A 57,274-nucleotide genomic window follows, 5' to 3' on the forward strand; every position below is an offset into this window, starting at 1 on the left:
CGCCAATCCGTATTCCTATGACCAGGCCGAGCTGGCTGCGTTCCACCAGCAGTACCAGCGCCTGATGGCGCACTGGCATCAGCGTTGGCCGGGGCGCATCCTGGATGTGTCGTATCAGCGGCTGACCCGTGATACCGAGGCCGTACTGCGCGAGGTCTGCGATTTCTGCGGACTGCAGTTCCAGCCATCGATGCTGGCACTGCGGGAACGTTCGCGTGGCGTGGCGACTGCCAGCGCGGTGCAGGTGCGCGGCGAGGTGCACGCACGCGACGTGCCGAAGTGGGCTCCCTATGCCGACTATCTGCAGCCCTTCATCCGGACGATGGCCAGCGCCGGGGCAGCGGACCGACGCGGGCTCTAAACCTTTTGCCCGTCGGGTTCATCCCAGTGGATATGCTGAATGTTGCCATGCACCCACCCATCCACTCCGCGCCGGTGACGGCGGTGCCGGTCGACGCCGCGGCCTTTGACGAACAGGCGTGGGTGAGTCGTGCCGCCGCCGGCGACGTACAGGCATTCGAAGCCTTGTACCGTCGTCACGTCGGCAGGGTCCATGGCGTGATCCAGCGCCTGACCGGCGGCCAGGGCGCGCGTGCCGAGGATCTGACCCAGGAAGCCTTCGTGCGTGCCTGGCAGGCGCTGCCACAGTTCCGGCAGGAGAGTGCATTTTCCACCTGGCTGCACCGGCTGGCGGTCAATACCGCATTGATGGAGTTGCGCAGCCGCAGGACACAACCGCAGCCCAGCGCCGACGAAGACGCGGTGGAGCGGCTTGAGGTGGCTGACTCAGCCGGCCATGTCACCGCATTGTCGATGGATCTTGAACGGGCCGTGGCAACCCTGCCGCCGAGGGCGCGCGCGGTGCTGGTGCTGCATGACGTGGAAGGCTGGAAACACGAAGAAATCGCCCGCGAGCTGGGCATGGCCGTCGGCAGCTCGAAGGCGCAACTGCATCGCGCGCGGCATCTGCTGCGCGAACGCTTGAGGACCGAACCATGAATGACAAAGACGCCTCCCTGCATTGGCAACTGCGCGGTTTGCGCCGCGATGCTTCGCCCGGGCATGACCTGTGGCCGGCCATTGCCGGACGCATTGCCAGCTTGCCCCAGCAGCAGGCCGAGCCCGGCTTCCATCCGGTATCGCGCTGGTGGCCGATGGCCTTGGCTGCCTCTTTGCTGCTGGCCGTAGGCATGGTCTGGCAGGCCGGGCTGCTGCCATCGGCCACCGCACCGGGGGTCCAGCGCGAAGCGGCCTCGCTGACCCGCGACTATCAGAGCGCGATGACCCAGCTGGACCAACGCCCGCCGCCGACCGAGCTGGCCGATTCCTTGAAAGCCCTGGATGACAGCGCCTCCCAGATCCGCGCGGCGCTGCGCCGCGATCCGCATTCCCGGTTGTTGCTGGAGCAGTTGCGCCGCACGTATACGCAGCGCATCAACCTGACCCAGCGCGCCATCATGAGTTGAGGAGAAATACCATGTTCCGTTTTTCACCGCTTTGCATCGCGCTGCTGCTGTCGACCAGCGTCACCGCCTACGCCCAGACCGCGATTGACCAGAGTCATCCGCTGGCGGCGGACGGACGGCTGGACATCAACAACGTCAAGGGCAGCATCCAGGTCACCGCCTGGGACCGTAACGAGGTCAAGATTTCCGGCACCCTGGGGCAGGGGGTGGAGAAGCTGTCGGTGGAAGGATCTCCCGAGCATCTGGAAATCCGCGTGGTCTACCCGCGCGGCAGTGGCTGGGGTGGATCCCACGGCGGACCGACCGATCTCAAGCTGATGGTACCGCTGCGTGCCGAACTGGACGTGGAGTCGGTATCGGCTGACGTCGATGTCACCGGCGTGGCGCCCAGGCAGATCAGCATTGAAAGCGTCAGTGGCGCGATCACCGCCATCGGCGCACCACAGCGTGCCGATCTGCAGAGCGTCAGCGGTGACATCAGCGCCACGCTCAACAGCCGCGATGTCGATCTGCAGACAGTCAGTGGCCGACTGGATCTGCGCGGTCGCCTGAGCGGTGATGTCAGTGCCGAAACCGTATCGGGTGACATCAATGTCGCCGTCAACGGCGAACAGGTGACCGATCTGTCGACCAACACGGTCAGCGGTGACGCCGAAGTCCACACCGATCTGGCCAGCAAGGGCGAGATACACATGGAAAGCGTCAGCGGCAACCTGCTGCTGGTGGTGCCCAGGACCCTGTCGGCGCGAGTCAGCGGTGAGTCCTTCAGCGGTGATCTGAAAGCACCGGGGGTGACCATCAAGAAGGAACGCGGCCCGGGTTCCAGCTTCAGCACCCGCTATGGCGCCGCCGATGGCGAAGTTACCCTTGAAACCTTTTCCGGCGATGCAGAGCTGCGTCTGCAGTGAGGACACGACATGGCGTTCGAGTGACGACACGTCGCTTGGTCGTGGCCCTCGAATGACGCCCGACCAGCGCCACAAGCGACGCCGATGATCAGCTTCAATGCGATAGAAGGCCCCTGTTCAGTTACAGTCTGTGTCTCACAATGATGCCGAAATGCGCCCGGCGAGCCCGTTTTTTTGCCTGAAATCAGCTGTAAGTGACTGATGCTTCAGGGTGTTTTTGCTCTCACATAAATTTTCTGACTTTTCTCTCATTACTAGTAAAATTTGCGTTATCCTTCGGGCACCAGCCGCAAACGTAACGTGCGTCTGAACCATTGGCCTGGGTATTGCCCGGCTTAACTGTGAAATTTTGGAGAGAGAGAGCCTCTAATGATCAACCCCAAGAAGCTGCCTAACGCGATCAAGTTCGCGTTGTTCGCCAGCGCTGTGTCGCTGACCGGCACCGCTGCTGCGCAGGACGCAGAACCCGCCCAGCAGGCCACCACGCTGGACAAGGTCCAGGTCACTGGTTCGCGCATCCGCCAGGTCGACAAGGAAACCGCCGCACCGGTGTTGTTGATCGACCGTGCCGCCATCGAGAAGCAGGGCTTCAATTCGGTCGCCGACATCCTGCAGAACGTCGCTGCCACCGGTTCGCCGGCCATCAGCCGCACCTCGCCGCTGTCCTCCGGTGAAGCCGTCGGCGGTCAGTACATCGATCTGCGCAACCTGGGCGCTGAGCGCACCCTGATCCTGGTCAATGGCAAGCGCCTTGGCGCCACCAACGGTGGTCTGCAGGACGTTGCCTCGATTCCGGCCGCAATGGTCGAGCGCGTTGAAATCCTGAAGGACGGCGCCTCCACCACCTACGGTTCCGATGCCATCGCCGGCGTGATCAACATCATCACCCGCAGCGACTTCGACGGTATGGAAGCCAATGCCTACCTCGGTCAGTACGACGAAGGCGACGGCGACCGTCAGCAGTACAGCTTCGTCATGGGCTTCACTGGCGACCGCGGCTCGTTGACCGCCGGCGTCGAGTACACCAAGGAAAATCCGGTGTGGGCTGGCGACCGCTGGTTCTCCAAGACCACCTATCCGAGCACGCCGAAGGGCGACCGCCTGCTGGACGATCAGTCCGGCTCCAGCCGTTACAGCATTCTGCTCAACCCTACGGGTCGGGTTGATGACAAGGGCAATCCGATCTTCGACCGTCTGACCCTGGACCGCGAAGGTGGCAACTACGACACCAGCGACATCAACAACTACCGTCCGTACAGCCGTGATCTGGATGGCACCTATCCTGGCCTGCAGTCGACCGTGTACAGCGGTATCGAGCGCAAGTCGGCATTCTTGAACGGCAAGTTCGACATCACCGAAAACGTCCGTTTCAACACCGACGTGCTGTTCACCGACCGCGACTCGTTTGCACAGAACGCGGGTTATCCGTACCAGTCCGCTGCCTGGGGCACGCCTCTGTCTGCCGATAGCGTGTTCAACCCGCGCGATGTCGACGTCAATTTCATCCGTCGTCCGTGGGAAGTGCCGCGCGGCGTTTACAACAACCTGCAGACCTTCCGTTTCACCGGCGCCCTGGAAGGCTCGTTCCAGATTGGCGACCGCTTCTGGGATTGGGATGCCGGCGCACTGTACAACCAGAACAAGGGTGTGCAGACCAGCACCGGTAACCTGAACACCGCCAATGTCGCCAATGCCGTTGGTCCGTCCTTCATCAATGCCGACGGTGTTGTCCAGTGCGGTACTGCTCCGGGTCCCAACACCTCCATCCCCTTGGGTACCGGTGGTGGCAACTGCACCCCGTGGAATCCGCTGATTCCGTACGGCATTGGCGGCGCCAACAGCCTGCAGGATCCGAACGTCATCGCCTATCTGTACCAGCCGGGCCAGGCGATCTCGAAGACACAAACCAACGACTATTTCGCCAACCTGTCCGGTACGCTGTTCGAACTGCCGGCCGGTGATCTGGGCGTGGCAGTCGGTGTCGAGCACCGTAAGGAAAGCGGCTCGTTCTCGCCGGACGCCTTGGCACAGACCGGTGTTTCCACCGATCTGGCCTCGGGTCCGACCAGCGGCCAGTACTCGCTGGACGAAGCCTACCTGGAACTGTTGGTGCCGGTCCTCGCCGACATGCCGGGTGCGCAGGAACTCAGCCTGACCGCCGCAACCCGTTATTCGGATTACGACACCTTCGGTGACACCGTCAACAGCAAGTTCGGCTTCACCTGGAAGCCGCTCGACTCGCTGCTGGTGCGTGGTACCTGGGCAGAAGGCTTCCGTGCCCCGACCATCGCCGACCTGTACGGCGGTACCTCGGACAGCTTTGAAACCTACGCCGACCCCTGCGACAGCCAGTACGGCACGCCGACCGCTCGTTGCGCGGCCGATGGTGCAGGCGCTGGTTTCCGCCAGGCGGCTAACCGTCCGGACGGTGTCTCCAATGCCAAGTTCGACCAGTCGAACATTCCGTTCAAGTCCGGTTCCAACCCGAACCTGACTCCGGAAACGTCCGAATCGCAGACCTTGGGTCTGGTCTGGAGCCCGGGCTTCGCTGAAAACCTGAACATGAGCCTGGACTGGTGGAAGATCAAGATCGAAAACACGATCACCGCCGATGACCCGACCTCGATGCTCAACGACTGCTACGTCGCTGGCATTGAATCGCGTTGCCAAGGTCCGACCACCTTCACCCGTGACCCGAACACTGGCGCCATCACCGCGCTGAGCTTCGGTGGTCGTAACGCCGGTTACCAGCAGACCGAAGGTTTCGATTTCGATCTGACCTACGCTCTGGATACCGACTGGGGTCGCTTCTCGCTCAATTCGCAGACCACCTACGTGGCCCAGAACGAGCTGAAGCAGGACAACTCCGACAGCCCGCCGCTGCAGTTGAACGGCACCAGCAACAGCACCTACGGTGCCTACTTCCGCGTCCGCAGCAACCTGGGCGTGAGCTGGGACATGGGTGACTTCGGCGTGACCTGGAATGCGCGTTACTACTCCGGTCTGCGTTCGGACTGCTTGAGCCTGGAAGACTTCCCGGAAATCTGCAGCCAGCCGAACTACGCGGCTCCGGAAACCCAGGGCGAAATCGTGCCGAAGAACGAGTTGGGCGCCAACACCTTCCACGATATCCAGGGTCGCTGGAATACCCCGTGGAATGGCACCATCGCCATCGGTGTGAACAACGTGTTTGATCACAACGCCGGTGCCGATTACAACCAGCCGAACTCCGGCTACTCGTACTACGGTGGCTACGACATCGGTCGCTTCATGTACATGAAGTACCAGCAGCGCTTCTGATCCCGGTCAGAGACCTGTCGTAAAGCAGTACAGCCATGGCCCCGCAAGGGGCCATGGTTTTTTTGTGCATGGAAACAATGGCTGTTCCAACCCTTGCCGCGTGCGGGCAGCATTCGCTTGGCGTCATTGCGCTGCTGGACAGCCGGTGCGGTATCGGCTGGCTGCGACAGGGAGCCAACTGCGGATGACGCGCAGCACCGGTCCCTGTTGCCGGGTGACCAGGGGTAGGGTGTTGCAAACTCCGTCATCGCACAGCTCCTCTGGTTCAACGCCCATGATTGCGGTTGGGGCGCATTTGGCTTTCGTGCAATGCGGAGGGCCGCGAAGGTGCTAGAGGACATGCGTTGTGCGGATGGATCAGGACAGGGGCTTGCTCTGCTGCATGTGATGCATATTCCGCAGTTCCTGCTTGCATGAGGATGCTTTCAGCGCAGTTCCGGAAAAGGGTGCGGAAATGGTCCTTGCGATAGTGGGGCGCAGGGACTCTATTGAAACCGTCCGCACGGAAACAAGCTGCTGGCTGTCCAAATAGCGGGCATGAAAAAAGCCCTCGGAGGGCTTGTGCTGTCGGCCAGGCCTGGCGGTATCACTGACATCGGCTGCTGGGCAGAACCACTTGGATGGAAAAGTCACCAGCGCGTGGGCTGGCAGCAGCCAGTGGGGGTGAATCAAAGATCCTGTTCGTAGCGGACGTAGGGCACGGTGCCTTCGTCGCTGCCGTCATTGGTCATCGAGAACGGATTCTTGCCGCGGGTGACGACGTTCTCGGCACCGACGGTCAATTGCGCGCTCCACGGGGTGCGCCAGGTGATGCCCAGACCGAGGCCTTCCCATTTGTCCGGCTGGCCGGGGACATCGACCACGCGGCCGATGATGTTGGCGCTGAACGGGCCGTAGCCGCCGCCGAAGTTGAGGCTCTTGCTGTTCCACTGGTCGGCGAATGCCGGCAGGTCGGTAGCCGGCACCAGGCGGGCACGGGCGACGGTGCCGCCAATCGAAACAAAACCGCTGTTGCCGATGTTCTTCTGGCCGAACACGGTCAGATCATTCTGTTCGACCCGGTTGCCGGCGCCTTTGCCAGCGGCCAGCCAGGCCGGCAGGGTGTCACGGCCGGTCCCGGCCGAGATGCCCAGCTTGCCACCCGGACGGGCGATGGCAGTGGTCAGGTTGATGTGCTGGCTGTCGCTATCGCCGTCGTCGTCGCCGAGCGAGGCCAGCATGCAATGGCTGGCCAGGTTGCTGATGGTGTTGACCACGCCGGTCTTGCGATTGCAGACCAGGCCCAGCGAATCACCGGCTTCCAGCCCGAACGCAGCGCTGAGGGTGTTGCTGCCGAAGCGCCAGCGAGCGCCGGCGCTGGCTTCACCAGTCGGTTCCAGCAGCAGCACGCCTTCCAGCTTGCCGTCGGTGTTGTTCCACACCGGCAGCGCGGTGGCTTTGGCATCGGCCGTACGGGCGTTCTGCGCACTCGCGTCCGTTGCCGCACCCAGTGCGACCAGCAGACTCAGCGACAGTGGCAGGTAACGCTTGAACATGGCTCGATTCAGGCTCCGGGTGACAGATGCCAAACAACGGCGGAGGGGACCCAATGCTACGCGTTTTATGTTTATTTAACAAGTTGCCGTAGCCGTCAAACGCCAGCCGCAGCAACTATTGAAGCCGTGGTGGCGCTGGCACTTCGACTGCGGATTGAGCAAAAAGTTCCTCGATCTGGGCGGCATCGAAACCGTATTCCTGCCCACAGAACTCACAACGCACCTCCGCATGCCCGTCGGCCAGCGCTGCAGTTGCCTCCTCCTGCCCCAAGGATTGCAGCATGCTCTCAACCCGCGCCCGAGAGCAAGAGCAAGCGAAAGAAATTGCGCGTTCGGTCAGTATTTGCGGGTTTTCCTCGTGAAACAGCCGGTACAACAGGGTTTCCGTGTGCGCTTGCAGCAATTCCGCGCCGCCCAGGGTGTCGAACAGGGCGCCGACGCGGTTCCAGCCGTCGACGTCGCCCTCGTCACCGGGCAGCTTCTGCAGCATGATCCCGGCCACGCCATCGGCGGTGGCGGCCAGCAGCAGCCGGGTCGGCAACTGCTCGGACTGGCGGAAGTAACCCTCGAAGGCTTCGTCAAGGGTGCTGGCCTGCAGGCCGACCAGGCTCTGATAGCGCTGCGGCTCGCGTGGATCCAGGCCCGGATTTTCGATGGTGATGGCCAGCAGCGTGCCGTCACCCAGGGTGCTGAGATCGCGCGGCGCGTCCTGGCCGTCGGCGAGCTGGACGATGCCACGCAGGGTGCCGGCGGCGGTGCATTCGGCAAACAGGGTGCGGATCGGACCGTCACCGCGCAGCTGGATCGAAAGGCGTCCATCGACCTTGGTGTGGCCGGTGAACAGAACCGCGGCGGCACAGGCCTGGCCCAGCAGTTCGGTCGCATTGGGCGGATAGTCCGCGCGCTGCTGCACGTCGCGCCAGGCATCGGTCAACTGCACATGCACGCCGCGTACGCCGGCTTGCGGCAGCAGGAAGCGGGTCTGGGTATCGGTGCTCACGAGGGGTCCTTGGCGGCGCGGCCGCTGTATGCGTCAATCCACACAGATGTGGGCGCGCCCTCGCCGATCCAATAGCTGGCCAGCGCTGGCGGCGGCGGGCAGACAGGATGAAGGATAGCCGCCAGAATAGGGTCTGGTTATTCGCCAAGGCAGGTGTGCACACCGTGGTTCCCTCACCGAAAAGAAGCCGCTTCCGGCGCTGGCTGCGTTGGCTGCTGGCACTGCCATTCCTGTTTGCCGCCGCCAGCGTGCTGCAGGTGGCGGCGTTGCGGTTCATCGATCCGCCGTTTTCCGCATTCATGCTGGAGCGGCAGATGGAAGCGTGGGGCGATGGCGATTGGGGCTTTCGTTATGTCTACGACTGGCGCGATCTGGACCGGATCGCCAGCAGCCTGCCATTGTCGGTGATCGCCGCCGAAGACCAGAAGTTCGCCACCCATCGCGGCTTCGACCTGCAGGCCATCGAGAAGGCCCGGGTCAACAACGCCAAGGGACGGCGGGTCCGTGGCGCCAGCACCTTGAGCCAGCAGGTCGCCAAGAATCTGTTCCTGTGGCAGGGCCGCAGTTGGCTGCGCAAGGGCATCGAGGCGTGGTACACGGTGTTGATCGAAGCTTTGTGGTCGAAGCAGCGGATCATCGAAATGCACGTCAACATTGCCGAATTCGGAGATGGCGTCTACGGCGCGCAGGCTGCTGCCCGCGAGTTCTGGGGCCGCGATGCCGCCGACCTGAGCGCCGAACAGAGTGCGCGCCTGGCCGCGGTATTGCCGGCACCGCGCCGCTATAACGCCCGCGACCCCGGACCTTACGTGCAGCGGCGGGCCAACTGGATCCAGCGCCAGGTCCGCCAACTGGGTGGCAAAAGCTATCTGGAGGGCCTGAAGTGAACACAGCTGGGGCCACCCCGACGGAGACGCCACTGTTGACCGTGCTGATTGCCGCGCACAACGAGGCCGAGGCGTTGCCGGTGCTGCATCCGCGCCTGCGCGAGGCGCTGGCCAGCCTTGGCGGCGTGCGCACGCGGGTGTTGTATGTCGATGACGGCAGCAGCGATGAGACCTGGGCACAACTGCTGTTGCTGGCCGCTGGCGATCCGCAGGTCGGCCTGTTGCGGCTGTCGCGCAACTTCGGCAAGGAGGCCGCGCTGACCGCCGGTCTGGACCATGTCGAAGACGGCGCGGTGGTGATCCTGGATGCCGATGGCCAGGACCCGCCTGAATTGATAACCGAATTCGTCCGGCTATGGCGTGAAGGCTATGACAACGTGCATGGCACCCGTATCCAGCGCGAGGGTGAAAGCTGGCTCAAACGCAGTACCGCGCATGCGTTCTATCGCGTGATCGGACGGCTGTCGGCCACCCCGATCCCGGCTGACACCGGCGATTTCCGTTTGTTGTCGCCACGCAGCGTGGCCGCGTTGAAACAGTTGCGCGAACGCCATCGCTTCATGAAGGGTCTGTTCGGCTGGGTTGGTTACCGGCAGATATCGGTACCGTACCGGCGCGAGCCGCGCGTGGCCGGCGACAGCAAGTTCGGCTTCTGGCGCTTGTGGAACTTCGCACTCGAGGGCATCACCAGCTTTTCCACCGCGCCGCTGCGCGCCACCACCTATGTCGGCGTGCTGACCGCGCTGCTGGCGTTTGCGTTTGCGCTCTGGGTGGTGTTGAAGGCGGTGCTGTGGGGCGACCCGGTGGCCGGTTGGCCGACCATGATGGCGGTGATCCTGATGCTGGGCGGGGTCCAGCTGGTGGCGCTGGGATTGATTGGCGAATACCTGGGCCGCCTGTACGACGAATCCAAGCAGCGGCCGATTTATCTGGTCGACGTATGGCAACCGGGTGAAGCAGGAGTATGCTTGCCAGAACCTGGCCAGCAAGGAGCAAACCATGCGTACAGTCCGTCAATTACTGGGCGAGAAGACCGCTGAAGTCCATGCGGTGGGGTCGGATGCCTCGGTCCTGGATGCGATCCGGCTGATGGCGGAGAAGGGAGTCGGGGCGGTGCTGGTGATCGACGGGACACGCCTGAGCGGCATCCTTTCCGAACGCGATTACGCGCGCAAGATCGTGCTCCAGGGGCGCTCGTCATCGAGTACGCCGGTGCGCGACATCATGACCGCGGAGTTGATCACCGTGGGTCTGGATGACAACGTCGACAACTGCATGCAACTGGTCACCCGTAACCGCATCCGTCACCTGCCGGTGATGAGCGATGGCAGCGTCGTCGGCGTCATCTCGATCGGTGATCTGGTCAAGGCGGTGATCGAGGATCAGCAGGTGCAGCTGGACCAGCTGCAGCGCTACATCGCCAGCTGATCCACAGCGGCCCAGACACGCAGCGTCGTGGCCGACGCCCGCACGGGCGCCGCTGTTTACTTGGCATACTGGCCGCCACAGCCACTGTCCTCGCCCGGGCCCAGTTCCAGGGTCGCCAACAGGGCCGCCGGCGGCGCGATGCTGCCCAGCGCCAGGGCCACCGCACCGCGCAGGCCCAGGCGGGCGAAATCAGGATGGAATGACGGGTCCTTGAAGGTGCCGCCGATGACCAGTGGCGAACGCAGCGCGACGATGCTGCGATCCTTTGGCCGCGGGCGCAGCTCCAGATCCAGGGTTTCGTCCTTCAGGCTGATGTCGCCCTTGCCGACGATGATGGTGTCAGTGCTGTCGAACGCCAGGCTGCGGGTATGCATGACCCCCTGCCTGAGATCGAAATCACCGAAGGCACAGCGCACCGGTACCTGTTTGTCATCGGTCAGCAGGAACTTCAATGATTCGGCCACGTCCAGCCCGGCCAGCTCCATCAGCAGATTGCTGATCCGGCCCTTGCCCATGCCGAGGGTGGCGTCGCCGTTGGCGCTGCCGAGAATCGCGGCGATTGAATTGCCGGTGCCGTTGATGACCACATTGCCGCCGATGCGGCCAATCGCGGTCCTGGTCAGTTCGGCATCGGGGAACAGCTTGCCCAGGTCGAGCTTGCTGACCGCTACATCGGCGCGGGTGCGGATGGTCGGGCGACTGGCATCCATCTGGATGGTCGAACGGATATCGCCGCTGGCGACGCCGAAGTTCAGCGGGTCCAGACGCAGCACGCCGGCTTTCAGTTTCAGGTGCGCGTCCATGTCGTCGATCGGCAATGACGGCGCGTTGATGCGCTTGGCTTTCAGCACCACGTCGGCATCCATTGAACGCAGTTTGCCCAGATCGTACGGCGTGTCCGGCAGGACCCTGGCTGACGCGGTCTGTTGTGCCGATTGCCTGCGTTGCTGTGGATTGGCTGATTCGCTGGCACCGGTTTGCGGTTGACCGCCGACAAAGCCTGCGAGGTCATCGAAGTCCAGACGTTTCGACACCAGATCGGCTTTCAGGAAGGGTCGCTCGCCGCCGACGGTGACCGCCGCATCACCGCCCAGATCACTGTCACCGACCTTGCCGGTGAAGTCGTCGTAACGCCAGGTATTGCCGTCACGGGTAAAGCGACCATCCAGTTGGTACGGCGGGGTCGACGGAATCGCCACGCCTATCAGCGGGTACAGGTCCTCGAGGTCCTGGCCTGACAAGGCCAGTTTGAGATCGAAGTCCTGCAGGCTGAGCGGATTGACCAGCTGGCCGCGCGCGTGGGCATGGGTGGGGCCGGCTGAGGCCCGCAGATCCAGATGGAAGGGACGCTCGCTGTTGGTCAGTTCCAGCGGCGACTCGGCGGTGCCCTTGAGGGTGAAGGCATTGCCGGCCCATTTGCCCTTGCCGGCAATGGCCACGGGAGCACTGTCGGCAGGATTGTCCGGCTTCATGCTGTTGAGCCGGATGTCGATATCGGTCTTCTCGGCAGCATCGACAAACGACAGCCGGCCATCCTCGATCCACAGTTTGCGCAACACCGGTGGCTTGCCGTCACCGTCGGACGGCTTGAAGACCCAGTTGCCCTTGCCCTTGGGGCCGGTTTCCAGGCGCAGCAGCGGCTTGTCCAGGCGGATCTCGGCGACATCGACTTTGCCGCGCAACAGCGGCCAGAACATCACGTCCACTTCCGCTTGCCGGGCGGCGGCCATGTTCGGCAGGCGCGCCCAGGGGGCATTGCCGAACTCCAGTTGCGAAGCACGGATGGTGATCCGGCGTCCCAGATCGACATCGAGGTCACCGCCAATATGGAAGCTGCGGCCGGTGCGTGCGGTGACCGCGCGCTCGACCGGGCCCTTGAACCAGTTCCAGTCGAACAACACCAGCAGGACCACCAGCGCGGCCGCGATGCTGCCCAGGATCCACCAGCCACGCCGCGAAGGGCCACGCCATTTGCGCGGCCCGCGCGCCGACTTGGCAGCCATGGTTTTTCCGTCGACGGTGCTGTTCATGCCGACAATATCGGCAAGCGCTTGTTCAGATACCGCGAAAATGGCGCGAATGCCCGGCCTGGAAGTTCAGGCGATGGACATCTTGCCAGGCGCGACGGCCAGGCCAGGCAGCGCTCACAGCCTCGGGCGCAACACCTGTTCGGTCACCGCGATGAAGTGGGAGACACTGCCGGCAAGCACGAACAGATGCCAGATGGCATGCGAATAGCGGATCGATTCGCGATGATAGAAATAAGTGCCCAGCGTGTAGAACAGGCCGCCGGCAATCAGCCAGCCCAGGGTCCAGCCATCAAGTGATTGCAGCATCGGCTTGATCGCCACGATCACCAGCCAGCCCATGGCGATGTAGATGCCGGTCGACAACAGCGGGAAACGCCCGGTGTAGTAAAGCTTGAACACCACCCCGGCCAATGCCAGCGTCCAGATTGCCGCGAACAGGCCCCAGCCCCACGGGCCGCGCAAGGCAATCAGGGTGAACGGCGTGTAGGTACCGGCGATCAACAGATAGATCGCGCAGTGATCGAAGATCTTCAGCCGCGCCTTGGCCACCGGGTGCTGGATGGCGTGGTACAGGGTGGAAGCGGTGTACAACAACAACAGGCTGACCACGAAGACAATCGAAGCACCCAGTTGCCAGCCGTCGCCATACAGCGCCGCCAGCGTGATCAGCACCGCGCCGGCGGCGAGGGCGGCGACCGCGCCCAGTCCATGGGTCAGCGCGTTGGCGATTTCATCGCGGAGATCGGTTTGCATCTGCACCATCAATCGTGCGGTGGGGTCGCACGCAGGTTGCCACGGTACAGCATCGGCTGGTCCGCGACACACCGTTTACGTCGGGCGTCGCGGAAGATTTGCCGATCAGGGCGTGTCGACCGCGTGCGCGTGTTCGCGGGTGGCCAGGAAGGTCACGTCCGGGGCCCGTTCCTGCGCCAGCTGCAGGTTGACCCGGGTCGGCGCCAGGTAGACCAGCTGGCCGGCGGCATCGACTGCCAGATGGGTCGCGTTCTTGTCGCGGAATTCCTCCAGCTTGCGCGGATTGTCGCAGCGTACCCAGCGCGCGGTAGTCACCCCGACCGGTTCGAAACTGGCGTCGACGCCGTATTCGTCCTTCAGGCGATAGGCGACCACGTCGAACTGCAGCACGCCGACCGCGCCCAGGATCAGGTCGTTGCTCATCAGCGGTTTGAAGAACTGGGTGGCGCCTTCTTCGCTGAGCTGGGCCAGGCCTTTCTGCAACTGCTTGAGCTTGAGCGGGTCGCGCAGGCGCGCACGCCGGAACAACTCCGGGGCGAAGTTGGGAATGCCGGTGAAACTGATCGCCTCGCCTTCGGTGAAGGTGTCGCCGATCGAAATGGTGCCGTGGTTGTGGATGCCGATGACATCGCCGGGATAGGCCTCGGCGGCCAGCTCGCGGTCGCTGGCCATGAAGGTCAGCGCGTTGGCCAGCTTCATCTCCTTGCCGGTGCGGACGTGGAAGGTCTTCATACCGGCTTCGAAGCGGCCCGAGCATACGCGCATGAAGGCGACCCGGTCGCGATGCTGCGGGTCCATGTTGGCCTGGATCTTGAACACGAAGCCGGTCAGCTTGTTCTCGGTGGCCTGCACGGTGCGGGTGGTGGTGGCGCGATCCTGTGGCGAAGGCGCGTTGGCGGCAAAGAAATCGAGCAGCGGTTGCACGCCGAAATTGTTGACGCCCGAGCCGAAGAACACCGGCGTCTGCTGGCCGCTGCGGTAGGCCTGCAGATCGAACGGATGCGAGGCACCCTGGATCAGCTCCAGCTCGTCGCGCAGTTGCGCGAGCATTTCGGCGCCAATCTTGGCTTCCACGCCCGGCTCGTCCAGCGACTTGAAAATGGTCGAATCCTGGCGGGTGAAGTTGCGACCGGGCTCGTACAGATGCACTTCGCCGGTGATCAGATGGACCACGCCTTTCAGCCGCTGACCCATGCCGATTGGCCAGGTCACCGGCGCGCACTGGATGCCGAGCACGGTTTCCACTTCATCCAGCAGATCAATTGGATCCTTGCCCTCGCGATCCAGCTTGTTGATGAAGGTCATGATCGGGGTGTCGCGCAGTCGGCAGACTTCCATCAGCTTGATGGTCCGCTCTTCCACGCCCTTGGCCACATCGATCACCATCAATGCCGAATCGACCGCGGTCAGCACCCGGTAGGTGTCCTCGCCGAAGTCGGCGTGGCCGGGGGTGTCGAGCAGATTGATGATCTTGCCTTCGTACGGGAACTGCATTACCGAACTGGTGACCGAAATGCCGCGCTCCTTCTCCAGCGCCATCCAGTCGGAGGTAGCGTGGCGGGCGGCCTTGCGGCCCTTGACCGAGCCAGCCATCTGGATCGCACCGCCGAACAGCAGCAGTTTTTCGGTCAACGTGGTCTTGCCGGCGTCGGGGTGGGAAATGATCGCGAAGGTGCGGCGGCGCGCGGCTTCGCTGGCGACGGTGGAGGTACCGGCGGTGGCGGTCGGCGAGTGGGAAACGTCAGTCATGGGGAACGGGCAGGCCAATGACGCCCGCGGGGGCGTGGATGATGTCGGGAAGCCGCCAATTATAGCCGTTGCCGGGCAGGTGGGCCCGGCTGGCTTACAAGCCGCCCGGGAGAGGGCTCAGGGTCGCGGGAACTGCAGTTGTCCCAGTGGCCCGAACATCCGGAACGGCACCGACACCAGGCGCATGCCGCGGTTGACCTGGACCACGAAATGCAGATGCGGCGCGGTGCTGAAACCGGTGTTGCCCGACAGCCCGATGCGCTGGCCCTTGCGCACGTACTGGCCGACCCGCACCTGCACCCCCTCCGGCTTGAGATGGGCGTACACGGCCATGCTGCCGTCGCCGTGCAGGATGCGGATGAAATTGGCGCGGCCGCCGTATTTCTCCCGGTTCAGGCCGGCCTGGTCGTAATCGCCTTCGACCTGCATCACGATGCCGGCGCGCGCGGCCAGCACCGGAGTGCCGATCGGCACCGCGAAGTCCACCGCGTCGCGGTTCTGTTCGTCATTGTGGCTGAAACTGCCGCCCGGCCCTTGATCGACCCGTACCCGGCCGTAGTCGAACGGCAGCCGGTATTCGTAGTCTTCCGGCACCGCAACCGGATCGCCCGGCACACCATCCAGCAGCAGTTCGAAGTCGCCGCCGCGCAGCGGATCCTGCAGGCGCACCTGCGACACCACCACACTGCTGCGTGCCGGCACCGTGGCCTGGGCCGGCAGCAGCGGACTGGCGAGCACGTTGCGATCGGCCTGCTTGAAGTGCAGCAGGACCTCGACCGGGCCATACATCAGATTGTCGGCCCAGGCCTGGTACTGGCCATTGTGGTTTTCCAGGCGCAGCCGGATCAGCGCGCTGGGCGCGTTGCGGAAGTGGCGCACGTCGACCTCGGCATCGACCAGCGCATCGGCTGGCGGTGGCCGGTCGCCGTACTGGGTGTAGCCGCGCTTGTCCTTCCAGCTGTACAGGCGTGCGGCCCCGGCACCGCTGCTCGCCAGCAGCAGCAACAAGGCCAGGCCGATGCCTGCTAGCCGCGCTGCCAATCGCACTCAGACACAACCATGGCCCAGATGCAGTGCCGCGCTGACCTTGCCCAGATCGAAGGCCGATACCGAACGGTCATCGTGCAGGGCGAACACCACCCCGGCCGGAAACCGCCGGCTGGGCGCGGCATGCAGCACTTCGCCGTCGGTATTGGCGGTGACCCGGCCGCTGAACACGCCGGCCGGTGCCAGCGTCTGCCGGTCGAACACCCGGAACAAGGTCGGTGCCACCTGATCGACGGCGATCCAGTAACCGGCCTGCTGTTGACATTGCCACAGCGCCACGCCCTCGGCATCGGCGTCGAAGACCGGCAAACTGAAGCCGCGATAGCGCCCCTGCAGGGTGTAGTCGCGCAGGGTGGAGCCGACGCGGCGGTCTTCCTCGGCGATCAACAGGCGGTCATTGGCGGCATCGCCGGCAATGGATTCCACCATCCGCAAGGCACCCTGCTCGGTGGTATCGCCAAACTGGCCGGCGAGGCGGGCGTGTACCGCGCCATCGCCATCGACGTCGATCAGGAAGCGTTTGACCCGTTGGTCCAGTTGCGGCAGCGGCGGCACCACGCCGGCGCGGAAGTCGGCCATGAAACTGTCGGTGACCAGCATCTCCAGCCGGCCCGGCGCCAGTGGCCGTAACCAGACGCCATAGGGCAGCTGCAGGACGTCCGCGCCGATGATCGCCAGCGGCTGGAAATCCGGCAGCCGCAGCACCTGCACCCGGTGGTTGTCGCGTTCGACCACGAACACCAGGTCGCCCTCGACGGCGATGCCATTGGGGCGCTCAAACTGGCCCAGGGCGCTGCCGCGTGCACCGACCGTGCGCAGGCGCGCGCCGGTTTCGCCGTCCAGCACCACCAGCCGATGGGTCGACTTGGCGGTGGCAATCACCCACAGGTCACCTCGTGGCGGGGCCCAGACCGCCAGCGAGTCCAGTTCATCCTCGGGCGAGGGGACCGATATCCACGACTCGTCTATCACCGCATCGACGTGGCTGAGCGGCTTGGGCGCGGGATTTCTTGAGTTGTGGGGTGGGGTGGCGCAGCCGCTCAGCAGGGTCCATCCCGACAGCAGCAGGGCAAGCAACATGGTGCGTTGGTTCATATGTGAATTATGCGGGATTGGCATTGACAGCCGCATCACAAAAAATCTGTATCGCTTCATTCGAATAAAGCGATTGACATGCCTGCCGGCCGCTGGCAAAGTGGCTCCACCATCGAGACCGGCAGAGGGACAGGCCCTTTGAAGCCGGGGCAGCCAGCGCAGCGCAAGCCGCGTAGTGGTGCCAAATCCTGCGGAGACCGGGCATCTGCCCCTTGCGTCTGCCGAAAGATGGTTCGATCCGTGAGCGGTTTTCACGGCGGACGCGAGCTTCGCGAAAGCTCGATGGCTGATCCAACTTTCCGGATGACGCCATGAATTTCGCCACCACCGCCCTCCATGCAGTTCCCGCTGATGCGACCGCCATCGAGGCATTGCTGCCTGACGACGTCGTCAGCGCGCAGTCGCTGCGCGGCGAATGGACCACTGATCTGTCGATGCGCCATGCCGGTGCCCGCCGGTTGCTGGTGCGCTACGAACTTCAAGGCCCGGCCGGTGCCCCGGTGGTGCTGGTTGCCGGCGGCATATCGGCGCACCGGCATCTCCGCGGCAACGACGCATTCCCGGAAAAAGGCTGGTTGAACGAACTGGTCGGCACGGGCCGCGCGCTGGACCCGGCCCAGCGCCGACTGCTGGCGATCGACTATCTGGGTGCCGACGGCCGCCTCGACGCCCCGATCGATACCGCTGACCAGGCCGATGCAATCGCCGGCCTGCTGCAGCATCTGGGTATTGGCCAGTTGCAGGCGTTCGTCGGCTATTCCTATGGCGCGCTGGTCGGCCTGCAGTTGGCGCTGCGTCATCCGCCCTGCCTGCAGCGTCTGGTCGCGGTCAGCGGCGCCCACCGTCCGCACCCGTTTGCCTCGGCCTGGCGTGCCCTGCAGCGCAAGGCAGTGACCCTGGGAGCGCTGCAATGCGCGGAAACCCAGGGGCTGTCACTGGCGCGCCAGTTCGCGATGCTGAGTTACCGCACCCCGGAAGAATTCGAAGAGCGCTTCGATGCGCCGCCGGAGATCATCAATGGCCGCGTTCGTTGCGCTGCCGAGGATTATCTGGATGCGGCCGGCGCCCAGTATGTCGCCCGCACCCCGGTGACCGCCTATGTACGGCTGTCCGAATCGATCGACCTGCATCGCGTCGATGCCAGCCAGATCCGGGTACCGACCACGGTGGTGGCGGTCGAAGGCGACCGGTTGGTGCCGCTGAGCGACTCGGTCGCGCTGGTCGAAGCTCTTGGCACGCTCGGCACCCTGCGCGTGCTGCGTTCGCCTTACGGCCACGACGCCTTTCTCAAAGAACCCGATCGCATCGACGCGATCCTTGTCACTGCCCTGCGCGGCAACGGAGCAAACCCATGAGCCACCCCCACGTCCCCGATGCTGTCTGTCAGTCCGCCACAGCCGCGGTGCGTGCCGGCATCGACCGCGATATCGCCTATGGTGCGGTGACCCCGCCGATCGTGCTTTCATCCAATTTCAGTTTCGAGAGCTTCGGCAACAAGCGCCAATACGACTACACCCGCAGCGGCAACCCGACCCGTGACCTGCTGGCCGAAGCGCTGGCGGATCTGGAAGGCGGCGCCGGCGCGGTGATCACCGCGACCGGCATGGGCGCGATCAACCTGGTGTTGAATGCGTTGCTGGCCCCAGGCCAACGCCTGGTCGTACCACACGACGCCTACGGCGGCAGCTGGCGCTTGTTCAATGCGTTGGCGAAGAAGGGCCACTTCGAACTGATTACCGCCGATTTGACCGACCCGCGCTCGCTGGCCGAGGCGCTGGCGCAGTCGCCGACGCTGGTGCTGATTGAAACGCCTTCCAATCCGCTGCTGCGGATCACCGATCTGCGCTTTGTCATCGAGGCCGCGCACAAGGCTGGCGCACAGGTGGTGGTGGACAATACCTTCCTGTCGCCGGCGCTGCAGAAGCCGATTGAATTCGGCGCCGACTACGTCATCCACTCGACCACCAAGTACATCAACGGCCACAGCGACGTGGTCGGCGGTGCGGTAGTGGCGCGGGACCCGCAGGCTGCCGAGCAGTTGTGCTGGTGGGCCAATGCCCTGGGCCTGACCGGTTCGCCGTTCGACAGCTTCCTGACCCTGCGCGGCTTGCGCACCCTGGATGCGCGCCTGCGCGTACATCAGGAAAACACCAGCGCCATCGTTGATTTGCTGGCTGACCATCCGGCTGTGTCGGCGATCTATTACCCCGGCCTGGCCAGCCATCCCGGGCATTCGGTGGCGGCGCGCCAGCAAAAGGGCTTCGGTGCGATGCTGAGCCTGGAACTGCATGGCGGCGAAGCGGCAGTGCGCGCCTTCATCGATGGCCTGCGCTATTTCACCCTGGCCGAATCGCTGGGTGGTGTGGAAAGTCTGGTCGCCCATCCGGCAACGATGACTCACGCGGCGATGACCGCCGAGGCGCGTGCCAATGCCGGCATCAGTGATGGCCTGCTGCGTCTGTCGATCGGTATCGAAGCAAGCGAAGACCTGCTGGCCGATATCGCCCAGGGTCTGGCCCGGGTGCAGCAGGTGCTGGCGGTGGGCAAACGCGAACTGGCCGACGCATGAGTGCGGTCGTACGCCTGGCTGACAATCCGGGCAGCAGCACCAGTGCCCGCATCGCCTTGCTCGGGACCGGTGTGGTCGGCAGTGCCTTCATCGATCGCTACCTGCGCCTGCTCGACAACGGCATCCGCCTGCCCGGCATCGCCTGGCTGGCCAACTCGCGGGCACTGCAGCCGGTTGAGGGCGACGTGGCGCAGGCCTTGCGTGAGGCCAATGCGGCACCGCGACTGGACTCGCCGGGGTTACCGCACTGGGCGCAGAATGAAAGCCTGCGTGCCGGTGACACCGTCATCGATGCCACCGCCAGTGATGTGGTCGCTGACTGGCACGCGCAGTGGCTGGCGCGGGGTATCCATGTGGTCACCGCCAACAAGCTGGGCAATGGCAGCAGCTGGCTGCGCGCGCAGGACATCCAGCAGCAGGCCGATGCCGGCCAGTCCCGTTACGGTGACAGCGCTACCGTCGGCGCCGGTTTGCCATTGCTGCGCAGCATCCGCGCGCTGGTCGCTGGCGGTGATCGCATTCATGCGGTTGAAGGCGTGTTGTCCGGATCGCTGGCATGGCTGTTCAATCATTACGACGGCCGCCGACCGTTCTCCGAACTGGTCCGTGAGGCCAGCCAGGCTGGCTATACCGAGCCGGATCCGCGCATTGATCTGTCCGGCGAGGACGTGCGCCGCAAATTGTTGATACTGGCCCGCGCCGCCGGCCTGCCGTTGCAGTCGCATGAGGTGCGGGTGAAGTCACTGGTACCAGACGCGCTGGCCAGTCTGCCGCTGGCGCAGGTCGACACCGCGCTGGGACAACTCGATGCGCCCATCGCCGAACTCTGGCAACGCGCCGCCCGCGAAGGCGGGCAGCTGCGCTTTGTCGGTCGCTTCGATGCCCACGGCGCCAGCGTTGGCGTGCGCGTGCTGCCGGCCGGACATGCACTGTGCGGTGGCAGCGGCACCGACAACCGGGTCGCCATCAGCAGTGATCGCTATCTGCAACAGCCCTTGCTGGTGCAGGGACCGGGAGCCGGCGCCGGGGTCACGGCCGCGGCGCTGCTTGATGATGTGATCGCCATCACGCAACGGGCCTGAGCAAATCGACTGCGGATCCTGCGTGCCTGAAAATCGTCAACCGCGCATTGGTGCAGTCGTTCACGGTTGCACCGATGCAGGGATGAACTAGGCTAACGCTCTCTGCAACCACATCGACTGTCCATGAATCCATCCGCCGACCCGGGCGAAGACAACCTGCGCGTGGCACTGCTGGAAGACGACCTGTTGCTGCGTGATCGGGTGCTGTTGCCCGGCCTGCGCAACTACGGTTTCGTCGTAGACGGCATGGAGTTCGCGGCCGAGTTGTGGGAAGCATTGCCCAGGCGCGGCTATCGCATCGTGGTGCTGGATGTCGGTCTGCCCGATGCTGATGGTTTCAGTGTTGCCCGCCAGCTGCGCGGCATGGATCCGGGCATGGGCATCATCATGTTGACCGCGCGCGATCAGGTGCCCGACCAGGTGCGTGGCCTGAGCCAGGGGGCGGATGCCTACCTGACCAAGCCGGTGCAGGTGGAGCTGCTGGCCGCCAACCTGCACAGCCTGGCGCGCAGGATCAGCCACGCCGCCGCCAGCGACGGCAATGGCCAATGGCAGCTTGACGCCAACGACTGGTGCCTGCGCTCGCCGCAGCGGCACTCGGTGCCACTGACCCGGACCGAGCGCAAGGTGATGGCGCGGATGCTGGCAACGCCAGGCGTCAGTGTTTCCCGCGAAGAGCTGGTAGCCGAGCTGACCGATGACGTACACGATTTCGACATGCATCGGCTGGAATCGATTTTCTACCGCTTGCGGCGCAAGGTCGAAGCGACCTGTGGCGAAGCATTGCCGATCACCGCGGTCCACGGCGAAGGTTACGTCATGACGCCGGCAGTGCACTGACCCCGCTGTCCGGTGGCAACGCCATCGGCAGGCGGATATCGAAGCAACAGCCTCGCCCCGGCGCGCTGTCGACCTCGATATGGCCGCCCGCCACTTTGATCAGGTCGTGGGTGATGGACAGTCCCAGGCCGGTGCCATCACCGGCTTTCTTGGTGCTGAAAAAAGGCTCGAAAATGCGTTCGCGGATCTGCTCCGGCATGCCGCTGCCGGTATCGGCCAGTTGCAGTTGTACCTGATTGCCTGGGCTGCGCCGGGTGACGATGCGGAAACTGCCGCCATCGGGCATCGCATCGCGCGCATTGGCGGCGATATTGAGCACGATCAGTTCGAATTCGTTGCGGTCCAGATGGATTGGCAGTGGCTCGACGCAGGCATCCAGCCGCAGCTGTATCTCCGGCGGCAACAGTTGCCGCAGCATCGGCTGCAGTTCGCGCAGGCTCTGGTTGATGTCGAAGGTTTCCGCTTTCAGCAGATCGCTGCGACTGAAGCTGAGCAGCTTGCGGGTCATGTGCAGGCCACGGTCAGCAGCTTCCTCCACCCCCTGCAACGCGTCCTCCAGCATCAACGCGCGCTGCGCCGAACTCTGCGAGGCATCATCCAGGTGGCGTTGCTGCGAGAAGCCGTGGACGATGTTCAGCAGGTTGCCGAAGTCATGGGCAATACCGGCGGCCAGGCGACCGGTGGCTTCCATCTTCTGGGCATGGATCAACTGGTTCTGCGCCTGCTCGCGCTTGCTCATTTCCTGCTGTAGCTCCTCACCGCGCTGGCGCGCCTGTTGCAGGCTTTCGCGCAGGGTCGTGACAGTGTGATCCAGCACCACCGCGATCAACGTGTAGACCGCGATCACCGAAGGTAGATTGCGAAAGCCTTCCCACCATTGCGCATCGGCCGGCAGGTGCATCGTATCGACCACGCAACCGCTGAAGGCGATGAAGCACAGCGCCGCATGGCACAGCCACAACGTACGCCGGCCCAGTACCAGCGCCGACACGATCAGGGTCAGCATCTGATCGATCTGCGACATCACCATCATCTGGAAGCCGACGCTGAGATGGATGATTTCCTGGCAGATCAGCAGCGTTGCCAGGAACTGGTAGATCGCCGGGCGGAAGGCACCACGCCGTATCAGATAGCAACCCAGCAGGGCACTGGCCGACACCGCGAAGCCTGTGTTGGCCGCGACCCAGCCCCCGGTCGGCATCTTGTAACGCAGGATCAACAGCAACCACAGTCCGACCGTGCTGACGGCGACAAACGCCAGCAGTACCTGCATTACCGGCGCGTTGCGTTGATCGATGGGATCACGGATGGGTGCGCTGCGCAACCAGCGCTGGATCGACTTCAGCATGACGTGCGTGTGTTCCCCAGCCATGGAGTGGTGCGAGAGAGAAGACCGTGATGGCTGCCACGGTCGCTAACGAATCGGTGAGTTGTGGTGATTATTTGGTGAGTTCGCGCGCGTGACAAGCAGTACGTTCCGGTACTACGTTCAGTCGTCGGTCATCGAATTGCAATGTTTCCCGCGCTGTTGACGACGTAATCCCCCAGGGGTAGGGAACCCCGCCCATAAACCTGCGTATGCCGCGACAGGCGATTCGTTTTCGTGACGGATTCCCGCCTGACGGGTGACGCATGCCCAAAAAACCTGTTCCGTTGGAGAAGTGTTGATGAATAAGGTATTCCGTCTGGTCTGGAACCGCTCCAGGCACTGCTGGGTGGTCGCGTCAGAGTTCGCCGCCTTGCGCGGCAAGGTTGCTGGCAAACCAGCGACGATTTCGCATGCGGCACTGCCAGCGGTGGTGCTGATGCTGGCCTGCGTGGCCTGGCCGGGCGCCGCCAGCGCTGCCAATGCCAAAGCGGACTGCGCGCAGGCCCCAAAGCAGTTCCGCGATAGTCCGGCGTTGTGCGCGGTCTGGGCCAAGGCCAATCAACTGGCCAGCAAGGCCACGGTCAACAAGTTCGACAAGGACTACGTCAAGGTCAACGGCGCCGGAGACGGCAGTGACAAGGCCAGCGCCGATGGCGACGGCAGCATCGCCATCGGCAGTGGCGCGCGGACCACGCCGTGGTTGAGTGACTACGGCCCGACCTTCGAAGCGACCGGTGCCGTGGCCATCGGCCAGGACGCCGCCGCCGCAGGCAGGAACACCGTCGCGCTGGGTAACCAGGCATCGGCCGATGGAAACTCTTCGACCGCGGTCGGCGCGTTGTCCGCGGCCAAGGGCGTCGGCGGCACTGCCTTTGGCCACACCTCGTCGGCGGTCGGTGATGCCAGCACCGCGCTGGGGCAGGGCTCGATCGCACGTGATTACGGCACCGCCGTCGGCTCGCACGCCTATGCCACGGGTGGACAGGCGGCGATTGCCCTGGGTGCATCGAGCACCGCGGCGGCTAACGGCGCGGTCGCGCTGGGCGCCAATACCGAGGCCTACGGTGCCGGCAGCCTGGTCGCCGGCATGGGGGCCGGCACCGACGGTTACCAGAGCATCGCGCTGGGCGCGCAGTCGCGCGCGTTGCAGGGCGACAACGGCGTCGGCATCGGCGCCAAATCGTTTGCCATCGGCAACGGTGCGGTCGGTGTTGGCTATAACAGCGTCGGCTACGGCGAACAGGCGGTAGCGATGGGCCAGCACGCCTACGCCAACGGCAATGGTGCGATGGCACTGGGCGGCAGCGACTGGACCGATCAGAACGGTGATCGCCAGCCGGGCGTCGGTGAATCGACGTTCGCCGATGGCGAGCAGGCGATTGCGGTTGGCGCGCTGGCAGGTGCGCAGGGGCGTAGCGCGGTCGCCGTCGGTCCGAACGCTGGTGCACTGGCCGATGATGCTACTGCCGTCGGCTCCGGCAGCATCGCCAGCGGTGTGCAAAGCACGGCTAACGGTGCCTACAGCGTGGCCAACGGTGAACAGGCAGCTGCCGTCGGCGCCAACAGCTATGCCGATGGTGATTATTCGACTGCACTCGGCAGCGGCAGCCTGGCGCTGGGCGAAGGCGCGGTAGCCAATGGCAGCGCCGCCAACGCGCTCGGCGATTACAGCGTGGCCAGCGGTTACGGCGCCAACGCCAGTGGCAGTGACAGCATCGCGATCGGACACGCAGCCAACAGCGGCGCGGCAAGCGCCATCGCCATCGGCAATGCCGCTTCCAGCCCATATGACGGCATCGCCATGGGCAACAACAGCCTCGCCGGCGGTGCCCAGAGCACCGCCATTGGCATGAACGCGAAGGCCAGTGCTGCGTTTTCCATCGCAATGGGCCTCAACAGCAGCGTCAGCGGTGCCGGTGGCACCGCGATTGGGATGGGCAGCAGTGCAGGACAGTCCGGCGTCGCCGTTGGCATGAACGCATATGCGGTACGCGAATCGACCGCGGTAGGTAACGGTGCCAGCGCCAAGGGCGGCAATTCGGCAGCGCTTGGTCCGGCGGCATCAGCCTCAGGCGTGGCCAGCGTCGCCATCGGCGGTCAGGCGTCGTTGTTCGGCGGAGCCGCCAACGCCAGTGGTCGCCACAGCACTGCGGTCGGCGCGGGGGCCAATGCGGTGGCGGCCGACAGCAGCGCAATAGGTGTGGACGCGGTAGCCAGTGCGACTTCCGCACTCGCGTTGGGTTCCAACGCGCTCGCCGGCAAGGACCGCGACAGTGTCAGCGCCGCCGAGCACACCACTGCTGTCGGTGCCGAAGCCTGGGCGACCGAAAACAATGCCACTGTGATTGGCTACAACAGCTACGCCCAAGCGGTGGATTCGACTGTACTCGGCTCCAATGCCTGGGTCGCCAAGGATGCAGGTAACAGCGTCGCGCTGGGTGCCAGTTCGCTGGCCGATCGTGCCAACACGGTGTCGGTCGGTGCGGCGCATGAATGGACTGATGCCGCCGGTGTCGTGCATGGCGCACAGGATCGCCAGATCACCAATGTCGCCGCCGGCAGTGAAGCCACCGATGCGGTGAACAAGGCGCAACTGGATGCACTGGCGGGCCACATCGCTGACGCTAATCACCATGTTGCGTCCAGCGGTGCCTTGGATGGCAGTGACGATGCCATTGCCGGAGGCGATCGGGCGATTGCCGCCGGCGCCAGCAGCGTTGCCAACGGCATGGAAAGCAGCGCAGTCGGCGCCAACAGCTATGCCGATGGCGATTATTCGACCGCACTCGGCAGCGGCAGCCTGGCACTGGGTAGCGCCAGCTCCGCGATTGGCAGTGGCAGTACCGCGATAGGCAATTACAGCACCGCTGTCGGTCAAGGCGTCACCACCACGGGCGCGGCCAGTCTTGCCGCTGGTGGTGTGGCGATGGATGAAAACGGTGCTTATCTGGTCAAGAACCGCGACGGCAGCCGCAATACCGCCGCTACCGCCGCCACTGGCGTTGGCGCCATCGCCCTGGGCGCTGGTGCCCAGGCCAGCAATGAAGTCGCACTGGCGCTGGGAATCGGCGCGCAGGCCTCAGGTTCCTCGAGCATCGCCATGGGCGCGGAAGCGTTCGCCACCCAGGGCGGCAGCATGGCCATGGGCACCCAGGCACTGGGCCTGGGCCTGGGTAGCAGCAGTATCGGTTTCCGCTCCTATGCGATGGGCGAGAGCGGCACCTCGCTGGGCTCGTACGCGCATTCGATGGGCAGCTATTCGACTGCACTGGGTGCAAACACGACGGCGACCGGATTGCGTGCCACCGCCGTCGGTCAGTTCGCGATGTCGACCCAGGAAGCGACTACCGCGGTTGGTTCGCTGGCGTCGGCCAAGGCATTGCGTGGTACCTCGCTGGGCGCCGCGGCAGCTGCCAACGGCAACGAGTCGGTCAGCATCGGCTACGCCGCCTATACCCGTGGCGAAGGCGCGATTGTCATCGGCGCCAACGCCGAGGCAGGCAAGGCCAACAGTGTCGCCGTCGGCAGCCGCAGCAAGACCACGGCGGAAAACAGTGTGGCGCTGGGCAACGATTCGCTTGCCGACCGCGCCAATACGGTATCGGTTGGCGCGGCAGGCAAGGAACGCCAGATCAGCAATGTCGCCGCTGGCAGCGAAGCCACCGATGCGGTCAATGTGGCGCAGCTGGATGCGGTGGCAAGTGATGTTGATGAAGCCAATCGCTACGTCCAGGTCGATGGCCTGCGCGACGGCAGCGATGACGCCAGTGCAACGGGCGAACGCGCCGTCGCGGTGGGGGCCACCAGCACCGCCAATGGTGTCGACAGCAGTGCCTACGGCGCCAGCAGCTATGCCGATGGTGGCTACACCACGGCCGTTGGCAGCGCCAGCCTGGCGCTGGGCGAAGGCTCCTCGGCATTGGGAAGCGGCGCTACCGCGCTGGCCGACTCCAGCACTGCGCTGGGCTACGGCAGCGTTGCTGATCGCGCCAACACGGTGTCGGTCGGCAGCGAAGGCAATGAACGCCAGATCACCAACGTCGCCGCGGCGACTTCGGCGACCGATGCGGTCAACCTGTCGCAATTGGACGAAGCCACCCAGTACACCGCATTCGGCCCGCATGACGCGCCGGGTGGCACCATCAGCGGCGACTTCGTGCCAGCCAATGCCAGTGGCCTCGGTGCAGTCGCAGTCGGCATGAACTCGCAGGCCACCGGCGTGTTCTCGGCGGCGTTCGGTCTGATGGCGCGGGCACAGAACATCGAAACCATCGCCTTGGGTGACTGGTCCGATGCTTCCGGCCTGCTGTCCAGCGCGGTAGGTTCGTCGGCCAAGGCTTATGGAGATTACGCTACCGCCGTTGGCAGCCACGCCAGCGCGCCCAAGAAGGGTGCCACCGTGGTCGGCGCCGGTGCCACCGGTCTGGGCGAGCAGGGTACCGCGGTCGGCTGGTCGGCCAAGGGCACCGCGGCCGGCAGCACTGCCCTGGGTGCCTGGGCGTCGACCAACACGTCAGCGACCAACAGCGTCGCACTGGGCAGCAACTCACTGGCTGATCGTGCCAACACCGTGTCGGTCGGATCCGCCGGCAACGAACGCCAGATCACCAACGTGGCCGCCGGCAGCGAGGCCACCGATGCGGTCAACAAGGGCCAACTGGATGCACTGGCCGAACAGATGGGCGACGACGATCATTACCTCGCCGCCAATGGCCAGATGGACGGCAGCGATGACGCCATCGCCAGTGGCGAACAGGCTGTTGCCGCCGGTGCCAGCAGCGTGGCCAACGGCGTCGAAAGCAGTGCGCTGGGCGCCAACAGCTATGCCGACGGTGATTATTCGTCGGCCATCGGCAGCGGCAGCCTGGCCCTGGGCGAGAACGCTTCGGCCATCGGTTCGGCAGCCAATGCGTTGGCCGCCGGTGCCTCGGCGATTGGCTATGCCGCCAATGCCAGCGGCGCGGCGAGCACCGCCATCGGCACCAGCAGCAACGCCGAGGGCGACTACAGCATCGCCTCGGGCTACGGAGCCAATGCCTTCGGCAACCAGTCGCTGGCGATGGGTATCGGCAGCCAGGCGCAGCTGATATCGACTGCAGTCGGTGGTTACGCCAAGGCCAGCGGCGATGGTTCCACCGCGCTGGGGTACGGCAGCACGGCCCAGGCCCAGTCCAGCGTGGCGCTGGGCTCGCCGGTGGATTACGGCGCGATATTCTTTGGCCGCCCAAGCAACGTGCTGGTATCGACCCAGGCCTTCGGCATGGCCTCGACCGCCATCGGTCCGGGCGCACTGACATCCCCGGAAGGCTATGGCGCCATCGCCATGGGCGCACTGGCTGAAGCCGACAATCGCTTCGGCATCGCGATGGGCACCTTGAGCTACAGCAAGGCTGCCTTCGGTATTGCCCTGGGTGGTCGTACCTATGTGATGGACGATTACGGCATCGCCCTGGGCTATGCCAGCAACGTCAACGAATATGGCGGCGCGGCGATTGGCGTGGGTTCGAAAATCAACGACGGTGCAACGCAGTCGGTGGCCCTGGGTGCCGGTGCGGTCGCTGACCGCGCCTTCACCGTCTCGGTAGGTGCAGCCGGCAAGGAACGCCAAATCAGCAACGTCAAGGCCGGCAGCGAAGCCACCGACGCGGTCAACGTGGCGCAGCTGGACAGTGCGGTGGCCGATGTTGCCGGTGACGCCTCCGAGGCGCTGGAAAACGCCATGCGCTACAACCGCGCCGATGGTGCCGGCGACGGCAGTGACGACGCCAGCGCCAATGGTCATCGTGCCGTCGCCAACGGTGCCAATGCCAGCGCCAGCGGCAGCAACAGTGTCGCCATTGGCGGCAGCGATGTCGGCCAAGCCACGACCGAAGCCGCAGGCGCCAACGCGGTCGCGGTCGGCAGCGGTGCTTACGGTGATGGTGACAACAGCGTCGCACTCGGCAGCCAGGCCAATGCACAGGCAGGCAACAGTGTCGCCCTCGGTGCCAACTCACTGGCGGATCGTGCCAACAGTGTCTCGGTTGGCGATATCGGCAACGAACGCCAGATCACCCATGTCGCCGCGGCCACCCAGATGACCGACGCGGTCAATCTGTCGCAGCTCAACGTCATGGCCGGGGCATTGGGTGGTGGTGCCAGCTACAGCAATGGCGTGTTCACCGCACCGCGTTATGTCATCCAGGGTCGCAGCTACTCCAACGTCGGTGCGGCGTTCTCGGCAGTGGATGCAAAACTGAGCCAGCTGTACGACGCCCAGAGCAGTGCAACGGCCAGCACCGCGACCACGACCAGTGCCAGCACCAGCTCGGCCACACTGGCCAGCGCAGACGGCAGCGGTGACAGCCAGGGCCATGCCACTGCGGCAAGCAAGGCGCAGCTGGCAGGTGAAAGCGCCGGCAATGCGCCAGTCAATGCCGGTGCCAATACCGCGGCAGTCGATGATGCCAATGCCGCTGGCAACGCGGTCGTCGCGTCGGCACCCGCTACGGCGGCAGCTGACGTTGCCAGTCCGGCGACGCTGAGCCAGGCACGCAGCTACACCGACCAGGCCAGCGCCCAGACCCTGAGCAGTGCCAATGCCTACACCGACATGCGTGCGGCCGCCCTGGAGGATGACTTCAACGCATTCCGCGGTGATGTCGATGCGCGCTTCCAGGATCAGGATCGCCGCATCGACAAGATGGGCGCGATGAACTCCGCGATGATGAACATGGCAGTCAGCGCGGCGGGCATCCGCACTCCCAATCGCGTCGGTGTCGGCGTCGGCTTCCAGGGTGCCGAACAGGCCCTGTCAGTCGGCTACCAGCGAGCGATCTCCGACCGCGCCACGGTCACTGTAGGCGGTGCCTTCAGCAGCGACGAATCCTCCGCCGGCGTCGGCGTCGGCTTCGGCTGGTAAGCACGACGCGGCCGGTGGATTCACTGCACCGGCCGCGTCATCTCCGCTCCTCACCGTGTCTTCTCTCTCTCCACCGAAACACCGTTTCACCCACCCCTGACGACAACGGGTACCCCCATCCCCGCGTCATCTTCTTGATTGCCAACAGGAACAAACACGCATGAAGAACAAGACGTCCCCGCTCTACCTCGGTGCACTCAGCGCCGCCATCATCCTGGCCATGGCCGCCGCTCCGGCCGTAGCCGCCGGCAAACAACTGCCGCGCCAGAAAGTGGATCCCGCCATCAGCCTGTCGCGCGCCGACAGCGCGCAGGGCGCGAGCCGTTTCATTGTCAAATACCGAGATGGCGATCGCGCCAGCATCGCCTCGACCCTCGGCAATCGCCTGCAGCAGGCCGCCAGCAAGGCCGGTGTCGCCGGCAACGGCCGCAGCGCGCTGTCGGTGCAGCCGATGCGTCGCCTCGGCACCGGCGCTGATCTGGTCCGCGTTTCGCGCGCGCTGGACACGGTCGAAGCCAAGCGCTTCATGGATCAACTGCGTGCCGACCCGGCGGTGGAGTACGTGCAGCCGGACAGCATGATGCAGGCCTACGACTTCGTCCCCGACGACAAGTATTTCCAGCAGCTGCAATGGGATTTCGCCAACAGCAGCGTCGGCATCAACGCACCCAGGGCGTGGGACAATTCCACCGGTGAAGGTGTGGTGGTCGCGGTACTGGATACCGGCTACGTCGATCATCAGGATCTGAATGCCAACATCATTCCCGGCTACGACTTCATCAACGATCCGGTGGTGGCCGGCGATGGTGACGGCCGCGACGCCGACGCCCATGACGTCGGCGACTACACCGATACCCGCGCCAGCAGCTGGCATGGCACCCATGTCGCCGGTACCGTCGCCGCGGTCACCAACAACGCGGTGGGCGTGGCCGGCGTGGCGTTCAATGCCAAGGTCCAGCCGGTCCGCGTGCTGGGACGCGGTGGTGGTTACACCTCGGATATCGCCGACGCCATCACCTGGGCTTCCGGCGGCCATGTCGACGGCGTGCCGGACAATGCCAACCCGGCCGAAGTCATCAACCTCAGCCTCGGCGGCCAGCGTCGCTGTTCCGATGACCCGACCACCCAGGCCGCCATTGACGGCGCGATTGATCGTGGCGTGACCGTGGTGGTCGCGGCTGGCAACGACAACATGGATGCGAGCAACTTCTCGCCGGCCAGCTGCGTTGGCGTGATCGCGGTCGGTGCCAGCGGTGTCGATGGCGCGCGCTCGTACTTCTCCAACTATGGTGCGCCTCTGGCATTGTCGGCACCGGGTGGCAACGCCACCTCCGGCGATGATCCGGAAGACCGCTGGATCTGGTCGCTGGGCAACAGCGGCAGCACTGATCCGGTTGCGAGCCCCGCCGGCGACAGCCTGATGGGCATGATCGGCACCTCCCAGGCCAGCCCGCACGTGGCCGGCGTGGTCGCGTTGATGCAGGCCGCGGCGGTATCGGCCGGTTATCCGCCGCTGACCCCGGTCCAGGTCAAGAACATCCTGCGCGCCAGTGCCACCCCGTTCACGGTGACTCCGCCGAGCAACAAGCCGCAGGGTGCCGGCATCCTCAATGCCGATGCCGCGGTCAAACTGGCGATGCAGGAACCGAGCCCGGAACCGCCGGCGCAGGTGCTGGCCAACCGCGTGCCGGCTACTGGCCTGACCGCCGCTGCCGGTGATTCGCTTCTCTACCAGCTGAGCATCCCGGCCGGGACCCGCAGCTTCAATGTGCGTACCTACGGCGGTAGCGGTGACGTGTCGCTGTACGTTTCGCAGGGCCAGACCCCGACCATCGACGAGCACGACCGTGCCTCCGAGCGTCTGGGCAACAACGAAGCGATCACCATCACCAGTCCGGTCGCCGGCGACTACTACATCCGCGTCACCAGCAAAACCGCTGCCTTCAGTGGCGTCAGCCTGATGGCGGTTTACTGAGCAACCTGGTTGCAAGCCCTGGATGGGGGGAAGGAAGGCAACGGACTGCCTTCCGACTTGCGGGCGTTGGATGTCAGCGTGGCTGCAGGATCTGCCTGATCATGGATCAGGCAAGAAAAATGCCTGCGTTGCCAGCGATAGGGAACTGGAGCGATTCAGAATATGGCAATCGCGATTAATGCGCCCCACAACAGAAATAACTGCAGTACTCCCGTTGCCAGTAGGCACTTGCCCCATATGGGCAGATAGTCGCGATAGACCGTTAGCGGTAGACATAGCGCAATAACGCTGCTTAGCAGGAACACGAGAGCAGCGGCGGCCAGAATCACCGATATATGGCTGGTCGTCTTTGACGTATCATTGCCACCGGCCAATGCGGCCATATTCAGTGCCACGAAAGCCACTCCGCAAGCCACAATCAACAAAGCAAGGCGCACCACGATGCTGGTGATGATGGCACCGTTCGAGATGTATCGAGGCTGTAGCTGGTGCGGCTTGCCGGTTTTCATGCGGTGTGTTGATGAAATCAGGGCTTTCGTGCTTTTACCGGCCGGTACTGCCGCTGCTCGCCATAGCGCTTGCCGTCCTGATCGACATTGGCACACAGGCGCCCCTCGCACAGATTGACGTCAGCCTGGTTGTAGGCGCGCAACAGCTCGGCCGACAACTGTTGATCCTGTATCTGCTTGGCGTAATGGCGGGAAAGGCCGATACCGGACACCAGCACCACCAGTGATGCCAATCCCAGCCCCATCATCGCCAGCCACATGCGCCTGGTCGAACGTTGCAGCGACTGGGCGGTCGCCTGCGCGGAGCGGTTGAGCTGCTCGATGCGCTGGCCGCTGTTGGCCAGTTGCTGGTTGAGCTGGGCCACGGCCTGGGCGACACCGTGTTCGATCTGCTGCTGGACGCGCGCGGTCATTTGGCCCAACTGCTGTTCGCTGGCCTGTTGCACCACGGTGGGCAACGCCTGCTGCAGTTTTTTCAGCTGTTGCAGACTGTCCTGCTGCTCCTGCCGGCCCTGTTCCATCTGGCGGCGGTAGGCTTCCATCAACTGGTTGACCGAAGCCACCAGGTCCATCAATGACGTTTGCTGCATCGTGTTGCTCCATCCGTGGCGGTAAAGCCTTGTTACATGCTACGGCCGTGTCCGACCTGGGCCTGCTGGCGTTGCAGTTCCTGCTGCTGCTCGGCTTGTCGCGCAAGCTCGGCGCTCAACTGCTCGTCGCGGTCCACCGCCGCCACCGCTTGCCGCTGCATCTGCTGCGCGAACGGGTCGGCCGATGAGGCTTTCAACATCTCGTCCATCCGCTGGTTGTCGCCCTGGCGGACGGCATTCAACAACTGATCGACATAGCGCTGCGAATCATTCCGCAAAGAGGGAACCGGCGCCCCCGGCTGGTAATGGCCACTGTTTGGCTGCGGCGCGGCGCTGGCAGCGGTCGCCGCGGCCTGCAACGGGACCATCGCTGGCCGCATGGCATCGGGCATCCATTGCTGACCAGGCGCAGGCTGGCGCGAGAAATCCTGTCCATGCAGATTCCGCTGCAGCCAGGAGTCCTCGGTCAGGCCGGTGGACCTGGCCGGCTCGCGAACCGGTGCTTTCGGCTCATTGTCAGTCAGCGCATCGATGGCACGGTTGACCGTACGCGGTACCACGCTGGCCGCGGTGATGCCGGCACGCGCGCTCGCGATGTCGCTACGGTAGCCGCTGATGGCCGACTGATTGTCACGCGCCAGGGTTTGTGCGCGCGGATCCAGCAACACCGACACATCCTTGTTGTCCTTGCCATCGACGTTGAGGAAGTTATGCATGTTGTGCGATTTCATGACCGACAACGCCGCCACCGTAAGCGTGACGGGTTGGTCCGGCAACAGATTGAAACGCCCATAACCAGCCGTCCACAGGGCCATGATGTCCTCTTCGCGGGCGTACACCTTGACCTCGCCGTAGTGCGCACTGGCCGCGCTGACCGGGTCGGTGGCAATCACGTGATTGACAAAATTGTGGCCGCCTTCGGGCACGTCGTAATTGAGGCTGACCGCCCCGTAGGGGTTGAATGCCTCGCCGTAAAGGCCATAACGGTACGCAGTGATTTGCGCCAGACAGCCGCCGAGTGAGTGGCCGGTGGTGGTGACTTGGGGGGTGTTGCCACTTTCCTTCCCGATCTCCTCCGCGCGTGCCATCGCTCTTTGTGTCAGCGCCATCGCTTCCGGTAGTTGCTGGTTACTGCGCTTCCATACCATGCCACCGTCCGTGTAGACAGCATCCTTGATCTTCTCACGGTCAAGTTCGGTGCCACGATGCGCGACGATGATTTCGCCAGTATCTACGCGCTGATAAATCGTGCCCTGATAGCCAGTTTTGGGGTTGTCGTACTGCTCAAGCACCTTGAACTGGACGCCATCCAAGGTGAATTTTTCTTCCTTGCCAGCCTCGCGAACTCCTAGCTTTCTCTTCGCGTCATAGCAGTCATCGGCCAAGTCAGCATACAGTTGTGAACTCAGGCTCATGGCTGGACCTTCTCGGATCGTAGCGTAGTGCTGAACAGTGAATCACGAAGTTCAGGTTTGAAGTGTTTGATATCGGGATTGCCGAAATCCGAATAACCTTCGAAATCAGAACTCGGATAGCGCTCATTCCAGAAGTAACGCTTCTCCGATTGTTGAGCGATGACTTTGTCTGCATCCAGGAACGGCGCAAAGCGGGTGTCTTTTGAAGCGCCGGTGGCGGTGAGGGCTGCCCGCACTTCAGTGAACTGCCAATGGCACACGCCTTTACCGTAATAGTCTTCATCCAGAATCTGATCCAGATAGACCGTGCCTTGGTAGGTGGTTTCATCAATCCGGGTCAACTCCAGCGGCTCGCTGCTGGTCATCCGGTAGGGGCCACCCTGCGGTTTCATCTTGCCGCATGGGGTCTCATTGGTGACGTCGTACTGCGCGCGCGCGTCGGTCAGCACCAGCGGTCCTGGCGCGTCGTGGATGGTCAGGGTGATGCGATAGGCCTGCTGCGGGTTCGGATTCAACTTGCGCAGCGGCTCGTCTGCATGGGCGTCGGTATGCATGTCATTCCTTGAAGCGGTGCAGGCGGCCAGTGACAACACCAGCGCCATCGGGGTGAGCAACCATCGTTGCATGGACAGTCCTTGTATGTTTAGGGGCAGTCTAGAGCTGCCGGCCGGGCAGAACAATATGCAATCAAGTCACTAATGCGTCGGTGATGCCAGCCAGATTCCATCAAAGCAATCGCTTGTGGGAGTTGCTGGCTGCCTCGCTTCCAGGTCGTGCCACCATCGGGATAGAGCGCGTCGATGATCTTCTCACGGTCAAGTTCGGTGCCACGATGCGCGACGATGATTTCGCCAGTATCCACACGCTGGTAAATCGTGCCCTGGTAGCTGATCTTGGGGACGTCGTATAGCTCCAGCACCTTGAACTGTACGCCTTCTGGCCAAATATAATCCTGCTCTTCAGGTTTTCTGATGCTTGATTTTCGTGTGGCGTCATAGCAGTCATCAGCTAGATTTGCATAAGTCTGCGAGTTGAGACTCATGGATGCACCTGCTCGGAACTCACCGTAATGGTGAACTTCTGTTCGTCAGGATAGTTAATTCTGTTGGAATCAGTTTGGCCGAGATTGATTGAGCCATCGATCGATCCGCGCGGATAGCTTCCGTTCCAGAAGTATCGTGTTTGTGACTGCTGGGCGATGACTTTCTCGGCGACCAATGAGGGTTCGAACGTTGTCTCTTCGGGTTTTCCAGTGGCTTTGAAATTCGCATACACAATCGACAGTGCCCAATGGCACACACCCTTGCCGTAATAGTCGGCATCCACAATCCGGTCCAGATAGACCGTACCCTGATAGGTGGTTTCATCAATCCGGGTCAACTCCAGCGGCTCGCTGCTGGTCATCCGGTAGGGACCACCCTGTGGTTTCATTTTTCCGCATGGGGTTTCATTGCTGACGTCGTACTGTGCGCGCGCGTCGGTCAGCAGCAGTGGGCCGGGCGCGTCTTGGATGGTCAGTGTGATGCGATAGGCCTGCTGCGGGTTTGGATTCAACTTGCGCAGCGGTTCGTCCGCGGCAGAGTCGCTGTCATTTCTTGAGGCCGAGCAGGCGGCCAGTGACAACACCAGCGCCAACGGCGTGAGCAACCATCGTTGCATGGACGATCCTTGTTCGTGGATCGGCAGTCTAGCGTCGTGATTACCGGTGCGACAACGCGCAAACATGTCACATAAGCGCCATGCATTGCGATCGCTCAGGCCATGTCGCGTCAACGCGGTTGCTATCGCACTGGAGCCAGAAGGCTGCACTTGTCGTCGGACATCAATGCCGTGTCCGGGAGTTACTCCGCGGTAATCAACACTCGATGACGTTGACCGCCAGCCCGCCGCGGCTGGTTTCCTTGTACTTGTCGCGCATGTCGCGGCCGGTGTCGCGCATGGTCTTGATGACTTTGTCGAGCGAGACCTTGTGCTTGCCGTCACCGCGCATGGCCATGCGGCTGGCGTTGATCGCCTTGACCGCGCCCATGGCGTTGCGTTCGATGCACGGAATCTGCACCAGCCCGCCAATCGGATCGCAGGTCAGGCCAAGGTTGTGTTCCATGCCGATTTCAGCCGCGTTCTCGATCTGGCTGCTGTTGCCGCCGAGTGCGGCGACCAGGCCGCCAGCGGCCATCGAGCAGGCCACACCGACTTCACCCTGGCAACCGACTTCGGCGCCGGAGATGCTGGCGTTTTCCTTGTACAGGATGCCAATGGCGGCGGCGGTCAGCAGGAAATCGAAGATCCGCTGCTCGTTGCTGCCGGGGCAGAAACGGTCGAAATAATGCAGCACTGCCGGAATGATGCCGGCGGCGCCATTGGTCGGTGCGGTGACCACGCGGCCACCAGCGGCGTTTTCCTCATTGACTGCCAACGCGTACAGGTTGACCCAGTCGAGCGTGGTCAGCGGGTCGCGCATCGCCGCTTCGGGCTTGCTCGACAGTTCGCGGTACAGCGCGGGTGCGCGGCGCGACACATGCAGGCCGCCGGGCAGCGATCCTTCCTGGCGGATACCACGGGCCACGCACGCCGCCATCGCTTCCCAGATTGCACGCAGGTTGGCACGGATTTCATCCTCGCTGCGCCAGACCTTCTCGTTTTCCATCATCAGCTGGGCGATGCTGAGCCCGCTGTCGGCGGCCTGCTGCAGCAACTGGTTGCCACTCCTGAACGGGTACGGCATGACCGTGGTGTCCGGCACGATGCGATCCCTGGCCGCGTCGTCCTGGTTGACCACGAAACCACCGCCGACCGAATAGTAGTCGCGGCTGATGATGACTTCGTCGTTGCGGTCGAAGGCAGTGAAGCGCATGCCATTGGTATGGAATGGCAACTTCTGCCGCTTGTTCATCAGCAGGTCGCGCTTCTCGTCGAAGGCGATGACATGGCGTCCCTGCAATGCAATCTGCTTTTCGCCGCGGATACGCGCCAGCGTCGCCGGGATGATGTCCGGATCAATGGCATCGGGGTAGTTGCCCTCCAGGCCCATCAGTACCGCGGTGTCGGTGCCGTGGCCGCGGCCGGTCAAGGCCAGCGAGCCGAATACCTCGGCGCGCACGCGGGCCACGTCCTGCAGGCGGCCGGCATCGTCCAGCCAACGGGCGACGAAACGCGCCGCGGCCCGCATCGGGCCAACGGTGTGGGAGGAACTCGGGCCGATGCCGATCTTGAAGAGGTCGAAGGTACTGACTGCCATAGCCGGCTATTCTATGCCGGGCAGACCATTTGCGACCATTTTGCAGCACTCATTTTCGCCATTCAGCCACAGTCCCTGCCAATGACCCTGATCCTTTACCAGCGCGATGACTGCCACCTGTGCGATCTGGCACTTGAAGTGCTGGCGGTGGCCCGGTTACCGGATTTCGACAGCGTGTTCATCGATGATGACCCGGCGCTGGAGCAGCGCTACGGCGCGCGGGTGCCGGTGCTGCGCGACAACGACAGTGGGCAGGAGCTGGATTGGCCATTCGATGCTGCCGCGCTGGCCGCCTGGCGGCAGCGGCAGCGCTGAAAAAAAAGCGGCGGCAGCACATGGCCACCGCCAGCTTGGCTGGCTCCGGCCTTTACGGCGCGGGTTTCAGCAGGACCTTGGTGCTGACCGCGACTTCGTTGGGGATGGTGTCGGTATCGGTCCAGTCACCACCGCCGACGCCGAAATCCAGGCGCTTGACCGTGGCCTTGCCGCTGAGCACCGGCTGCGCGCCGGGTGTCCAGGTGAACTTCAGGGTCACCGGCTTGCTGACCCCGCGCAGTTGCAGGGTGCCATCGGCGGCATATTCGTTGCCGCCGAGCGAGCGGAACTTGGTGGCGGTGTAGTGCGCCTGGGCGTACTTGCTGACGTAGAAGAAATCGCCGCCAGCCAGGGTCTCGTCGCGATCACTGCTGCCGGTCTTGGTACCGGCCAGGCCGATGGTCACGTCCAGCTTGGCGGCCGCCAGATCCTGCGGGTCGAAACTCATCGTGGTATTGAACGAGCCGAACTTGCCAGTGAATACCTCACCGTCGTATTCGGTGGCGAACACCAGGCTGGAGCCGGACGCCTGCACGTAATTGGCCGCCGAAGCGGGGGCGGCGACCATCAGCGCGACCAGGGCGGCCGCGGTCAGGGCGGGGGATGCGAGTTTAGGCAACATGATGGGAGTCCTTGTTGGATGCCGGGGGAACGGAGGCATGCGCGCGGCGACCGGGCAGCATGCGGGTAAGGGTGGCGTCATGCAGGAAAAGATGATGGTAGAAAGCGGCGCCGGCATGCGCGGCGACCAGTGCGATCAGCGTCCAGAAACCCCATTCGTGGACGAAATGGGCGAAGTGACGGATGGCCTGGTCCGGCTGCACCAGCTTGGGCATGTTGAACAGGCCAAACAGCTTGAACGGCCGCAGGCCACTGGCCGAGTCGTACAGCCAGCCCGAGATCGGCATGATCAGCGCCATCGCGTACAGCGCCAGGTGGGTCAGGTGGGCAATGCGTTCCTGCCAGCGCGGGGTCGTCGGCAGATCCCTCGGGGTGCCGGCATACAGGCGCCAGAACACCCGCACGATCATCAATGTCAGCACGGTGATGCCGAACGATTTGTGCGCGGTGTAGACCCAGAAATACTTCGGTGTCTTCGGCAGCTCGCCCATGGTCAGGCCGACGATGCCCAGGCACAGGATCAGCACCACGACCAACCAGTGCAGGGTCTTGCTGATGGAACCCCAGCGGTCGGGGGTGTTCTTCAATGTCATGGAACGGTCTCCGTGTCGTGTCCCGTGTCGTCCGCAGCGGCCTCGTCACCGCCGGCCGCGTCTGCCTTCGCAGGCGCCCCCATCGAGTCTTCCGCCGCCCCGGCGGGCCCGCGCGAGGCCTGGGCTTCGGCTTCGATCCGCAGGTCAACCCGATCACCGATCAGTGATGACCAGGCATCGATTCCGAAATCGGCACGGCTGATCGTGGTGCTGGCGGAAAAACCAACGGTACGACGGAATGGTGGCAGCGGGTAGCGTTTGAGCGCATTAAGCTTTACTTGCATCACTATTTCTCTGCTGATGCCGTGCAGGGTCAGCATTCCTGTAACAGAGGCGTGTTGCGGGTCGATGGGTTCGATGGCCGTGGAAATGAAAGTCGCCTCAGGAAAAGCTTCGGTATCCAGCAGGTTGCGCGCCTGGGTGGCACGGTTCCATTTTTCGTCACCCATGTCCACCCGCTGCATTGGCACCCTGACCTGCAACTGGGCGCTGGACCAGTCGTCGGGATCGAAACGCAGGCTGCCAGTGCTGCCGGACACGGTGCCGATGGCGTTCGAATAGCCGGCATGTTCGACCGTGAACATCACCCGGGTGTGGACCGGATCCAACGTGTAATGCTTCACGTTGTCGCCAGCCCAGGCGCTGGCCGCCAACAGCAGCAGGCAGATGCCGGCCAGCCAGCGGCCGGACCACGGCGAGGCGACACGGAACAATCTGGCGGACGATGGCGGGACGGATGGCTTCATGGGCGCATTCTGGCCGATGGCGAAGGACGGCCCATGCTTGCACATGCAACGGTCCGTTGCGACGATGGCGGACCAGTGAGGGAACCACATTCGGATGATGGGAAAGGACGGCCCATGCTTGCACATGCAACGGTCCGTTGCGACGATGGCGGACCAGTGAGGGAACCACATTCGGATGATGGGATACGGGCGTTGGCTGTTGGCGGTAATGCTGTTGCTGGTGAGCGTGGGGTTGGCGGCCAAGGTCCCTGAAGTACCGCGCTTCCGCGTACTGGGCGTGGCCCAGGGCCTGCCATCGACCACCATCACCGCGATTGCGCGCGACAGGAAAGGCTATCTGTGGGTCGCGACCTGGGACGGCGTGGCCCGCTACGACGGCGTCAATTTCCATGTCTGGCGCCACGAAGCCGATGATCCGCGCTCGCTGCCGGGCAACATCGTCCAGGCGCTGCATATCGACGCCCAGGATCGGATCTGGGTGGCCACTGAAAACGGCGGTGTCAGCATGATGGGGCCGCGACGTGACGGCTTCGTCCACTACCGAAAGGCCGATTATCCGCTGTTGGGCAGCGACGACGTGTTCGCCATCACCAGCCGCGGCGATGATGTCTGGTTCGGCACTTACGATGCCGGCCTGACCCGGCTCGATGGCCGCGGCCAGATGCACAACTATTCGCAGCAACTGCCGGCCCACGACGGCTTGCCGTCCAACACCGTGCTGTCGCTGGCGTTCGATGCCAGGGGCACGCTGTGGATCGGTACCCTGGCGGGGCTGGCCCGGCATGACCGCAACGGATTCAAACGGGTGTCCACGCCAGGCGGCGACGACGCGATGGTGTATTCGGTCAGCGTGGTCGGTGATGAGGTCTGGGCAGGCACGTCGCAGGGTGCATTCCGCTGGCGGCCCGCCGACGGCTGGCATACGCCGGCCTGGAGTGGCATGTTCGCCCGACCCAACGCAGTGACCGCGGTGACCAGTGACCAGAAAGGCGAGTACTGGCTGGCCAGCCAGCGCGGCCTGTGGCACACCATGGGCGAACGCGCGCCTGTGCCGATGAATGATCTGCAGCAGGACAGCCGCGTGGTGCAGGCGCTGTTGATGCAGGACGACGGCGGCCTGTGGGTCTCGATACCGACCCGCGGCCTGGGCTATCTACGCGCGGACTGGCGGCGGATTGCCGCCTACACCACCGAACACGGTTTGAGAGGGGGCCTCTACCGCGGGCTGGCTGCGTCCCATGATGGCGGTATCTGGCTGGCGGGCAGCCGCGCCACCGTCGAATACCTCGACACCAGCAGCGGCGAGGTGAGCGTGCTGGAGGCACCGTGGCAGGACTATGCCTCGCGCCTGCTGTCAGCCCATGAGGACAGCCACGGATTGCTCTGGCTGGGCTATCGCAGTGGCTTGATCCGCGTCGATCCGGCCACCGGCAAAACGGTTCACTGGTCATCCGGGCCCCGTTCGGATGGCCAGCAGACGCCGGATGGCAGCTCGGTCGACTGGCTGGCCGAAACTCCCGACGGTGTGCTCTGGCTGGCAACCCAGATAGGCAACATGCAGCGTCGCGATCTGGTGACCGGCAAGGTCATCCAGAATCTCGACAACGCAGCCATGGGCAGTGAGGAAGTCGGCGAAATCTACACGATGCTGGTGGGCCCGCACGGGCGTCTATGGATCGCCAATGCGTCCGGCCTGCGGGTCTGGAACGACGACCTGAGGCGATTCGATGGCGTGCCGGGCACCGGCGGCGAGAAGATTTTCGATTTCGTTTTCGATGGTCCGGATCACCTGTGGGTGCATCGGTTGTCTGGCCTGGAGAGCTGGCGCCGGAACAAGCAGGGCTGGACCCTGGACCGGCGGCTGCGCGCGGCTGACGACGTGCCGGCGGTGGAGTCGACCGGGATGGCGCTGGACAAGCGCGGGCGGCTCTGGCTGGCGACCCGGCGCGGACTGTACCGGATCCAGCCGGGCACGGTTGGCGGCAAGGTCGAAGTACGCAACTTCGGCGTGCGTGATGGCCTGATAAGCCAGGAGTTCAACGACCGCGCCCTGCTGTTGACCGATGACGGCATCCTCGCCGGTGCCGCCGCCGATGGCTCGGTCATCGTGCTCGATACCACGCTCGATGATCCGGCCGTGGTCCGTCCCAACCTGGTGGTCGACAAGGTCACCATCGCCCGTGGCGATCAGTTGAGTTATCTGCCAGCGGTGGGTGGCTTCGAACTCAAACCCGATGCCCATGAGTTCGAAGTCAGCATGCGCCTGCTGACCTATGAAGATCCGATGTCGAATCGCTATCTGTCGCACCTGGACGGTTTCGACAAAGGCTGGGTCGACCAGGGCGCCAATGGCGATCGGGTGTTCTCGGCGTTGCCGCCGGGCAGTTACACCTTGCACATGCAGGCCTTCGACAATGCCGGCAACAGCTCGCCGGTGCGCGAGATATCGTTCCGGGTGTTGCCGCCATGGTGGGCCAGCGTGCCGGGTATCGCCGGTCTGGCGCTGCTGGGGCTGAGCCTGGTGCTGACCGCGATCTTCGGCTACCGCAGGCGCCTGCGGCGCATCACCAGCCTGCAACTGGCCGAACACAAGCGCGAAGTGGCCGAGCAGGCGTCGCAGGCCAAGACCCGTTTCCTGGCCACTCTTGGCCATGAGGTGCGTACGCCAATGACCGGGGTGATGGGGATGAGCGAGTTGTTGCTGGCAACCCCGCTCGACGAACAGCAGCGCAGCCATACCTTGGCCATCCAGCGAGCCGGCGTGCATCTGCTGCGGCTGGTCAACGACGCACTCGACCTGGCCCAGATCGAGGCCGGCAAACTGCAACTGCAGTCGCAGCCATTCGATCTGCGCGAACTGATCGATGACGTGGTCGGCCTGTCACGACCCCTGGCACAGAGAAAAGGCCTGGCATTCAACGTCCAGGTGGCGCCGCAGCTGCCGGTGATGATGCAGGGCGACCCGGTGCGGATGCGCCAGATCCTGCTCAACCTGCTGGGCAATGCGATCAAGTTCACCGAAAAGGGCGCGGTCGGACTGCAGGTCGAAGCGCGGCCTCAGGGCGGTGTCCGCCTGCGGGTGGAAGACACCGGGCCGGGCATCAATGTCGAACAGCAATCGCGATTGTTCCGGCGCTTTGAACAAGCCGAAGGCGTGCGCACCACCGCGCGCTACGGCGGCAGCGGCCTGGGTCTGGCGATCTGCCAGGAACTGGCGCTGGCGATGGGCGGCAACATCACCCTCGACAGCACCCCGGGACTGGGCACGCGCTTCGTGGTCGAACTGCCGCTGGGCAAGGTCAAAGTGCCGGCGCAGGATGTGCAGGCCCACGATGCAGGTGAGGAGGAAACGTTGTCGATCCTGCTGGTCGAGGACGACGTGACCGTGGCCGAAGTCATTGCCGGGCTGCTGCGCGCGCGTGGGCACCAGGTCAGGCACGTGCTGCATGGGCTGGCGGCGCTGGGCGAGATTGCCACGTTGCCGTTCGACCTGGCCATGCTGGATCTGGATTTGCCGGGACTGGACGGACTGGCGCTGGCCCGGCAGATGCGCCTGGCCGGCTTCAGCGCGCCGCTGCTGGCGATAACCGCGCGCGCCGACCTCGAGGCCGAAGAACAGGTCAGGGATGCCGGCTTTACCGGCTTCCTGCGCAAACCGGCGACCGGTGCGATGCTGGCCACCGCGGTGCACCGCGCCATGCGCGGGCAACCCTGGATCGAATAGCCAGCGAGTCAGTCGGCCCAGCTCTCGGCGTAGATGCTGGCGTCCGGATTGTCGGGATCCGGATAGACCCAGATGCCGGTGCCAGTATTGGTATCGGCAGGCAGATACAGACCCTGGTCATTGGCAAACACCGTGCAGCCGGCGGGCACCTGCGATCCCGTCGCAGGCAACGCCTGTCCTCGTTGGCACTGTTTCTGCAACAGCGCCTGCATTGGCTGGCTGACGCGGGCGAAGGGCTGCGCGATGACGTACTGGTGGTCGCCCCAGCGGGCCGAATCCATCAGCCGGATTTCGCTGACATCGAAACCGGCCATTCGCACCCGGCCTGGTTCCAGCAGGGCGGTGGCGGAAATCGCGACCACCGGCCGTGCCGGATCCTCGTCATCGGCTTCGCACTCCAGCAGGATGCGGCGTACCAGCAGTGGCCAGGGTGCCGGCATGTCCTGTGGGCGCCGGGCCGCGATGGCCTCGCAGCCGGGCTGTTGCGGCAGCCCTTGCGCATCCAGCATGACCGCAGCACCGGTGGCCCGGGTCAGCAGCGGAAAATCATGGCCATGGACCTGATGCACGACTTTGGCCGGCGGCTGCGGGCGCGCCGTTTCCGCAACCCGTTCGCCCGCCTGCACGGCGGCGATGGCCAGCACACCGGCCGTCAGCAGCATCGCGCGCAGCGTGCCGCGGCCCGCTGCGGTGAATTCGCGTCCGCGACAACACAACTCATCCATGCGAATGCAATCCATTGCCTGTCCCCGTGGCCTAGCGGCGGCTGAATTCGTGGACCGCGTCCACCAGCACGCCAACGTGATCCGGATTCATGTCCGGTGACATGCCATGGCCGAGGTTGAACACATGGCCCTCGCGCGAACCACCGTTGCCTTCGGCATAGCTGTCCAGTGCGCGGCGTACCTGTTCGCGGATCGCCTGCGGTGAACCGTACAGCGTGGCCGGGTCCAGATTGCCTTGCAGCGCGACCTTGCCACCGGTCTGGCGCGCGGCGTCGGACAATTCAATCAGCCAATCGACGCCGACGGCCTCGGCGCCGCTGTCGGCCAGCGCCTGCAGGTGGATCGCGTTGCCCTTGCCGAACAGGATCAGTGGCGTGCGCTCCTCGCCCTCGCCGCGCTCCAGCTCGCGGGCGATGCGGGTCAGATAGGGCAGCGAGAACTCGCGATACATCGCAGGCGACAGCACGCCACCCCAGGTGTCGAATACCTGCAGTGCCTGGGCGCCGGCCTGGCGTTGCGCGGCCAGGTAGGCAATCACCGCGTCGGTATTGACCGACAGCAACGTGTGCAGGGTCTGCGGATCATTCAGTGCCATCGCCTTGATCCGGGCGAAGTCCTTGCTGCCGCCGCCTTCGACCATGTAGCAGGCCAGCGTCCACGGACTGCCGGAAAAACCAATCAGCGGCACCTTGCCATCCAGCTCGCGGCGGATGACCCGCACCGCTTCCATCACATAGCCCAGGTCCTGCTGCATGTCCGGCACCTGCAGGCGTTCGGCGTCGGCGGCGCTGCGCACGGTGTGCTTGAACTTGGGACCTTCGCCTTCAACGAAATACAGCTCCAGGCCCATCGCGTCGGGGATGGTCAGGATGTCGGAAAACAGGATCGCCGCGTCCAGGTCGAACCGCCGCAGCGGTTGCAGGGTGACTTCGCAGGCAATCTCCGGATTCTTGGCCATCGCCAGGAAGCTGCCGGCCTGGGAGCGGGTGGCGCGGTACTCGGGCAGATAGCGCCCGGCCTGGCGCATCAGCCATACCGGCGTGCGGTCAACGGGTTGGCGCTTGAGCGCACGCAGCAGGCGGTCATTCTTGGGGGCAGTCATGAAGCATCCGGGAGATGTGGAAAGAGATAACGGGAGCCGCGCGCGCGGGCGGACAAATCAGGCGGGTGCGTCGGCACCACGGGTGAACATCACCTGGAAACCGCGTTTGAGCTGGCTGTCGCGGGCTTTTTCAAAGGCACTGATCGCCTCGGCCTGCAGCAGGTACTGTTCGCGCCGCAACTGCGAGCGACCCCCGATTACGCCGCTCTCGCGCAACAGCTCCCAGCCACCGAACAGGTCCGGTTGCAGGGTCAGCTGGACGTAGCGGGGAGCTTCGCCGGCTTGCGGGTGCTGCTGGAGGAGGACGCGCATACCGGCATTTTAGGGCCTGGCGGCCGGGGACGATAGCGCAGCGCCCGGCCAGCGCCTTCAATGACGGCCGCAGGCCGCGCGCAAAACCGCCAGGACCTGGTCTTCGTCGACATCGGGCACCACCAGCGCCTGGCCGATGCCACGCCAGAGCACCAGCCGCAGGCGGCCGGCGATGTTCTTCTTGTCCAGACGCATCCGCGCCAGCAGCGCCTGCGGGTCCAGCCCCGCCGGTACCGTCACCGGCAGCCCGAAGCCTGCCAGCAACCCGCGCAGTGCCTGCACGTCCTGCGCCGGCGCCATGCCCAGTCGGGTCGACAGCTCGGCCGCCAGGACCATGCCAACGGCCACCGCTTCGCCATGGTTGAGGTTGTCATTGTCGGGATGGCCGTAGCCCTGTTCGGTCTCGATGGCATGGCCGAAGGTATGGCCCAGGTTGAGCAGGGCGCGTTCGCCGCGCTCCAGCGGGTCACGCTCGACGATGTCGGCCTTGTGCTGGCAACTGCGGGCGATGGCCTCGGCCAACGCATCGGCATCGCCATCGAGCAACGCCCGCTGGTGTTCGCCCAGCCAGTCGAAGAAGGCCGCATCGCCGAGCGCGCCGTACTTGATCACTTCGGCCAGCCCGGCGCGCACTTCACGCAACGGCAATGTTGCCAGTACCCCGGTGTCGGCCAGCACCGCCCGCGGTGGATGGAAGGCACCGACCAGGTTTTTGCCCTGGGCGATGTCGACCGCGGTCTTGCCACCCACTGACGAATCAACCATCGACAGCAGCGTGGTTGGCAACTGCACGCAATCCACGCCGCGCATCCAGCAGGCCGCCGCGAACCCGGCCAGGTCACCAACCACGCCGCCGCCAAGCGCCACCACGCAGGCATCACGGCTGGCGCCGAGATCGGCCAGCGCGGCAATCACCGCGGCAAACTGCTCGATTGTCTTGGACGACTCGCCGGCGGGCAGCAGGTACTGGCCAATCTGGAGATCCGGCCGTGCGCCAAGCAGCGCATCGCGCACGCGCGCCGCATAGCGCGGGGCGACGTTGGTATCGCTGACCAGCAGCAGGTGGCGGCCGCGCACCCGGGCCGCCAAGCGTTGGCCATCATCTAGCAGGCCGGGGCCGATGTGGATGGGATAGGGCACTGGGCCGTTGACGTGGACAGTCTTCATGGCAGGAAAAGGATCTGGAATGTCATGGGCGATCGGCCCGGGGAAAAGCAGGTTGCAGGGCTGGCCGGCAGCAGGTGTGTGGCCCCGGCCGCATCCACCGCATGCCCGCTCACGAGTTCGCGTCCGCGGGCGCGCGCGGCAATGGCTGGCGTTGCCAGCGCATCGCCAGCAGGTGGATCAGCCGGGCCGTGGCTTCGGCCGGGCTCAGGCCATCGGTATCCAGGCTGAGATCGGCGACCTGTGCATACAGCGGCTGCCGCAGCTGGTGCATATCGCGCAATACCTGTTCGCGATTGGCTTGCTGCAGCAGCGGACGATTGCCGCAACGGCCCAGCCGCTTGAGCTGACTGGCCACCGACACCTGCAGGTACACGACATAGCCTTGTTGCTGGATCAGCGCCCGATTGGCGGGATCCAGCACCGCGCCACCGCCGGTGGATACCAGGTGGCCATCGCGCGCCAGCAAAGCAGCCAGGGCGGCGCTCTCGCGGGTACGGAAGCCGGTTTCGCCGACGTGTTCGAAAATGGTCGCGATGCTGGCGCCGGTCTGTTCGACGATGTACTCGTCGGCATCGACGAATGCCAGCCCGAAGCGCTCTGCCACGCGCCGGCCTATCGAGGTCTTGCCTGCGCCGGTGGGTCCGACGAACACGAGGTTGGAGGAGGGGTTCATCGAACGCGATGCTAGCACTTCGTGCGCGGACGCTTAACATCCGGACGCCTACGGTGGGGGTGGGCGCATCCGCGTCAGTCAACGGTAACCAGCATGTCCATCGCCAAAGTCATCGAGCTCACCGCCTCCTCCAGCATCAGCGTGGAAGACGCGGTCAAATCCGGTCTTGCCAAGACCGCCGAAACCGTCAAGGGCATTCAGGGTGCCTGGGTCAACGAAATCAAGGTAGTGACCGACCCGCAGGGCAACATCACCGAATGGCGGGTCAACCTGCGCATCACCTTCGTGGTGTCGTAACCGCGAAGGGCCGGCTGGCCTCAGCGCAGCGGTGGTATTGGCCGGCGTTGGTCATCCAGTGCCAGGGTGCTGTCGGCAATACTGGGCCAGATGCGCAGGCCCTGGCGGCTGATCCGTTCGAAAAACTGCACGAAGCGCCGTATCTGCGCCAGGGTCATCGGCGTGCGCCCGGGCCGGTTGGCGGCCAGTGATTGTTCCTGCTGCCAGCGCCACAGCGGCACGACATCGAAATCCGGTGCCTGCAGGCATATCAGCGGCTGGACCAGCTGCCACAGCGGCGGGTAGTCGCTGGCCAGCCGCTGGTTGCACCATTGTCGCCAGCGGCCATCGCCGTCTTCTTCGCGCTCGAGCGCATTGATCGGTTCGAGCAGCGCCTGTTGCGACTCGGCCGGCACGCACAGGCACCAGCCTTCCAGCACGATCAGATCGACTTTGCCCTCGATGCGTGGCCATTGCCCGAGCGGCCAGGGATCGTCGGCCAGTTTGTCGAAGCGCGGCAGCCGGGTGGGCGCACCCGCGCGCAGCTGGCTGATGACCTCAAGTGCCAGCGGCAGATCGTGGCTGCCGGGTGGCCCGCGGGTCTGCAGCAATGGATGCACGTCTGCGGCCAGTCGCGCCCGCCGTTGCCGCGACAGGTAAACGTCATCCAGCGACAGCACCGCCACGCGCAGGCCGCGTGCCCCGGCCAGGCTGGCCAGCTGTGCGGCGAGGGTGGATTTGCCGCTGCCCTGGACACCGGCGATACCCAGTACCGGCGGCGCCGTCGCTGCCGTCAACGCCATCTCCAGCGCCGCCGCTGCCCACTGCAACGGCAAGCCAGCGCTGCCATCGGGATGCGTGGTCGCGGTCATCCGGTCACAATAGCCGATGTCGCGGTGGCCGCAATGGCGCCGCCCCCATGGAGTGTGTGCTGATGACCGATCTGTATGCCGAGGCGTTGTCGACCTTCGCCAGCCTGTTCGAGGAAGCGCGGGCGGCACCCGCGGAAATCGAGGCCAACGCAATGACCGTGGCCACCGCCACGGCGCAGGGCCGGCCATCGGCACGCACCGTGTTGCTGAAGTCGTTCGACCCGCGCGGCTTTGTCTTCTACACCCACCTGCACAGCCACAAGGGCCGCGAGCTGGCGGCCAATCCGCAGGCGGCGCTGCTGTTCCTGTGGCGCAGCCTGCGCGAGGCCGGCGTGCAGGTAAGGATCGAAGGCGCGGTGGAGATCGTCAGCGACCAGGAAGCCGATGCCTATTTCGCCAGCCGTGCGCGGATGAGCCAGATAGGCGCATGGGCCTCGGCCCAGTCCGAGCCGTTGGCGTCGCCGGAAGAATTCGAACAGCGCCTGCGCGAAGTCGAAAGCGAGTTCGCCGGTATCGAGGTGCCACGGCCACCGGGCTGGAGCGGCTATCGGGTCAAACCGGATGCATTCGAGTTCTGGTACGGCGCCGGCTTCCGCCTGCATGAGCGTTGGCGTTACCAGTTGCAGGAGGGCCAGTGGAGCAAGCACCGGTTGTATCCGTGAGCCGTGCCTCGGCGCGGTCCGATGCCAGCGCAGGTGCCTGAGATGGGTCCGCAACGCATTGTCTGCCTGACCGAAGAGCCAACTGAAGTGCTGTATGCGCTGGGCGAGCAGGATCGCATCGTCGGCATCAGCGGCTTTACCGTGCGTCCGCCGCAGGCGCGCAAGGACAAGCCCAAGGTCAGTGCGTTTACCAGCGCCAGGATCGATCAGATCCTCGCGTTGCAACCGGACATGGCGATCGGCTTTTCCGACATCCAGTCCGATATCGCAGCGGCGCTGATCAAACAGGGCGTGGAGGTCTGGATCTCCAATCACCGCAGCGTCGCTGGCATTCTCGATTACATCCGCCGGCTGGGCGCACTGGTCGGCGTCGCCAGCAAGGCCGATGCCTACGCCGATGACCTGCAACGCAGGTTGCAGGCGATCGCCGCGCAGGCAGCGCAACTGCCGCGCCGGCCACGGGTGTATTTCGAAGAATGGGACGAGCCGATCATCACCGGCATCCGCTGGGTCGCCGAACTGGTCGAGCTGGCCGGCGGCATCGACGTGTTTCCCGAGCACTCGGGCCAGTCATTGGCAAAGCACCGGATACTGGCGGATCCTGGCGAAGTCATCAGCCGGGCGCCGGACATCATCATGGCCTCATGGTGCGGCAAGAAGTTCCGCGCCGATGCGCTTGCCGCACGACCGGGCTGGAATGCCATCCCGGCGGTCCGTGACGGCGAGCTGCACGAAATCAAGTCACCGTTGATCCTGCAGCCGGGACCGGCCGCGCTGACCGATGGCGTGAATCAGATCGCCGACATCATCCAGGCGTGGTCACGGCGTGCGCAGGCTGCCGGATCCCGATAGCCGTCACTAAGCCAGAAGTCCTCTTCCTGGCGAATGCCGGGCCCCGGCCTTCAACGAACGCAAGGGATGGCAACCGCTGCAGATGCTGTGTCATGTCAATGCGTCGATATCGCAGCAAGGGTAGCGGAGCAAACTCCGCTCTGCGTGTGGTCAGAATCCGCGGTCGAACTGCACGCGATGGGTCTTGCCTTCGACCGTGACCTGCAGTTCGAAACGCAGGTGATCATTGCGGCTTACCGTCACCTGGCCGACATGGTCCTGGTATCCAGCGACAGCTATGTCGCGGAAGGCGATGGGCTGGCGCTTGCCGCTGAGATCGCTGGCCACGCCGGTGACGCTGGCGGCCTGCGGCAATTCCTCGCTACCTGTCTGCCTGCGCACCGCGACGATGACCATCGCGGTGTCGGCATCCCGCGGCAGGCCGGAATCGGCGGCGGTCGCCTCGGCCAGCGACAAGGTGGGCAATGCGTTGTAGCGGACGATGATGTCACCGAAGCGGGATTGCGCCTCCGCCGGAGGCAGGTATTGCGCAGGCGTGGCGGCCTGTTCGCCGGAGCATGCTGTCAACAGGCCTGCGGTTAACAAGCCTGCGGTTAACAAGGATGCTGCCGAAAGACCTGCCGCCAGCAGCCGGCGGCGATAACTGGATGCTGTGCGCTTCATCGTGCGGCAACCCCTCAAGTAGTCTGATCAGTCATTGGCCGCGGACAATTCCTGCCCGCGCACGCGTGCGGCGTGCATGGCCTTGGCGACCAGCGCCTCCAGCCCGCCATCCTTGAAGCTTTCAATGGCCGCGTGGGTGGTGCCGTTGGGCGAAGTGACGCGGCGACGCAGCTCACCAGGCTCGACCTCGGATTCGGTCAGCATCCGTGCCGCGCCCAGGATGGTCTGCAGCACCAGCGTGCGCGCGGCGTCATCCGGCAGGCCTTCGGCCTTGGCCGCGGCCTCCATCGCTTCGGCGAACAGGAAGATGTAGGCCGGTCCGCTGCCGGACACGGCGGTGACCGCATCCATCTGCGCTTCGTCTTCGATCCACACGGTAGCGCCGGCGGCCGACAGCAACCGGGTCGCGCGCTGGCGTGCCGCGTCGCTGACCAGTGCGTTGGCAAACAGGCCGGTGACGCCGGCGCCCAACAGCGCCGGCGTGTTGGGCATGGTGCGGATGACTGCAACCTCGCCACCCAACCAGCGCTGGACCTGGTCGGCGGTGATGCCGGCGGCCACCGACAGCGCCACCGGCTTTTCGGCCTGGGCCTGGCTCTGCAGGGATTCGCAGACCTGGCGCATGACCTGCGGTTTGACCGCCAGCACCCACTGGCCACAACCCACCACCGCGTCGGCGGCATTGTCGAAGACGCGCACGCCGAAATCCTGCTGCAACTGCTGGCGCAATGCGTCGACCGGTTCGGCCACATGTACCTGCTGCGCCGGCGTGCCGCGCCCGATCAGCCCGCCGATCAGGCTGCGGGCCATGTTGCCACCGCCAATGAAAGCCACTGCGTTGCTGGAATCCATGATGTCGTCTCCTTGAAGCGAATTGCGTATTGCGTGCGCGCGCTGCGGCGGCACGTGCGAAAAGGCTGAAGCCGGTTCAGCGGCGGGGGCGGGCGCCAAACAGCGCCGTGCCGATGCGGACCAGGGTCGCGCCTTCGGCGACCGCAAGTGGAAAATCATCACTCATCCCCATCGACAGGGTATCAAGGCCGGGGTAACGCCGGGTCAAGGCGTCGAACAACTGCTTCATCCGCTGGAATGCCTGGCGCCGTTGCATCGGATCCGGAGCCGGTGCCGGAATCGCCATCAGGCCACGCAGGCGCAGCCGCGGCTCTGCGGTGATGGCGTCGGCCAGCGTATCGATCTGTTCGGGCCGGCAACCATGCTTGCTGGCTTCGTCATCGATGTTGACCTGGATCAGCACGTTCAGTGCTGGCAACTGCGCTGGCCGGTGACGGGCCAGCGTTGCCACCAGTTTGATCCGGTCGACAGTCTGTACCCAATCGAACAGGCGCGCGGCGATGTCGGCCTTGTTCGATTGCAGGTGGCCTATCAGGTGCCATTCCAGACCGGGTACGCCGGCCAGCGCGGCATGCTTGGCCTGTGCTTCCTGCACGTAGTTCTCGCCGAACGCGCGCTGTCCGGCCGCCGCCAGTTGCGCCACCGCCTCGGCAGGCTGCAGCTTGGACACCGCCAGCAGCCCGGGGCATGGCCGGCCGGCGTCATTGGCCGCGTTTTCAAGCCGTTGCAGGGTGTCGCGCAGGGCGTCGGCGAGCATGTTCAATCAACCATTGGATATGCGGGCAAGATCGCTATACTGCCGCTTGGGGAAGAATCGTTCCAGTTTGCAGCCACTTGGGGGAAGTCGGATCATGGATATCGCCGAGCTACTGGCGTTTTCGGTAAAAAACAAGGCATCGGACCTTCACTTGTCGGCCGGCCTGCCGCCGATGATCCGGGTGGACGGTGACGTCCGTCGCATCAATATTCCGGCACTGGATCACAAACAGGTCCATGCGCTCGTCTACGACATCATGTCGGACAAGCAGCGTCGCGATTTCGAAGAATTCCTGGAAGTCGATTTCTCGTTCGAAATCCCCAGCCTGGCGCGCTTCCGTGTCAACGCCTTCAACCAGAACCGCGGCGCCGGTGCGGTGTTCCGCACCATTCCGTCCGAAGTGCTGACCCTGGAGGACCTGGCCTGCCCGCCGTTGTTCCGCGAACTCATCCAGCAGCCGCAGGGCTTGATCCTGGTGACCGGGCCGACCGGTTCGGGCAAGTCGACCACGCTGGCGGCGATGATCGACCACATCAACAAGAATGAATACGGTCATATCCTCACCGTCGAGGATCCGATCGAGTTCGTGCACACCTCGCAGAAGTGCCTGATCAACCAGCGCGAAGTCCACCGCGACACCCACGGCTTCAACGAGGCACTGCGTTCGGCGCTGCGTGAAGACCCCGACTACATCCTGGTCGGCGAATTGCGCGATCTGGAAACCATCCGGCTGGCGCTGACCGCCGCGGAAACCGGCCATCTGGTGTTCGGCACCCTGCACACCAGTTCTGCGGCCAAGACCATCGACCGCGTCATCGACGTATTCCCGGCCGGTGAGAAACCGATGGTGCGCTCGATGCTGTCCGAGTCGCTGCGTGCGGTGATTTCGCAGGCATTGCTGAAAAAAATCGGTGGCGGTCGTACCGCGGCCTGGGAAATCATGGTCGGCACCCCGGCGATCCGCAACCTGATCCGCGAGGACAAGGTCGCGCAGATGTATTCCTCCATCCAGACCGGCCAGAACTACGGCATGATGACCCTGGATCAGCATCTGCAGGATCTGGTCAAGCGGGCGCTGATTTCGCGCCAGCAGGCCAAGGAATACGCCAAGGACAAGCGGTTGTTTGAGTAAGGCCGGGATCGGGGACTCGGGACCGGGGACCCGGCACGGCCAGTTGAATTCGATATCCATCTACAGGGACCAGTATCGATCAGGCAAGGCGGACTGTTGCGAGCATTGATGCTCCTGCCGGTTCTGCCGTCCCCGGTCCGAGTTCCCGGAGCACTTCCATGAGCACCATCGATTTCACCTCGTTCCTCAAGCTGATGGCCCACCAGAAGGCCTCGGATCTGTTCATCACCTCCGGCATGGCACCGTCGATCAAGGTCAATGGCAAGATATCGCCGATCACGCAGACGCCGTTGACTTCGCAGCAGTCGCGGGATCTGGTGCTCAACGTCATGACCCCGGCGCAGCGCGAGGAGTTTGAAAAGACCCACGAGTGCAATTTCGCCATCGGCGTGGCCGGTGTCGGTCGTTTCCGCGTCAGCTGTTTCTACCAGCGCAACCAGGTCGGCATGGTCCTGCGGCGGATTGAAACCCGCATCCCGACGGTGGAAGAACTGAGTCTGCCACCGGTGATCAAGACGCTGGCGATGACCAAGCGCGGCATCATCCTGTTTGTCGGCGCCACCGGTACCGGCAAGTCGACCTCGCTGGCGGCGATGATCGGTTATCGCAACCAGAACTCGACCGGCCACATCATCACCATCGAAGACCCGATTGAATTCGTCCACAAGCACGAAGGCTGCATCATCACCCAGCGCGAAGTGGGCATCGATACCGACAGCTGGGATGCGGCGCTGAAGAACACGCTGCGACAGGCGCCGGACGTGATCATGATTGGCGAAGTTCGCACCCGCGAGGGCATGGACCATGCGATTGCCTTCGCCGAAACCGGCCACCTGGTGCTGTGCACGCTGCACGCCAACAACGCCAACCAGGCGATGGACCGGATCATCAACTTCTTCCCGGAAGACCGCCGCGGTCAGTTGCTGATGGACCTGTCGCTCAACCTCAAAGGTGTGGTCGCGCAGCAGCTGGTGCCGACCCCCGATGGCAAGTCGCGACGGGTGGCGATGGAAATCCTGCTGGGCACGCCGCTGATCCAGGACTACATCCGCGATGGCGAGATCCACAAGCTCAAGGAAGTGATGAAGGAGTCGACCAACCTGGGCATGAAGACCTTCGACCAGAGTCTGTTCGAGCTGTACCAGGCGGGCGAGATCAGTTACGAGGACGCGCTGCGTTACGCCGATTCGCAGAACGAAGTGCGGTTGCGCATCAAGCTGGCCCAGGGCGGTGATGCACGCACCCTGGCGCAGGGCCTGGACGGGGTCGAGATCGCCGAAGTCCGCTGATGCGCTGATGCTGGCCGCCACGGCGGCCCATCGCCGACGGCGGGTGCTGCCAGTTTTTACCGGCGTGCCCGCTGGGGTGGGTGAGTGCGCTGATGGAGCCCGCCCAGATGCGTGGTCAACCTGCCGTCATCGCCGTACACTGCGCCGGGAAACAGGGAGTTTTTGCCATGCGCAACCATGATGCCGGGCGCCGGAGTGTGGCGGGCCATCGCAAGGGATTATTGCTGCTGGGGCTTGCGGTGCTGTCGCCGACGGTGATGGCGCAGAGCGGATCGGACACGGCAAGTGCCAGCGAACTGCGCGCCGAAATCACCGCCATGCGCCAGCAACTGGACGCACTGGAGCGCCGCTTGCAGGCGCTGGAGGCACCGGGCGCTCAAGGCCGCGCCATCGCGCCGGTCAACTCCCCGCCGGCAGCCCCGGCCAGCGTCGCCGATGGCGCGCAGACCGAACCGGCCGGCGTGGTCGCCAGCGCCGCTGTCAGTCCACCGGACACGCAATCGATGATGTCGGTGCCGGGCGTCGAAGCGTCGGTACTGGCGCCGCGTGAATCGGTCTCGGATCCCTCGCTGGCGGCGTCGCGACCGGACAGCCAGGCCGCGCCGACCGATGCCGAGCTCAAGGGCTTCATGCCGATACCCGGCACCGAGACCCGCTTCCGCATCGGCGGCTATGCCAAGCTCGATGCCATGTACGACCCGCATGCGGTCGGCAATGACGACAATTTCGTCACCTCGTTGATTCCGCTCGACGATACCCCGGGCACCGACGCGGCCAATTTCAACCTGCATGCCAAGCAAACCCGTTTCAATCTGGAAGCGCGCCGGCCGACGCCGCTGGGCAACCTGCGCTTCTATCTCGAGAATGATTTCTACGGCAGCAGCAGTGGTTACGAGTACCGGCTGCGCCATGCCTACGGCCAGATCGGCAACACCTATGCGGGCTACGGTTACAGCAATTTCATGGATGCCGACGCACTGCCGGACACCCTGGATTTCGAAGGGCCAGGCAGCACCATTTTCCTGTTCATTGCCGGCGTCCAGCACAGCTTCAAACTGGGCCGCCACCTGCATCTGAGCGTGGCGGCCGAGGATCCGCAGACCCAGCTCGATGGCGGCAATGCACAGGTTGACGGGGTAACCAATGCCATGCCCGACCTGTCGGCCAGGCTGCGTCTGGAACGCGAGCGCGGACACCTGCAGCTGGCCGGCCTGTACCGGCGGCTGGGCTATATCGATGGAGACGACAAGCATCACGACCAGGCCGGCGGCCTGTCGCTGACCGGCTCACGTTCGCTGGGGGATCGCGACCTGCTGCTGTTCGGTGGTCACTGGGGCCAGGGCATGGCCCGCTATGTCAGCGATATCGGCGGCAGCAACCGCGACGCGGTGATCGACAGCCAGGGTCGCCTGCATGCTTTAACCAGCTATGGCGGCTACTTCGGTTACACCCACTACTGGAGCGCCGACTGGCGCAGCAATCTGGTCTATGGCCGGTTGCACATGCCGGATGAGGATTTCCTGGCTGGGGACGCGTTTGCCGACAGCCGCTATGGCGCGCTCAATCTGATCTGGAGCCGGGTGCCATCGTGGACCATGGGCATGGAGCTGCTGTACGGCCAGTACCAGCAACAGGATGGCCGTGATGGTGACGCGCTGCGGTTGCAGGGCAGTCTGCAATACAACTTCATCAAGTAGGCGGGTTTCGGCTGGGGCAGGCAGCAGGGCAAGCAGCAGGGCAGGCAGCGGAGCAAGCTCCGCTCTACGTGAGGGGAGAGGCGAGGCAGGCGAGGCCGGGCTCGGTTAAAATGGGCCGCATGTCGATTCCCGTCTCGCCCCTGGCCAACCAGTTCCTGATCGCCGCGCCGGCATTGGATGATCCCAATTTCGCCCGCGGCGTGGCCCTGATCTGCCAGCATGACGAAGAAGGCGCGATGGGCGTCATGGTCAACCGCGCCTCCGAATACACGTTTGGCGAAATCCTCGGCCAGATGCAGCTGGAGACCCGTGACGAGTCGCTGCGTGGCCAGATCGTGCTCAGTGGCGGGCCGGTCCACCCCGAGCGGGGTTTCGTGCTGCACGATGACCCGCGCGAATGGGATTCGACCCTGGAAATCGCCAACGGCCTGTACCTGACCACCTCGCGTGACATTCTCGAGGCAATGGCGCGTGGCGAAGGCCCGGCCAATGCGGTGCTGGCGCTGGGCTGTGCTGGCTGGGGTGCCGGCCAGCTGGAGTACGAACTGGGCGAGAACA

49 protein-coding genes, 1 pseudogene and 1 riboswitch (2 of these 51 running past the window's edge) are annotated in these 57,274 nt (G+C 64.4%); of the genes and pseudogenes, 23 read left to right on the forward strand and 27 right to left on the reverse strand.

The genetic code is table 11. From position 1 onward, the window contains the following. The 5 genes from ABB29_RS07940 to ABB29_RS07960 all read left to right on the forward strand — a co-directional run. Positions 1-361, forward strand: the 3' portion of a protein-coding gene (locus ABB29_RS07940) for a tetratricopeptide repeat-containing sulfotransferase family protein (protein WP_170185856.1). The gene continues 1,211 nt to the left of window position 1, outside the view; only the last 361 of its 1,572 coding nucleotides appear in the window; the start codon falls outside the window, past its left edge; it ends in the stop codon at positions 359-361. 47 nt (positions 362-408) lie between these two features. Then, entirely contained in the window at positions 409-999 is a 591-nt protein-coding gene (locus tag ABB29_RS07945; RefSeq protein WP_157062553.1) for an RNA polymerase sigma factor, read from the forward strand. Continuing rightward, positions 996-1,466, forward strand: a complete 471-nt coding sequence (locus ABB29_RS07950) for a hypothetical protein (RefSeq protein WP_057658078.1) — start codon at positions 996-998, stop codon at positions 1,464-1,466. Before ABB29_RS07945 ends, ABB29_RS07950 begins: the two co-directional genes overlap by 4 nt. Positions 1,467-1,477: 11 nt before the next feature. Further along, complete coding sequence (locus ABB29_RS07955) at positions 1,478-2,374, forward strand: DUF4097 family beta strand repeat-containing protein (protein ID WP_057658079.1); 897 nt, start codon at positions 1,478-1,480, stop codon at positions 2,372-2,374. Between the two features lie 369 nt (positions 2,375-2,743). Further along, positions 2,744-5,674, forward strand: coding sequence for a TonB-dependent receptor domain-containing protein (locus ABB29_RS07960; protein WP_083487647.1), 2,931 nt, complete (start codon positions 2,744-2,746; stop codon positions 5,672-5,674). A 668-nt stretch (positions 5,675-6,342) separates the two neighbouring features. Here ABB29_RS07960 and ABB29_RS07965 read toward each other — a convergent pair. Both ABB29_RS07965 and hslO read right to left on the reverse strand, forming a co-directional pair. Further along, positions 6,343-7,173 (reverse strand): XOO1806 family protein, encoded by an 831-nt coding sequence (locus ABB29_RS07965; RefSeq protein ID WP_211260712.1) that lies wholly within the window; start codon positions 7,171-7,173, stop codon positions 6,343-6,345. Positions 7,174-7,324: 151 nt separating this feature from the next. Continuing rightward, a complete protein-coding gene (gene hslO / locus ABB29_RS07970) occupies positions 7,325-8,209 on the reverse strand; it encodes an Hsp33 family molecular chaperone HslO (RefSeq protein WP_083487649.1) in 885 nt (294 codons plus the stop codon). A gap of 107 nt (positions 8,210-8,316) precedes the next feature. Between hslO and mtgA the strand changes: the two genes are divergently transcribed. Genes mtgA through ABB29_RS07985 form a run of 3 tightly spaced genes read left to right on the forward strand, consistent with a single transcriptional unit; the run spans position 8,317 to position 10,524 of the window. Further along, positions 8,317-9,096 carry a monofunctional biosynthetic peptidoglycan transglycosylase gene (gene mtgA / locus ABB29_RS07975; protein ID WP_083487651.1) on the forward strand — a complete coding sequence of 260 codons (780 nt, stop codon included), beginning with the start codon at positions 8,317-8,319 and terminating at the stop codon, positions 9,094-9,096. After that, on the forward strand, positions 9,093-10,136 hold the full coding sequence (locus ABB29_RS07980) for a glycosyltransferase family 2 protein (RefSeq protein WP_057658083.1): 1,044 nt from the start codon (positions 9,093-9,095) through the stop codon (positions 10,134-10,136). Before mtgA ends, ABB29_RS07980 begins: the two co-directional genes overlap by 4 nt. Continuing rightward, the gene (locus tag ABB29_RS07985) at positions 10,096-10,524 is read left to right on the forward strand and encodes a CBS domain-containing protein (protein ID WP_057658084.1); all 429 of its coding nucleotides are present in this window, start codon (positions 10,096-10,098) and stop codon (positions 10,522-10,524) included. Before ABB29_RS07980 ends, ABB29_RS07985 begins: the two co-directional genes overlap by 41 nt. 56 nt (positions 10,525-10,580) lie before the next feature. Here ABB29_RS07985 and ABB29_RS07990 read toward each other — a convergent pair whose 3' ends face one another. From ABB29_RS07990 to ABB29_RS08010, 5 genes are all read right to left on the reverse strand, one after another. After that, positions 10,581-12,527 carry an AsmA family protein gene (locus ABB29_RS07990; RefSeq protein ID WP_057658146.1) on the reverse strand — a complete coding sequence of 649 codons (1,947 nt, stop codon included), beginning with the start codon at positions 12,525-12,527 and terminating at the stop codon, positions 10,581-10,583. A 141-nt stretch (positions 12,528-12,668) separates the two neighbouring features. Beyond that, positions 12,669-13,316, reverse strand: a complete 648-nt coding sequence (trhA, locus tag ABB29_RS07995; RefSeq protein ID WP_057658085.1) for a PAQR family membrane homeostasis protein TrhA — start codon at positions 13,314-13,316, stop codon at positions 12,669-12,671. A gap of 96 nt (positions 13,317-13,412) precedes the next feature. Continuing rightward, on the reverse strand, positions 13,413-15,056 hold the full coding sequence (locus tag ABB29_RS08000) for a peptide chain release factor 3 (protein ID WP_057658086.1): 1,644 nt from the start codon (positions 15,054-15,056) through the stop codon (positions 13,413-13,415). A gap of 117 nt (positions 15,057-15,173) precedes the next feature. Beyond that, positions 15,174-16,103: a M23 family metallopeptidase gene (locus tag ABB29_RS08005; protein ID WP_057658087.1), complete on the reverse strand. Its 930-nt coding sequence runs from the start codon at positions 16,101-16,103 to the stop codon at positions 15,174-15,176. Continuing rightward, positions 16,104-17,198: a hypothetical protein gene (locus tag ABB29_RS08010; protein WP_083487655.1), complete on the reverse strand. Its 1,095-nt coding sequence runs from the start codon at positions 17,196-17,198 to the stop codon at positions 16,104-16,106. It lies immediately after the preceding gene. Positions 17,199-17,304: 106 nt separating this feature from the next. Further along, positions 17,305-17,433: riboswitch (SAM riboswitch) on the forward strand. Between the two features lie 169 nt (positions 17,434-17,602). On the opposite strand from ABB29_RS08010, the pseudogene metX reads away from it, so the two are divergent. From metX to ABB29_RS08030, 4 genes and pseudogenes are all read left to right on the forward strand, one after another. Further along, positions 17,603-18,553: pseudogene (gene metX, locus ABB29_RS08015) on the forward strand (homoserine O-succinyltransferase MetX); the annotation flags it as partial. Further along, positions 18,550-19,767 carry an O-succinylhomoserine (thiol)-lyase gene (locus ABB29_RS08020; RefSeq protein ID WP_057658089.1) on the forward strand — a complete coding sequence of 406 codons (1,218 nt, stop codon included), beginning with the start codon at positions 18,550-18,552 and terminating at the stop codon, positions 19,765-19,767. The pseudogene metX and the gene ABB29_RS08020, both read left to right, overlap by 4 nt. Beyond that, positions 19,764-20,849 (forward strand): homoserine dehydrogenase family protein, encoded by a 1,086-nt coding sequence (locus ABB29_RS08025; RefSeq protein WP_057658090.1) that lies wholly within the window; start codon positions 19,764-19,766, stop codon positions 20,847-20,849. Before ABB29_RS08020 ends, ABB29_RS08025 begins: the two co-directional genes overlap by 4 nt. A gap of 123 nt (positions 20,850-20,972) precedes the next feature. Then, the gene (locus ABB29_RS08030) at positions 20,973-21,689 is read left to right on the forward strand and encodes a response regulator transcription factor (protein WP_057658091.1); all 717 of its coding nucleotides are present in this window, start codon (positions 20,973-20,975) and stop codon (positions 21,687-21,689) included. Here ABB29_RS08030 and ABB29_RS08035 read toward each other — a convergent pair. After that, positions 21,667-23,037: a sensor histidine kinase gene (locus tag ABB29_RS08035; RefSeq protein WP_170185857.1), complete on the reverse strand. Its 1,371-nt coding sequence runs from the start codon at positions 23,035-23,037 to the stop codon at positions 21,667-21,669. The two genes, ABB29_RS08030 and ABB29_RS08035, sit on opposite strands and share 23 nt — an antisense overlap. 319 nt (positions 23,038-23,356) lie before the next feature. Between ABB29_RS08035 and ABB29_RS08040 the strand changes: the two genes are divergently transcribed. Then, a complete protein-coding gene (locus ABB29_RS08040; RefSeq protein WP_057658093.1) occupies positions 23,357-29,959 on the forward strand; it encodes an ESPR-type extended signal peptide-containing protein in 6,603 nt (2,200 codons plus the stop codon). A gap of 160 nt (positions 29,960-30,119) precedes the next feature. Continuing rightward, on the forward strand, positions 30,120-31,934 hold the full coding sequence (locus ABB29_RS08045; protein ID WP_057658094.1) for a S8 family peptidase: 1,815 nt from the start codon (positions 30,120-30,122) through the stop codon (positions 31,932-31,934). A 155-nt stretch (positions 31,935-32,089) separates the two neighbouring features. Here ABB29_RS08045 and ABB29_RS08050 read toward each other — a convergent pair whose 3' ends face one another. From ABB29_RS08050 to ABB29_RS08080, 7 genes are all read right to left on the reverse strand, one after another. Beyond that, entirely contained in the window at positions 32,090-32,443 is a 354-nt protein-coding gene (locus ABB29_RS08050) for a hypothetical protein (protein WP_057658095.1), read from the reverse strand. Positions 32,444-32,460: 17 nt separating this feature from the next. Continuing rightward, on the reverse strand, positions 32,461-33,033 hold the full coding sequence (locus tag ABB29_RS08055) for an SH3 domain-containing protein (RefSeq protein WP_157062554.1): 573 nt from the start codon (positions 33,031-33,033) through the stop codon (positions 32,461-32,463). A gap of 32 nt (positions 33,034-33,065) precedes the next feature. Beyond that, a complete protein-coding gene (locus ABB29_RS08060) occupies positions 33,066-34,448 on the reverse strand; it encodes a Tle-like phospholipase domain-containing protein (RefSeq protein WP_157062555.1) in 1,383 nt (460 codons plus the stop codon). Continuing rightward, entirely contained in the window at positions 34,445-35,074 is a 630-nt protein-coding gene (locus ABB29_RS08065) for a hypothetical protein (RefSeq protein WP_157062556.1), read from the reverse strand. Before ABB29_RS08065 ends, ABB29_RS08060 begins: the two co-directional genes overlap by 4 nt. Positions 35,075-35,091: 17 nt before the next feature. Further along, complete coding sequence (locus ABB29_RS16345; RefSeq protein ID WP_157062557.1) at positions 35,092-35,490, reverse strand: hypothetical protein; 399 nt, start codon at positions 35,488-35,490, stop codon at positions 35,092-35,094. Then, a complete protein-coding gene (locus tag ABB29_RS08075; protein ID WP_157062558.1) occupies positions 35,487-36,107 on the reverse strand; it encodes a hypothetical protein in 621 nt (206 codons plus the stop codon). The genes ABB29_RS16345 and ABB29_RS08075 overlap by 4 nt, the downstream gene beginning before the upstream one ends. 196 nt (positions 36,108-36,303) lie before the next feature. After that, on the reverse strand, positions 36,304-37,686 hold the full coding sequence (locus ABB29_RS08080; RefSeq protein ID WP_057658101.1) for an L-serine ammonia-lyase: 1,383 nt from the start codon (positions 37,684-37,686) through the stop codon (positions 36,304-36,306). A gap of 81 nt (positions 37,687-37,767) precedes the next feature. Between ABB29_RS08080 and ABB29_RS08085 the strand changes: the two genes are divergently transcribed. Then, the gene (locus tag ABB29_RS08085) at positions 37,768-38,001 is read left to right on the forward strand and encodes a glutaredoxin family protein (protein WP_057658102.1); all 234 of its coding nucleotides are present in this window, start codon (positions 37,768-37,770) and stop codon (positions 37,999-38,001) included. Positions 38,002-38,053: 52 nt separating this feature from the next. Here the strand turns inward: ABB29_RS08085 and ABB29_RS08090 are convergent, their stop codons facing one another. From ABB29_RS08090 to ABB29_RS08100, 3 genes are read right to left on the reverse strand one after another with little or no spacing between them, the layout of a single operon-like run. Continuing rightward, positions 38,054-38,623 carry a YceI family protein gene (locus ABB29_RS08090; RefSeq protein WP_057658103.1) on the reverse strand — a complete coding sequence of 190 codons (570 nt, stop codon included), beginning with the start codon at positions 38,621-38,623 and terminating at the stop codon, positions 38,054-38,056. Further along, positions 38,613-39,215, reverse strand: coding sequence for a cytochrome b (locus ABB29_RS08095; protein ID WP_057658104.1), 603 nt, complete (start codon positions 39,213-39,215; stop codon positions 38,613-38,615). The genes ABB29_RS08090 and ABB29_RS08095 overlap by 11 nt, the downstream gene beginning before the upstream one ends. Continuing rightward, positions 39,212-39,961, reverse strand: a complete 750-nt coding sequence (locus ABB29_RS08100; protein ID WP_083487667.1) for a YceI family protein — start codon at positions 39,959-39,961, stop codon at positions 39,212-39,214. Before ABB29_RS08100 ends, ABB29_RS08095 begins: the two co-directional genes overlap by 4 nt. Positions 39,962-40,181: 220 nt before the next feature. On the opposite strand from ABB29_RS08100, the gene ABB29_RS08105 reads away from it, so the two are divergent. Further along, positions 40,182-43,685: a two-component regulator propeller domain-containing protein gene (locus tag ABB29_RS08105; protein ID WP_245622570.1), complete on the forward strand. Its 3,504-nt coding sequence runs from the start codon at positions 40,182-40,184 to the stop codon at positions 43,683-43,685. An 8-nt stretch (positions 43,686-43,693) separates the two neighbouring features. On the opposite strand, the gene ABB29_RS08110 is transcribed toward ABB29_RS08105, so the two are convergent. From ABB29_RS08110 to ABB29_RS08130, 5 genes are all read right to left on the reverse strand, one after another. Then, positions 43,694-44,410: a hypothetical protein gene (locus ABB29_RS08110; protein WP_057658106.1), complete on the reverse strand. Its 717-nt coding sequence runs from the start codon at positions 44,408-44,410 to the stop codon at positions 43,694-43,696. Positions 44,411-44,441: 31 nt separating this feature from the next. Beyond that, the gene (gene hemE / locus ABB29_RS08115) at positions 44,442-45,512 is read right to left on the reverse strand and encodes a uroporphyrinogen decarboxylase (protein WP_057658107.1); all 1,071 of its coding nucleotides are present in this window, start codon (positions 45,510-45,512) and stop codon (positions 44,442-44,444) included. Between the two features lie 57 nt (positions 45,513-45,569). Beyond that, positions 45,570-45,824 carry a WGR domain-containing protein gene (locus ABB29_RS08120; protein ID WP_057658108.1) on the reverse strand — a complete coding sequence of 85 codons (255 nt, stop codon included), beginning with the start codon at positions 45,822-45,824 and terminating at the stop codon, positions 45,570-45,572. 57 nt (positions 45,825-45,881) lie between these two features. Beyond that, positions 45,882-46,991, reverse strand: a complete 1,110-nt coding sequence (gene aroB / locus ABB29_RS08125) for a 3-dehydroquinate synthase (protein WP_057658109.1) — start codon at positions 46,989-46,991, stop codon at positions 45,882-45,884. A gap of 109 nt (positions 46,992-47,100) precedes the next feature. Next, positions 47,101-47,664 carry a shikimate kinase gene (locus ABB29_RS08130; RefSeq protein ID WP_057658110.1) on the reverse strand — a complete coding sequence of 188 codons (564 nt, stop codon included), beginning with the start codon at positions 47,662-47,664 and terminating at the stop codon, positions 47,101-47,103. 93 nt (positions 47,665-47,757) lie between these two features. Between ABB29_RS08130 and ABB29_RS08135 the strand changes: the two genes are divergently transcribed. After that, positions 47,758-47,961, forward strand: a complete 204-nt coding sequence (locus tag ABB29_RS08135; protein WP_057658111.1) for a dodecin family protein — start codon at positions 47,758-47,760, stop codon at positions 47,959-47,961. A 20-nt stretch (positions 47,962-47,981) separates the two neighbouring features. Here the strand turns inward: ABB29_RS08135 and ABB29_RS08140 are convergent, their stop codons facing one another. Further along, the gene (locus ABB29_RS08140) at positions 47,982-48,812 is read right to left on the reverse strand and encodes a kinase (protein ID WP_157062559.1); all 831 of its coding nucleotides are present in this window, start codon (positions 48,810-48,812) and stop codon (positions 47,982-47,984) included. A 62-nt stretch (positions 48,813-48,874) separates the two neighbouring features. Here ABB29_RS08140 and pdxH point away from each other — a divergent pair, with 62 nt between their 5' ends. Together pdxH and ABB29_RS08150 are read left to right on the forward strand one after the other, a co-directional pair. Beyond that, complete coding sequence (pdxH, locus tag ABB29_RS08145; RefSeq protein WP_057658112.1) at positions 48,875-49,474, forward strand: pyridoxamine 5'-phosphate oxidase; 600 nt, start codon at positions 48,875-48,877, stop codon at positions 49,472-49,474. 42 nt (positions 49,475-49,516) lie between these two features. After that, positions 49,517-50,326 (forward strand): cobalamin-binding protein, encoded by an 810-nt coding sequence (locus tag ABB29_RS08150; protein WP_057658113.1) that lies wholly within the window; start codon positions 49,517-49,519, stop codon positions 50,324-50,326. Between the two features lie 150 nt (positions 50,327-50,476). On the opposite strand, the gene ABB29_RS08155 is transcribed toward ABB29_RS08150, so the two are convergent. The 3 genes from ABB29_RS08155 to ABB29_RS08165 all read right to left on the reverse strand — a co-directional run bounded on the left by ABB29_RS08155 (position 50,477) and on the right by ABB29_RS08165 (position 52,598). Further along, positions 50,477-50,893, reverse strand: coding sequence for a DUF4426 domain-containing protein (locus ABB29_RS08155; protein WP_057658114.1), 417 nt, complete (start codon positions 50,891-50,893; stop codon positions 50,477-50,479). 123 nt (positions 50,894-51,016) lie between these two features. Further along, entirely contained in the window at positions 51,017-51,841 is an 825-nt protein-coding gene (proC, locus tag ABB29_RS08160) for a pyrroline-5-carboxylate reductase (RefSeq protein WP_057658115.1), read from the reverse strand. 76 nt (positions 51,842-51,917) lie between these two features. Continuing rightward, positions 51,918-52,598: a YggS family pyridoxal phosphate-dependent enzyme gene (locus ABB29_RS08165; RefSeq protein WP_057658116.1), complete on the reverse strand. Its 681-nt coding sequence runs from the start codon at positions 52,596-52,598 to the stop codon at positions 51,918-51,920. A 94-nt stretch (positions 52,599-52,692) separates the two neighbouring features. On the opposite strand from ABB29_RS08165, the gene ABB29_RS08170 reads away from it, so the two are divergent. From ABB29_RS08170 to ABB29_RS08185, 4 genes are all read left to right on the forward strand, one after another. Beyond that, the gene (locus ABB29_RS08170) at positions 52,693-53,730 is read left to right on the forward strand and encodes a type IV pilus twitching motility protein PilT (RefSeq protein WP_057658117.1); all 1,038 of its coding nucleotides are present in this window, start codon (positions 52,693-52,695) and stop codon (positions 53,728-53,730) included. A gap of 158 nt (positions 53,731-53,888) precedes the next feature. Then, positions 53,889-55,019: a PilT/PilU family type 4a pilus ATPase gene (locus ABB29_RS08175; protein ID WP_057658118.1), complete on the forward strand. Its 1,131-nt coding sequence runs from the start codon at positions 53,889-53,891 to the stop codon at positions 55,017-55,019. A gap of 167 nt (positions 55,020-55,186) precedes the next feature. Continuing rightward, positions 55,187-56,716: a DcaP family trimeric outer membrane transporter gene (locus tag ABB29_RS08180; RefSeq protein WP_083487659.1), complete on the forward strand. Its 1,530-nt coding sequence runs from the start codon at positions 55,187-55,189 to the stop codon at positions 56,714-56,716. 119 nt (positions 56,717-56,835) lie between these two features. After that, positions 56,836-57,274: the 5' portion of a YqgE/AlgH family protein gene (locus ABB29_RS08185; protein WP_057658150.1), read on the forward strand. Its footprint extends 128 nt past the window's final position; only the first 439 of its 567 coding nucleotides appear in the window; the start codon lies at positions 56,836-56,838; its stop codon lies beyond the right edge, outside the window.

Origin of the sequence: Pseudoxanthomonas dokdonensis (assembly GCF_001431405.1) — a bacterium.
In the GTDB taxonomy this organism is placed as follows: domain Bacteria; phylum Pseudomonadota; class Gammaproteobacteria; order Xanthomonadales; family Xanthomonadaceae; genus Pseudoxanthomonas_A; species Pseudoxanthomonas_A dokdonensis.

Bases quoted from the DNA above. Each gene is read 5' to 3' on its own strand.
- hemE (WP_057658107.1), bottom strand. From the start codon at position 45,512: ATGACTGCCCCCAAGAATGACCGCCTGCTGCGTGCGCTCAAGCGCCAA.
- ABB29_RS08025 (WP_057658090.1), top strand. From the start codon at position 19,764: ATGAGTGCGGTCGTACGCCTGGCTGACAATCCGGGCAGCAGCACCAGT.
- ABB29_RS08170 (WP_057658117.1), top strand. From the start codon at position 52,693: ATGGATATCGCCGAGCTACTGGCGTTTTCGGTAAAAAACAAGGCATCG.
- ABB29_RS07945 (WP_157062553.1), top strand. From the start codon at position 409: ATGCACCCACCCATCCACTCCGCGCCGGTGACGGCGGTGCCGGTCGAC.
- ABB29_RS08135 (WP_057658111.1), top strand. From the start codon at position 47,758: ATGTCCATCGCCAAAGTCATCGAGCTCACCGCCTCCTCCAGCATCAGC.
- ABB29_RS08065 (WP_157062556.1), bottom strand. From the start codon at position 35,074: ATGCAACGATGGTTGCTCACCCCGATGGCGCTGGTGTTGTCACTGGCC.
- ABB29_RS08095 (WP_057658104.1), bottom strand. From the start codon at position 39,215: ATGACATTGAAGAACACCCCCGACCGCTGGGGTTCCATCAGCAAGACC.
- ABB29_RS08080 (WP_057658101.1), bottom strand. From the start codon at position 37,686: ATGGCAGTCAGTACCTTCGACCTCTTCAAGATCGGCATCGGCCCGAGT.
- ABB29_RS08030 (WP_057658091.1), top strand. From the start codon at position 20,973: ATGAATCCATCCGCCGACCCGGGCGAAGACAACCTGCGCGTGGCACTG.
- ABB29_RS08020 (WP_057658089.1), top strand. From the start codon at position 18,550: ATGAGCCACCCCCACGTCCCCGATGCTGTCTGTCAGTCCGCCACAGCC.
- ABB29_RS08075 (WP_157062558.1), bottom strand. From the start codon at position 36,107: ATGCAACGATGGTTGCTCACGCCGTTGGCGCTGGTGTTGTCACTGGCC.
- ABB29_RS08150 (WP_057658113.1), top strand. From the start codon at position 49,517: ATGGGTCCGCAACGCATTGTCTGCCTGACCGAAGAGCCAACTGAAGTG.
- ABB29_RS08055 (WP_157062554.1), bottom strand. From the start codon at position 33,033: ATGCAGCAAACGTCATTGATGGACCTGGTGGCTTCGGTCAACCAGTTG.
- ABB29_RS08090 (WP_057658103.1), bottom strand. From the start codon at position 38,623: ATGTTGCCTAAACTCGCATCCCCCGCCCTGACCGCGGCCGCCCTGGTC.
- ABB29_RS08175 (WP_057658118.1), top strand. From the start codon at position 53,889: ATGAGCACCATCGATTTCACCTCGTTCCTCAAGCTGATGGCCCACCAG.
- ABB29_RS08180 (WP_083487659.1), top strand. From the start codon at position 55,187: ATGCGCAACCATGATGCCGGGCGCCGGAGTGTGGCGGGCCATCGCAAG.
- mtgA (WP_083487651.1), top strand. From the start codon at position 8,317: ATGAAGGATAGCCGCCAGAATAGGGTCTGGTTATTCGCCAAGGCAGGT.
- ABB29_RS08100 (WP_083487667.1), bottom strand. From the start codon at position 39,961: ATGAAGCCATCCGTCCCGCCATCGTCCGCCAGATTGTTCCGTGTCGCC.
- ABB29_RS08130 (WP_057658110.1), bottom strand. From the start codon at position 47,664: ATGAACCCCTCCTCCAACCTCGTGTTCGTCGGACCCACCGGCGCAGGC.
- ABB29_RS08120 (WP_057658108.1), bottom strand. From the start codon at position 45,824: ATGCGCGTCCTCCTCCAGCAGCACCCGCAAGCCGGCGAAGCTCCCCGC.
- ABB29_RS07985 (WP_057658084.1), top strand. From the start codon at position 10,096: ATGCGTACAGTCCGTCAATTACTGGGCGAGAAGACCGCTGAAGTCCAT.
- ABB29_RS08060 (WP_157062555.1), bottom strand. From the start codon at position 34,448: ATGAGCCTGAGTTCACAACTGTATGCTGACTTGGCCGATGACTGCTAT.
- ABB29_RS16345 (WP_157062557.1), bottom strand. From the start codon at position 35,490: ATGAGTCTCAACTCGCAGACTTATGCAAATCTAGCTGATGACTGCTAT.
- ABB29_RS08040 (WP_057658093.1), top strand. From the start codon at position 23,357: ATGAATAAGGTATTCCGTCTGGTCTGGAACCGCTCCAGGCACTGCTGG.
- ABB29_RS07960 (WP_083487647.1), top strand. From the start codon at position 2,744: ATGATCAACCCCAAGAAGCTGCCTAACGCGATCAAGTTCGCGTTGTTC.
- ABB29_RS08045 (WP_057658094.1), top strand. From the start codon at position 30,120: ATGAAGAACAAGACGTCCCCGCTCTACCTCGGTGCACTCAGCGCCGCC.
- trhA (WP_057658085.1), bottom strand. From the start codon at position 13,316: ATGGTGCAGATGCAAACCGATCTCCGCGATGAAATCGCCAACGCGCTG.
- ABB29_RS08050 (WP_057658095.1), bottom strand. From the start codon at position 32,443: ATGAAAACCGGCAAGCCGCACCAGCTACAGCCTCGATACATCTCGAAC.
- ABB29_RS07950 (WP_057658078.1), top strand. From the start codon at position 996: ATGAATGACAAAGACGCCTCCCTGCATTGGCAACTGCGCGGTTTGCGC.
- ABB29_RS08140 (WP_157062559.1), bottom strand. From the start codon at position 48,812: ATGACCGCGACCACGCATCCCGATGGCAGCGCTGGCTTGCCGTTGCAG.
- ABB29_RS07990 (WP_057658146.1), bottom strand. From the start codon at position 12,527: ATGGCTGCCAAGTCGGCGCGCGGGCCGCGCAAATGGCGTGGCCCTTCG.
- ABB29_RS08085 (WP_057658102.1), top strand. From the start codon at position 37,768: ATGACCCTGATCCTTTACCAGCGCGATGACTGCCACCTGTGCGATCTG.
- ABB29_RS08165 (WP_057658116.1), bottom strand. From the start codon at position 52,598: ATGCTCGCCGACGCCCTGCGCGACACCCTGCAACGGCTTGAAAACGCG.
- pdxH (WP_057658112.1), top strand. From the start codon at position 48,875: ATGACCGATCTGTATGCCGAGGCGTTGTCGACCTTCGCCAGCCTGTTC.
- ABB29_RS07955 (WP_057658079.1), top strand. From the start codon at position 1,478: ATGTTCCGTTTTTCACCGCTTTGCATCGCGCTGCTGCTGTCGACCAGC.
- proC (WP_057658115.1), bottom strand. From the start codon at position 51,841: ATGGATTCCAGCAACGCAGTGGCTTTCATTGGCGGTGGCAACATGGCC.
- aroB (WP_057658109.1), bottom strand. From the start codon at position 46,991: ATGAAGACTGTCCACGTCAACGGCCCAGTGCCCTATCCCATCCACATC.
- ABB29_RS08010 (WP_083487655.1), bottom strand. From the start codon at position 17,198: ATGAACCAACGCACCATGTTGCTTGCCCTGCTGCTGTCGGGATGGACC.
- ABB29_RS08110 (WP_057658106.1), bottom strand. From the start codon at position 44,410: ATGGATGAGTTGTGTTGTCGCGGACGCGAATTCACCGCAGCGGGCCGC.
- ABB29_RS08000 (WP_057658086.1), bottom strand. From the start codon at position 15,056: ATGACTGACGTTTCCCACTCGCCGACCGCCACCGCCGGTACCTCCACC.
- ABB29_RS08035 (WP_170185857.1), bottom strand. From the start codon at position 23,037: ATGCTGAAGTCGATCCAGCGCTGGTTGCGCAGCGCACCCATCCGTGAT.